General features: G+C 53.5%; 53 protein-coding genes and 1 pseudogene (2 of these 54 only partly in view). 37 read left to right on the forward strand and 17 right to left on the reverse strand.

The genetic code is table 11. The annotated features are described in order from the left end of the window. The 4 genes from GPJ68_RS13310 to GPJ68_RS13325 form a co-directional block, all read left to right on the forward strand. Positions 1-251, forward strand: partial view of a DUF4405 domain-containing protein gene (locus GPJ68_RS13310; RefSeq protein ID WP_180836708.1) — the 3' end only. The gene continues 397 nt to the left of window position 1, outside the view; 251 of the gene's 648 nt are visible here — the last part of the coding sequence; its start codon lies off the left edge, out of view; the stop codon is at positions 249-251. 107 nt (positions 252-358) lie between these two features. Continuing rightward, a complete protein-coding gene (locus tag GPJ68_RS13315; RefSeq protein ID WP_047416686.1) occupies positions 359-838 on the forward strand; it encodes a cupin domain-containing protein in 480 nt (159 codons plus the stop codon). Then, on the forward strand, positions 816-1,577 hold the full coding sequence (locus tag GPJ68_RS13320) for a carboxymuconolactone decarboxylase family protein (protein WP_137352333.1): 762 nt from the start codon (positions 816-818) through the stop codon (positions 1,575-1,577). The genes GPJ68_RS13315 and GPJ68_RS13320 overlap by 23 nt, the downstream gene beginning before the upstream one ends. 135 nt (positions 1,578-1,712) lie before the next feature. Continuing rightward, complete coding sequence (locus tag GPJ68_RS13325; RefSeq protein ID WP_180836710.1) at positions 1,713-2,777, forward strand: alpha/beta fold hydrolase; 1,065 nt, start codon at positions 1,713-1,715, stop codon at positions 2,775-2,777. Between the two features lie 112 nt (positions 2,778-2,889). Here GPJ68_RS13325 and GPJ68_RS13330 read toward each other — a convergent pair. Then, positions 2,890-3,587, reverse strand: a protein-coding gene (locus GPJ68_RS13330) for an IS1-like element IS1B family transposase (RefSeq protein ID WP_235611130.1) whose coding sequence is annotated in 2 segments (ribosomal slippage) — positions 2,890-3,338 and positions 3,338-3,587 — 699 coding nt in all. Because the reading frame shifts where the segments join, the coding sequence is not laid out codon by codon here. A 58-nt stretch (positions 3,588-3,645) separates the two neighbouring features. Here GPJ68_RS13330 and GPJ68_RS13335 point away from each other — a divergent pair. From GPJ68_RS13335 to GPJ68_RS13395, 13 genes and pseudogenes are all read left to right on the forward strand, one after another. After that, positions 3,646-5,754: pseudogene (locus GPJ68_RS13335) on the forward strand (fimbria/pilus outer membrane usher protein); the annotation flags it as partial. Between the two features lie 13 nt (positions 5,755-5,767). Continuing rightward, complete coding sequence (locus GPJ68_RS13340; RefSeq protein ID WP_104651337.1) at positions 5,768-6,736, forward strand: spore coat protein U domain-containing protein; 969 nt, start codon at positions 5,768-5,770, stop codon at positions 6,734-6,736. 321 nt (positions 6,737-7,057) lie between these two features. Further along, a complete protein-coding gene (locus GPJ68_RS13345; protein WP_016153352.1) occupies positions 7,058-8,332 on the forward strand; it encodes a Glu/Leu/Phe/Val dehydrogenase in 1,275 nt (424 codons plus the stop codon). A gap of 325 nt (positions 8,333-8,657) precedes the next feature. Beyond that, positions 8,658-9,728 carry a dihydroxyacetone kinase subunit DhaK gene (dhaK, locus tag GPJ68_RS13350; RefSeq protein WP_104651338.1) on the forward strand — a complete coding sequence of 357 codons (1,071 nt, stop codon included), beginning with the start codon at positions 8,658-8,660 and terminating at the stop codon, positions 9,726-9,728. Between the two features lie 11 nt (positions 9,729-9,739). Continuing rightward, on the forward strand, positions 9,740-10,372 hold the full coding sequence (dhaL, locus tag GPJ68_RS13355; protein ID WP_016153354.1) for a dihydroxyacetone kinase subunit DhaL: 633 nt from the start codon (positions 9,740-9,742) through the stop codon (positions 10,370-10,372). A 10-nt stretch (positions 10,373-10,382) separates the two neighbouring features. Further along, positions 10,383-11,813 (forward strand): dihydroxyacetone kinase phosphoryl donor subunit DhaM, encoded by a 1,431-nt coding sequence (dhaM, locus tag GPJ68_RS13360; protein WP_104651339.1) that lies wholly within the window; start codon positions 10,383-10,385, stop codon positions 11,811-11,813. 171 nt (positions 11,814-11,984) lie between these two features. Then, a complete protein-coding gene (locus GPJ68_RS13365; protein WP_104651340.1) occupies positions 11,985-13,697 on the forward strand; it encodes an alpha,alpha-trehalase in 1,713 nt (570 codons plus the stop codon). Between the two features lie 208 nt (positions 13,698-13,905). Next, positions 13,906-14,928, forward strand: coding sequence for an ABC transporter substrate-binding protein (locus tag GPJ68_RS13370; RefSeq protein ID WP_180836712.1), 1,023 nt, complete (start codon positions 13,906-13,908; stop codon positions 14,926-14,928). Between the two features lie 26 nt (positions 14,929-14,954). Next, the gene (locus GPJ68_RS13375; protein WP_369707202.1) at positions 14,955-15,914 is read left to right on the forward strand and encodes a FecCD family ABC transporter permease; all 960 of its coding nucleotides are present in this window, start codon (positions 14,955-14,957) and stop codon (positions 15,912-15,914) included. After that, the gene (locus GPJ68_RS13380) at positions 15,911-16,672 is read left to right on the forward strand and encodes an ABC transporter ATP-binding protein (RefSeq protein ID WP_104651341.1); all 762 of its coding nucleotides are present in this window, start codon (positions 15,911-15,913) and stop codon (positions 16,670-16,672) included. The genes GPJ68_RS13375 and GPJ68_RS13380 overlap by 4 nt, the downstream gene beginning before the upstream one ends. Positions 16,673-16,681: 9 nt before the next feature. After that, entirely contained in the window at positions 16,682-17,494 is an 813-nt protein-coding gene (locus GPJ68_RS13385; RefSeq protein ID WP_094761114.1) for a class I SAM-dependent methyltransferase, read from the forward strand. Beyond that, on the forward strand, positions 17,491-18,348 hold the full coding sequence (gene modD, locus GPJ68_RS13390) for a ModD protein (RefSeq protein ID WP_104651342.1): 858 nt from the start codon (positions 17,491-17,493) through the stop codon (positions 18,346-18,348). Before GPJ68_RS13385 ends, modD begins: the two co-directional genes overlap by 4 nt. Before the next feature lie 23 nt (positions 18,349-18,371). Then, on the forward strand, positions 18,372-20,342 hold the full coding sequence (locus GPJ68_RS13395) for a TonB-dependent siderophore receptor (protein WP_104651343.1): 1,971 nt from the start codon (positions 18,372-18,374) through the stop codon (positions 20,340-20,342). A 41-nt stretch (positions 20,343-20,383) separates the two neighbouring features. Here GPJ68_RS13395 and GPJ68_RS13400 read toward each other — a convergent pair whose 3' ends face one another. After that, a complete protein-coding gene (locus tag GPJ68_RS13400) occupies positions 20,384-20,638 on the reverse strand; it encodes a GlsB/YeaQ/YmgE family stress response membrane protein (RefSeq protein ID WP_016153363.1) in 255 nt (84 codons plus the stop codon). Positions 20,639-20,838: 200 nt separating this feature from the next. On the opposite strand from GPJ68_RS13400, the gene ycgR reads away from it, so the two are divergent. Next, positions 20,839-21,573, forward strand: a complete 735-nt coding sequence (gene ycgR / locus GPJ68_RS13405; protein ID WP_016153364.1) for a flagellar brake protein YcgR — start codon at positions 20,839-20,841, stop codon at positions 21,571-21,573. Between the two features lie 11 nt (positions 21,574-21,584). On the opposite strand, the gene emtA is transcribed toward ycgR, so the two are convergent. Next, a complete protein-coding gene (gene emtA, locus GPJ68_RS13410; RefSeq protein ID WP_080859670.1) occupies positions 21,585-22,196 on the reverse strand; it encodes a membrane-bound lytic murein transglycosylase EmtA in 612 nt (203 codons plus the stop codon). A gap of 98 nt (positions 22,197-22,294) precedes the next feature. Here emtA and ldcA point away from each other — a divergent pair, with 98 nt between their 5' ends. Both ldcA and GPJ68_RS13420 read left to right on the forward strand, forming a co-directional pair. Beyond that, a complete protein-coding gene (gene ldcA, locus GPJ68_RS13415; protein WP_016156781.1) occupies positions 22,295-23,209 on the forward strand; it encodes a muramoyltetrapeptide carboxypeptidase in 915 nt (304 codons plus the stop codon). 97 nt (positions 23,210-23,306) lie between these two features. Further along, the gene (locus tag GPJ68_RS13420; protein ID WP_104651344.1) at positions 23,307-25,046 is read left to right on the forward strand and encodes a potassium/proton antiporter; all 1,740 of its coding nucleotides are present in this window, start codon (positions 23,307-23,309) and stop codon (positions 25,044-25,046) included. A gap of 107 nt (positions 25,047-25,153) precedes the next feature. Here the strand turns inward: GPJ68_RS13420 and dadX are convergent, their stop codons facing one another. Together dadX and GPJ68_RS13430 are read right to left on the reverse strand one after the other, a co-directional pair. After that, positions 25,154-26,224 carry a catabolic alanine racemase DadX gene (gene dadX / locus GPJ68_RS13425; protein WP_046275018.1) on the reverse strand — a complete coding sequence of 357 codons (1,071 nt, stop codon included), beginning with the start codon at positions 26,222-26,224 and terminating at the stop codon, positions 25,154-25,156. Positions 26,225-26,236: 12 nt separating this feature from the next. Then, complete coding sequence (locus GPJ68_RS13430) at positions 26,237-27,535, reverse strand: D-amino acid dehydrogenase (RefSeq protein ID WP_046275019.1); 1,299 nt, start codon at positions 27,533-27,535, stop codon at positions 26,237-26,239. A gap of 322 nt (positions 27,536-27,857) precedes the next feature. On the opposite strand from GPJ68_RS13430, the gene GPJ68_RS13435 reads away from it, so the two are divergent. Next, entirely contained in the window at positions 27,858-29,390 is a 1,533-nt protein-coding gene (locus GPJ68_RS13435) for a SpoVR family protein (RefSeq protein ID WP_003833557.1), read from the forward strand. A gap of 75 nt (positions 29,391-29,465) precedes the next feature. Here the strand turns inward: GPJ68_RS13435 and fadR are convergent, their stop codons facing one another. Next, positions 29,466-30,185, reverse strand: coding sequence for a fatty acid metabolism transcriptional regulator FadR (gene fadR / locus GPJ68_RS13440; RefSeq protein WP_016153370.1), 720 nt, complete (start codon positions 30,183-30,185; stop codon positions 29,466-29,468). A 236-nt stretch (positions 30,186-30,421) separates the two neighbouring features. On the opposite strand from fadR, the gene nhaB reads away from it, so the two are divergent. The 3 genes from nhaB to GPJ68_RS13455 all read left to right on the forward strand — a co-directional run bounded on the left by nhaB (position 30,422) and on the right by GPJ68_RS13455 (position 33,089). Next, the gene (nhaB, locus tag GPJ68_RS13445) at positions 30,422-31,966 is read left to right on the forward strand and encodes a Na(+)/H(+) antiporter NhaB (RefSeq protein WP_029139569.1); all 1,545 of its coding nucleotides are present in this window, start codon (positions 30,422-30,424) and stop codon (positions 31,964-31,966) included. Between the two features lie 141 nt (positions 31,967-32,107). Beyond that, positions 32,108-32,638: a disulfide bond formation protein DsbB gene (gene dsbB / locus GPJ68_RS13450; RefSeq protein ID WP_003844060.1), complete on the forward strand. Its 531-nt coding sequence runs from the start codon at positions 32,108-32,110 to the stop codon at positions 32,636-32,638. 109 nt (positions 32,639-32,747) lie between these two features. Then, a complete protein-coding gene (locus GPJ68_RS13455; RefSeq protein WP_016153372.1) occupies positions 32,748-33,089 on the forward strand; it encodes a DUF1971 domain-containing protein in 342 nt (113 codons plus the stop codon). A gap of 29 nt (positions 33,090-33,118) precedes the next feature. Here the strand turns inward: GPJ68_RS13455 and GPJ68_RS13460 are convergent, their stop codons facing one another. From GPJ68_RS13460 to GPJ68_RS13470, 3 genes are all read right to left on the reverse strand, one after another. Beyond that, on the reverse strand, positions 33,119-33,565 hold the full coding sequence (locus GPJ68_RS13460) for a YcgN family cysteine cluster protein (RefSeq protein WP_016153373.1): 447 nt from the start codon (positions 33,563-33,565) through the stop codon (positions 33,119-33,121). Between the two features lie 92 nt (positions 33,566-33,657). Next, complete coding sequence (locus GPJ68_RS13465; RefSeq protein WP_104651347.1) at positions 33,658-34,317, reverse strand: fumarylacetoacetate hydrolase family protein; 660 nt, start codon at positions 34,315-34,317, stop codon at positions 33,658-33,660. Positions 34,318-34,386: 69 nt separating this feature from the next. Beyond that, entirely contained in the window at positions 34,387-34,680 is a 294-nt protein-coding gene (locus GPJ68_RS13470; RefSeq protein ID WP_016153375.1) for a YcgL domain-containing protein, read from the reverse strand. A gap of 126 nt (positions 34,681-34,806) precedes the next feature. On the opposite strand from GPJ68_RS13470, the gene minC reads away from it, so the two are divergent. The 3 genes from minC to minE are packed head-to-tail and all read left to right on the forward strand — an operon-like array spanning position 34,807 to position 36,620. Continuing rightward, positions 34,807-35,514, forward strand: a complete 708-nt coding sequence (gene minC / locus GPJ68_RS13475; protein WP_016153376.1) for a septum site-determining protein MinC — start codon at positions 34,807-34,809, stop codon at positions 35,512-35,514. Positions 35,515-35,537: 23 nt separating this feature from the next. Continuing rightward, positions 35,538-36,350, forward strand: a complete 813-nt coding sequence (gene minD, locus GPJ68_RS13480) for a septum site-determining protein MinD (protein WP_003020956.1) — start codon at positions 35,538-35,540, stop codon at positions 36,348-36,350. Between the two features lie 3 nt (positions 36,351-36,353). Then, positions 36,354-36,620 carry a cell division topological specificity factor MinE gene (gene minE, locus GPJ68_RS13485; protein WP_001185666.1) on the forward strand — a complete coding sequence of 89 codons (267 nt, stop codon included), beginning with the start codon at positions 36,354-36,356 and terminating at the stop codon, positions 36,618-36,620. 87 nt (positions 36,621-36,707) lie between these two features. Here the strand turns inward: minE and GPJ68_RS13490 are convergent, their stop codons facing one another. Further along, positions 36,708-37,625, reverse strand: a complete 918-nt coding sequence (locus GPJ68_RS13490; protein WP_016153377.1) for a LysR family transcriptional regulator — start codon at positions 37,623-37,625, stop codon at positions 36,708-36,710. 103 nt (positions 37,626-37,728) lie between these two features. Here GPJ68_RS13490 and GPJ68_RS13495 point away from each other — a divergent pair, with 103 nt between their 5' ends. The 4 genes from GPJ68_RS13495 (at position 37,729) to GPJ68_RS13510 (ending at position 42,874) form a co-directional block, all read left to right on the forward strand. Next, positions 37,729-38,811: a tartrate dehydrogenase gene (locus GPJ68_RS13495; RefSeq protein WP_104651348.1), complete on the forward strand. Its 1,083-nt coding sequence runs from the start codon at positions 37,729-37,731 to the stop codon at positions 38,809-38,811. 255 nt (positions 38,812-39,066) lie between these two features. Then, a complete protein-coding gene (locus GPJ68_RS13500) occupies positions 39,067-40,668 on the forward strand; it encodes a BCCT family transporter (RefSeq protein WP_049269112.1) in 1,602 nt (533 codons plus the stop codon). A 45-nt stretch (positions 40,669-40,713) separates the two neighbouring features. Continuing rightward, entirely contained in the window at positions 40,714-41,838 is a 1,125-nt protein-coding gene (yeaW, locus tag GPJ68_RS13505; protein WP_104651350.1) for a carnitine monooxygenase, oxygenase subunit YeaW, read from the forward strand. A 70-nt stretch (positions 41,839-41,908) separates the two neighbouring features. Beyond that, on the forward strand, positions 41,909-42,874 hold the full coding sequence (locus GPJ68_RS13510; protein WP_104651351.1) for a PDR/VanB family oxidoreductase: 966 nt from the start codon (positions 41,909-41,911) through the stop codon (positions 42,872-42,874). 49 nt (positions 42,875-42,923) lie between these two features. Here GPJ68_RS13510 and rnd read toward each other — a convergent pair whose 3' ends face one another. The 5 genes from rnd to GPJ68_RS13535 form a co-directional block, all read right to left on the reverse strand. Further along, positions 42,924-44,039: a ribonuclease D gene (gene rnd / locus GPJ68_RS13515; protein ID WP_016156789.1), complete on the reverse strand. Its 1,116-nt coding sequence runs from the start codon at positions 44,037-44,039 to the stop codon at positions 42,924-42,926. Between the two features lie 84 nt (positions 44,040-44,123). After that, positions 44,124-45,809 (reverse strand): long-chain-fatty-acid--CoA ligase FadD, encoded by a 1,686-nt coding sequence (gene fadD / locus GPJ68_RS13520; protein ID WP_131346197.1) that lies wholly within the window; start codon positions 45,807-45,809, stop codon positions 44,124-44,126. Positions 45,810-46,013: 204 nt separating this feature from the next. After that, positions 46,014-46,598, reverse strand: coding sequence for a Slp family lipoprotein (locus GPJ68_RS13525; protein WP_049040520.1), 585 nt, complete (start codon positions 46,596-46,598; stop codon positions 46,014-46,016). 94 nt (positions 46,599-46,692) lie between these two features. Further along, the gene (tsaB, locus tag GPJ68_RS13530) at positions 46,693-47,388 is read right to left on the reverse strand and encodes a tRNA (adenosine(37)-N6)-threonylcarbamoyltransferase complex dimerization subunit type 1 TsaB (RefSeq protein ID WP_016156791.1); all 696 of its coding nucleotides are present in this window, start codon (positions 47,386-47,388) and stop codon (positions 46,693-46,695) included. A gap of 58 nt (positions 47,389-47,446) precedes the next feature. Continuing rightward, entirely contained in the window at positions 47,447-49,357 is a 1,911-nt protein-coding gene (locus GPJ68_RS13535; RefSeq protein WP_047500616.1) for an ATP-dependent DNA helicase, read from the reverse strand. 141 nt (positions 49,358-49,498) lie between these two features. On the opposite strand from GPJ68_RS13535, the gene GPJ68_RS13540 reads away from it, so the two are divergent. Then, on the forward strand, positions 49,499-49,843 hold the full coding sequence (locus GPJ68_RS13540; protein WP_016153387.1) for a RidA family protein: 345 nt from the start codon (positions 49,499-49,501) through the stop codon (positions 49,841-49,843). Between the two features lie 6 nt (positions 49,844-49,849). Here GPJ68_RS13540 and GPJ68_RS13545 read toward each other — a convergent pair whose 3' ends face one another. Further along, positions 49,850-50,029 (reverse strand): YoaH family protein, encoded by a 180-nt coding sequence (locus GPJ68_RS13545; protein ID WP_016153388.1) that lies wholly within the window; start codon positions 50,027-50,029, stop codon positions 49,850-49,852. Between the two features lie 83 nt (positions 50,030-50,112). Here GPJ68_RS13545 and pabB point away from each other — a divergent pair, with 83 nt between their 5' ends. The 4 genes from pabB to GPJ68_RS13565 all read left to right on the forward strand — a co-directional run bounded on the left by pabB (position 50,113) and on the right by GPJ68_RS13565 (position 55,336). Beyond that, a complete protein-coding gene (gene pabB, locus GPJ68_RS13550; protein ID WP_049040521.1) occupies positions 50,113-51,474 on the forward strand; it encodes an aminodeoxychorismate synthase component 1 in 1,362 nt (453 codons plus the stop codon). A 3-nt stretch (positions 51,475-51,477) separates the two neighbouring features. Beyond that, positions 51,478-52,056: a CoA pyrophosphatase gene (locus GPJ68_RS13555; protein ID WP_016153390.1), complete on the forward strand. Its 579-nt coding sequence runs from the start codon at positions 51,478-51,480 to the stop codon at positions 52,054-52,056. A 183-nt stretch (positions 52,057-52,239) separates the two neighbouring features. Continuing rightward, entirely contained in the window at positions 52,240-53,604 is a 1,365-nt protein-coding gene (sdaA, locus tag GPJ68_RS13560) for an L-serine ammonia-lyase (protein WP_016153391.1), read from the forward strand. 130 nt (positions 53,605-53,734) lie between these two features. After that, positions 53,735-55,336, forward strand: a complete 1,602-nt coding sequence (locus GPJ68_RS13565; RefSeq protein WP_016153392.1) for an EAL domain-containing protein — start codon at positions 53,735-53,737, stop codon at positions 55,334-55,336. Between the two features lie 6 nt (positions 55,337-55,342). Here GPJ68_RS13565 and yoaE read toward each other — a convergent pair whose 3' ends face one another. Then, positions 55,343-56,902, reverse strand: a complete 1,560-nt coding sequence (gene yoaE / locus GPJ68_RS13570; RefSeq protein ID WP_016153393.1) for a CNNM family cation transport protein YoaE — start codon at positions 56,900-56,902, stop codon at positions 55,343-55,345. A 459-nt stretch (positions 56,903-57,361) separates the two neighbouring features. Here yoaE and manX point away from each other — a divergent pair, with 459 nt between their 5' ends. After that, positions 57,362-57,671, forward strand: partial view of a PTS mannose transporter subunit IIAB gene (gene manX / locus GPJ68_RS13575; protein ID WP_019076976.1) — the start only. It continues 653 nt past the right edge of the window; 310 of the gene's 963 nt are visible here — the first part of the coding sequence; it begins with the start codon at positions 57,362-57,364; its stop codon lies off the right edge, out of view.

Below are 57,671 nucleotides of genomic sequence, written 5' to 3' on the forward strand. Positions count from 1 at the left end.
ATTCATTCTTTGCAAATGTCATGATGCCAGGAGTTTTTTCGCTAATCGCACTACTGGGATTGTACGAATTACTAAACCGGGACTATCTCGATTATTTGTTGATGAAGGTCGATTTCTCCTTTTTCGATTACGATGAATCTGCCCTACTTTTTTATCTACGCTACCTGGCCATCATTGTTTTATTTTCATTAATGACACGGTTTTCGCTTTGGTGCCTTATTTTTAGAAAAGACAAAGCAGCATCACCATAATAAGGGTTAACTGACAGAATTGTCAGGCTGGCGTCAGTCTGACGACATCTCCCCCTGATTAGAATCATTGCAGACCCTCTCCATCATTGTAGATAAGGACGCTTTGCATGATCAGACATTTACGTTACCTCGGGCTGTTACTGCCCCTCTTTACGTTTTCATCCTGGGCGGCGGAGCAAAATCCCGCTGTCCATATCGCCACCGCCGGAAGCCAGAATGCGGTGTACGGGGCAGCAGAGAACTTTACCGGTCGCGTCCGGGTTGATCCTCTCTTCAAACCAGATAACGAAATTAGCGTTTCCGGGGCTTATGTCACCTTTGAGCCAGGTGCTCGTTCCGCCTGGCATACGCATCCGGCAGGGCAGCGGCTGATTGTGACCTCGGGAATTGGGCTTACCCAACAAGAAGGCCAGCCGGTGCAGGTCATCCGCGCTGGCGACGTTGTCTCTTGCCCGGCGGGCGTCAAACACTGGCACGGGGCGGCACCCGGCAGCGCAATGACGCACCTGGCGATAACCGGGATTGTGGATGGCAAAAGCGTTAACTGGATGGAGAAAGTGACAGATGAACAATACCACGCCCATTAAGGCATTAACGGCAGCGGTACTGCTGACCTTTGGTTTGGGTCTCACGGCACATGCTGCGCCCGTCAATAAAGGAGCCTCAGAAATGAACCACGAACAAACGGTTTCAGATACGCTGTCAGCTCGCCAGCAAGCCATCCCGTTGATTGCGGCATCAATGGCCAGCAGTCAGATGGATAAGCTGAATGCGGCACTGAATCAGGGGCTTGATGCAGGACTCACGATAAACGAGACCAAAGAGATTCTCGTCCAGCTCTATGCCTATACGGGATTTCCCCGTAGCCTGAACGCGCTGAATGAACTGATGAAAGTCGTCGAAGCACGTAAACAACGTGGCGTTGAAGACGTTGAAGGTAAAGAGCCGGTCGCCGCCATCCCTGTCGGAGATGAGCTTCGCCGTGTCGGTACCGCAAACCAGACTAAAATCTCCGGCGCCCCCGTCCAGGGACCTCTGTTTGATTTTGCCCCGGTCATTAATCAATTTCTACAAACGCATCTGTTCGGCGACATTTTCGCCCGCGATAACCTCGACTGGCAAAGCCGCGAGCTGGCAACGGTTGGCGCATTAGCCGCCACGCCGGGCGTTGAAGCTCAGCTGTTATCGCATACGCGAGCCAGCATGCGAGTCGGCCTGACGGCAGCGCAACTGCGCCAACTGGCACAAGTTCTGCGTGAACATGGCGAAGAAGATGCGGCTACGCGGGCGGAACAGGCGCTGCAACGGGCGTTAGCAAACAGTTAGGCGTTGGTTTGAGACGATACGGTGCTAATACTCCGCATTCATGAGTCTGCCAAATAAGGGCAATCAAAGGTGCTAAATAATTCACGCTGACAACTCAGATATGATTGAACGGCAAACATAACAGAGGATGTAATCTTGAAAACTGTCTTAAAAACGCTGGCCATCTGCGCGATGGCGGGTGGCATGGTGGCTCAGTCGGTATACGCCGAGCCGCTGGTCATTCAGGAACAGGGAAGCTTTTCTGCTGGTGGCACTATCATCACCGCACCAGGGAAATTTGACGCGAAAACGCCGCTGGACTCTGCGGGTCAAACCTGGCATGGCGATCATGCGTCTGTGTTCTACCAAATTCCGGAAAATCCGCATAAATACCCTATCGTCATGCTGCACGGCGCAGGTCAGTTTTCCCGCACCTGGGAAACCACGCCGGATGGTCGCGAAGGGTTCCAGAACATATTCCTGCGTCGTGGATTCTCTACTTATCTTGTCGATCAGCCCCGCCGGGGCAGCGCCGGGCGCACGACGGTAGAAGGTACGGTTACGCCTAAACCGGATGAACAGATGTGGTTTAACCAGTTCCGCGTTGGCGTGTGGCCAGAGTATTTTCAGGGCGTTCAGTTTTCTCACGACAAAGAAGCCCTGAATCAGTATTTCCGTCAGATGACCCCAAATACCGGGCCGTTTGATATCAATGTTATCTCTGATGCGATGTCCGCCGTCGTGGAAAAATCCGGCCCGGCTATCCTCTTCACCCACTCTCAGGGTGGCGGACCAGGCTGGTACACGGCGATGAAAAATGACAAGGTCAAAGCCATTGTCGCCTTCGAGCCTGGTAGCAGCTTTGTCTTCCTGGAGAAAGAGCTCCCTGCCCCAATGCCAAGCGCGTTCGACACGCTGAAGGGTGAACCGGTGCCGATGGAGCAGTTTATGGCACTGACTAAAATTCCGATTCTGATTATTTACGGCGATAACATCCCGGATAAACCTGTCGCCATGCCCGCGCAGGACAGCTGGCGCGTACGTCTGGCAATGGCTCGCGAGTGGCGTGACGTGGTGAACAAGCATGGCGGGGATGTCACTGTGACGCATCTGCCTGAAGTGGGAATCAAAGGGAATACCCACTTCCCGTTCTCTGATTTAAATAATGTGCAGATTGCTGATATGGTGAGTAAATTCCTGGAGGAAAAAGATCTACAATAGGAAGAGCTAGTATTGAGCCTTCATTAGTGAAGGCTCACTATAAATGTCATTTTTATCAAAAAAAAATGGGAATGTGACGGTCTGGTATGAGCGAGGAGGTAATGACTCCAACTTATTGATAGTGTTTTATGTTCAGATAATGCCCGATGACTTTGTCATGCAGCTCCACCGATTTTGAGAACGACAGCGACTTCCGTCCCAGCCGTGCCAGGTGCTGCCTCAGATTCAGGTTATGCCGCTCAATTCGCTGCGTATATCGCTTGCTGATTACGTGCAGCTTTCCCTTCAGGCGGGATTCATACAGCGGCCAGCCATCCGTCATCCATATCACCACGTCAAAGGGTGACAGCAGGCTCATAAGACGCCCCAGCGTCGCCATAGTGCGTTCACCGAATACGTGCGCAACAACCGTCTTCCGGAGCCTGTCATACGCGTAAAACAGCCAGCGCTGGCGCGATTTATCCCCGACGTATCCCCACTGTTCGTCCATTTCCGCGCAGACGATGACGTCACTGCCCGGCTGTATGCGCGAGGTTACCGACTGCGGCCTGAGTTTTTTAAATGGCGGAAAATCGTGTTGAGGCCAACGCCCATAATGCGGGCGGTTGCCCGGCATCCAACGCCATTCATGGCCATATCAATGATTTTCTGGTGCGTACCGGGTTGAGAAGCGGTGTAAGTGAACTGCAGTTGCCATGTTTTACGGCAGTGAGAGCAGAGATAGCGCTGATGTCCGGCAGTGCTTTTGCCGTTACGCACCACCCCGTCAGTAGCTGAACAGGAGGGACAGCTGATAGAAACAGAAGCCACTGGAGCACCTCAAAAACACCATCATACACTAAATCAGTAAGTTGGCAGCATCACCCGAAAAATGGGCTTTCGCTTTGCGCCTGACGCCACTCACGCCGTCTGCCTGAACGATATCCCCGAGCTAACCATTGACTATAACGTTCAGTTGCAAACGCTTTCGCTTACTGCGCCACTCAGTTCACTCGATCTTGCGACCACGCAGCTTAACTCCCCCGTGGAGACCGCGCCGACGGCGACAACATCACGCGGAGCGCTGCTCAATTACGATATCTATACCCAACAGGGGGATGAAAGCGCAATAAATACCTTCAGCGAATTCCGCGCTTTCAATGCTGCAGGCGTGCTCAGCACCACCCAGTTGACGCAGTATTCCACCGAGGAAAATGCGGATAACAGCGTTGAGCGACTCGATACCAGCTGGCGTACGTCATTTCCCGAAACGATGCTGGCGGTAACCGTTGGCGATACCCTGACCAGTTCACTTATCTGGTCCCGACCGACGCGTATCGGCGGCATTCAGATAGGAACCGATTTTGGTTTGCGGCCCTATATGCCAACCACCCCGCTCCCTGCATATCTTGGCTCCGCGACGTTGCCGTCAAACGTTGAGCTGTACGTCGACGGCGTCAGGTACTACAACGGAGAAGTCCCCGCGGGTAGCTTTCAGATCAACACAATGCCGAACATCAGCGGCGCGGGAACGGGTCAGGTAATGATGACGGATGCGCTGGGCAGAACGAGCGTACAAAATTTCTCGTTCTACAACGATCAGCAACTCCTGCGGGAAGGATTAACTGCCTGGTCTGCAGAATTGGGTACGGTACGCGAAAACTATGGTTACTCCTCTTTTGATTATGCCAGCGCACCGGTACTGAGCGGTACATGGCGTCGTGGGTTTAGCAATACGTTCACTGCCGGGACTCACGCTGAAACCAGCGATGGACTGATTAACGCGGGCTTCAGTAACGACTGGATCCCAGGCACCCGCAGCGGCACGTTTTCGACCTCAATTGCCGCAAGTACCGACGCAGGAAAGAACGGTTTTCTGTACAGTTTTGGTTATCGTTGGTCCGGCGAACGGTTTAATTTCAGTACCAGTACGACGGCCACTTCCGGCGATTATCGTGATGTCGCCACCCATTATGGCGAGCCGCCACCGACGCTTAACAGCAATACGGTCATTGGCTATTCGCTGGAGGCTGCCGGTAATGTCAGCCTGAGTTACCTGCAGTTTCGTTATCCGCACGAAAATGCGGTGCGCTACGCCAACGCCAGCTGGTTCAAATCGATTACCGACAACATTTCACTGAATGCCGGATTCAACCAAAACATCGACGATAACCGCGATCGCAGTCTCTATCTGATGGTGACAATGACCACTGATAACAATCTCAGTGCCAGCAGCACCCTACAACGCACCAATGATGAGACCGGCTACCAGCTCAACGCCAGCCTGACGCCTCCTGCCGACGGCGGTTGGGGCTGGAATCTGGCCGCAAGTCAGCAGGCTTCCCGGCAAAGCGGTCAGGGAGAAGTGGGATATCTGGGTCGTTATGGTAAAGCGTACGCGGGATTTAGCCGTTTACCGGATAACCATTACGGCTACGCAGGCGCCACCGGATCGCTTGTTACCATGGGCGGCGGCCTGTTTGCAGCACGTGAAATCAACAATGGCTTTGCCGTCGTATCAACTGACGGCGTTCCTGACGTCCCGATTAAATTACAAAATAACCTGATTGGTCGCAGCGACGACCAGGGGCTATTGCTGGTCACGCCGCTGAACAGTTATCAAAAAAACCTGATCAGTATTGACCCTATGGATCTCCCCGCCAATATGCGGATCGCACGCGTTGAGACGAATGCAACGCCTGCCGATCGTTCCGGTACATTGGTTAGCTTTGGCATTACCCCGGTGCGCGCTGCGCAGGTCATCCTCGTCGACAATCAGGGTAAACCCATTCCCGAAGGCAGCATGGCATACGCCATCAGCGGAGCAGGACAATCGTCTGTCGTTGGTTTTGATGGGATGACCTGGTTCGACACGCTGGAACAGCACAACGCGCTACGCGTTGAGACAGACACCGGCAGTTGTCGCGTGCAATTTGACTATCCCGCTTCCGCAAAGGGGATTGTGCAAATAGGTCCACTGGTTTGCCGGCCACACTAACAGGAGTGCGCTCATGAGGTTAAGGCATCTGTTACTCATCGCAGCCGTACTCTTTTGTCCGGCGATTAGCCATGCCGTAACCTGTTCGGTGAGCAATGTACAACCCATAAATTTGGGCTCAGTCAATCCGCTGTCTGCGACAGGCGCAACGTCATCAATGACGTTCAACTACACCTGCACCAAAGAGCTTGGCGACGCGCTGGCAGGGATCAACCTCTGTTTTAATATTGGCGCCTCAGCCGTCAGTGGCCAGGTGACACCCCGAAATATGTCATTAAACGGAACACCTGCCAGAACGCTGGCATACCAGCTTTACCAGGATGCCGGACACACCAAAGTCTGGGGGAGTCAGTATCAGTCGGGAACAACTTTTCCAATGGTACAGCTTAACCTGCTGAATCTGACGCCAGTGACGGGCTCACTCACGGTATCAGCACAGATTGTCACGCCACAAACCTCAGCGGTCCCCGGAAGCTATCAGGATAGCTATACGGCGGCGACAGCCCTTGTCACCCTCAATCCTGGATTGCTTTTCCCGCCGACCACCTGTGGCGATACCGTTGCCGCCAGGCTTCCCTTCACCGTATCGGCGACGGTCAGCAAACAGTGCAATATCACCTCTGCAACCAATATTAGCTTTGCGCCCGCCAGGGCAACCGGGCGTAACCTAACGGCTTCAAATACCGTGGGCGTAGCATGTTCCAATAACACGCCTTACACCATCGGACTTCAGCCCTCTAACGGCAATACGGCAGGCAGCGGCGTGATGGCCGGCACGGGGTCAAATACGGACAAGGTCCCCTACCAGCTTAGCTCGACGCCGGGGCCGTCCGGTACGGTTTGGGGCAATTCATCGCTCAATACTGTCGCGGGCAACGGTACGGGAACCACCACCACCTACCCGGTTTACGCCACCGTTCCCAGCGCGAACTACACGCCTGACAACTATACTGATACCGTTACCATCGCCGTGACCTACTGACCCCAGCTTAATCGCAATAAAGCAAATACATTTTATTATCATATTATTTACTTTTAGAGGTGCGTCATAAATCTGACAAATTGCGATTTTTATAAATCATGCATATTAAATTATCCAGCCAGCAAAAATACCGAAATATCAGCACAATCAAAGAATAACTATTCACTTCTCAGCTAAAGCCCACACGCTTCATGCCGATAAACCGTGTTAGCCGGACAGGCCATTCTATGAAATAAATGTTAAATTTAGGTTTATATGGTGTGATTCACTGTATACCACGGCCAAATTAAGAACATATTACTTTTATAACTAAGGTTTATCATGGATAAGTTATCTTACGCTTCAGATAGCAGCACATCTGCCTGGAATACCTACCTGCAACAAATCGAGCGTGTGGCCCCTTACCTGGGCGAACTTTCCCATTGGGTGGATACCCTGCGCCACCCAAAACGCGCGCTGATTGTCGATATCCCGGTGCAGATGGATGACGGTACTATCCGTCATTTTGAAGGGTATCGCGTGCAACATAACCTCTCCCGCGGGCCGGGCAAAGGCGGTGTGCGTTATCATCCTGATGTTGATCTTAATGAAGTGATGGCCCTGTCCGCATGGATGACCATCAAATGCGCGGCGTTGAACCTGCCGTACGGCGGTGCGAAAGGTGGCGTGCGCGTCGATCCGTTCTCGCTTTCCGAAGGTGAACTGGAGCGTTTAACCCGCCGTTATACCAGCGAAATCGGCATTATCATCGGGCCGCAGAAAGACATTCCTGCGCCGGATGTGGGGACTAACGGAAAGGTAATGGCCTGGATGATGGATACCTACTCCATGAACCACGGCACCACCGTGACCAGCGTGGTCACCGGTAAACCTATTCACCTCGGCGGCTCGTTAGGCCGTGATAAAGCCACCGGTCGTGGTGTTTTCGTCAGCGGTCTGGAAGTGGCGCGTCGTGCCAACATCGACGTTGAAGGCGCTCGCGTAGCGGTGCAAGGTTTTGGTAACGTCGGCAGCGAAGCCGCCCGCCTGTTCGCGGCAGCAGGAGCACGCGTGGTCGCGATTCAGGATCACACCGCAACGCTGTTTAACTCAACGGGTATCGACATGGCCGCGTTGTCTGCCTGGCAACTGGAGCACAAACAGATTGCCGGTTTCCCGGGCGCTGAAACCATTGCCAGCGAAGCCTTCTGGAGCCTGGAGATGGATATTCTGATCCCGGCCGCGCTCGAAGGCCAGATCACCCGTCACCGCGCGGAAACGCTGACCTGTAAACTGGTACTCGAAGGCGCTAACGGCCCAACCTATCCGGACGCCGACGACGTTCTGGCAAGCCGCGGTATCGTGGTTGTCCCAGACGTTGTTTGTAACGCCGGCGGCGTAACCGTCAGCTACTTCGAATGGGTTCAGGACATGGCTAGCTTCTTCTGGAGCGAAGAAGAGATTAACAATCGCATGGACAAAATCATGACCGATGCGATGGTACACGTGTGGGAAAAAGCGGCAGAGAAATCCTGCTCACTGCGTACGGCAGCCTACATTGTTGCCTGCGAACGCATTCTGTTGGCACGTAAAGATCGCGGAATTTATCCGGGCTAACGCCGAAATCGACCTTGCCTACAAACCACCTGCTCTGCAGGTGGTTTGTTTTCCATAAACACCCGTTAATCAGCTTCCCGGCCAAATACGGCCCAACCTCTCATTTTCGCTGTTTTATGCACCATGACGTTCCAATACGGAACATTATTATGTTGCTACGTTTCGTATTGAAACACCCATTGCAGCAATTTTCTTTTGCCAACCCGTGTGCAAAATTACCTTATCGGCAGCGAGCAGTCGCCGTGGCGTTGTATAACCCGATACCCTACATCAGATGCCTGCCCGAATCTGGCAGCCATCCAGGACTGTCTGCGGAGCATAAATAATGAAAAAATTGATTAACCGTGTTGAAGACGTACTGACTGAACAACTCACCGGACTGGCGAAAGCGTATCCTTCCCTGGCACTGCATCAGGATCCGGTATATGTCACCCGCGCAGATGCGCCGGTAATGGGCAAAGTGGCGCTGCTTTCCGGCGGCGGCAGCGGACACGAGCCTATGCACTGCGGCTATATTGGTCAGGGCATGCTCTCTGGTGCCTGCCCGGGTGAAATTTTTACCTCACCCACGCCGGATAAAATGTTCGAATGCGCCATGCAAATTGATGGCGGCGAAGGCGTACTGCTGATCATCAAAAATTACACCGGCGATATTCTTAATTTCGAAACCGCCACCGAGCTGTTGCATGAAAGCGGCGTCAAAGTCACCACCATGGTAGTGGATGACGACGTGGCGGTGAAAGACAGTCTGTATACCGCCGGTCGTCGTGGTGTGGCGAATACCGTATTGATCGAAAAACTGGTCGGCGCTGCCGCCGAACGCGGTGACTCACTGGAAGTCTGTGCAGCGCTGGGTCGTAAACTGAATAATCAGGGCCACTCCATTGGGATAGCCATTGGCGCCTGTACCGTTCCGGCCGCCGGACAACCGTCGTTCACGTTGCAGAATAACGAAATGGAGTTTGGCGTGGGTATCCACGGGGAACCGGGCATTGACCGCCGCACCTTCACTTCCCTCGATCAGACCGTTGATGAAATGTTCGATACCCTGCTGGAAAACGGCAACTACAGCCGTACGCTCCGCCACTGGGACAACGTTCAGGGCGCGTGGCAGGAAGGCAAAGAAAGCAAACGCGCGTTGCAAAGCGGCGATCGCGTCATTGCGCTGGTCAATAATCTCGGTGCAACGCCGCTGTCAGAACTCTTCGGCGTTTATAACCGCCTCGAAAGCCGTTGCCAGGACGCCGGCATCGTCATTGAGCGCAACCTGATCGGTTCTTACTGTACCTCTCTGGATATGACCGGCTTCTCAATCACCCTGTTACAGGTGGATGACGACACGCTGAGCTTATGGGATGCACCGGTTCACACCCCTGCTCTCAACTGGGGTAAATAAGGAGATACATGATGTCCCTCAACAGAACACAAATTGTTAACTGGCTCTATCGCTGCGGTGAGATCTTCACCACCGAAAGTGATTTTCTCACCGGTCTTGATCGGGAAATTGGTGATGCCGACCACGGTCTGAACATGCACCGCGGCTTTAGCAAAGTCGTCGAAAAGCTGCCGTCCATCGCCGATAAAGACATTGGTTTTATTTTGAAAAACACCGGCATGGTGCTGCTCTCAAGCGTCGGGGGGGCCAGCGGTCCACTGTTTGGTACCTTTTTTATCCGCGCCGCCCAGGTGACCCAGGCTCATCAAAGCCTGACGCTTGAGGAGTTGTATCAAATGATTCGTGATGGCGCAGAAGGTGTGATTAGCCGCGGTAAAGCTGAACCTGGCGACAAAACCATGTGCGATGTCTGGCTGCCGGTAGTGGAATCTTTACGCCAATCCTGCGAGCAAAAGCTGAGCGTACAGGCGGCGCTGGAAGCGGCAAGCCAACAAGCGGAAGCAGCAGCGCAAAGCACCATCACCATGCAGGCCCGCAAAGGCCGCGCCAGCTATCTCGGTGAGCGCAGCATTGGGCATCAGGATCCCGGCGCAACGTCCGTAATGTTTATGATGCAAATGCTGGCTCAGGCGTCCAGAGAGTAAGGATAAAGCGATGGTAAACCTGGTTATTGTTTCTCACAGCGCCCAGTTGGGCGAAGGCGTCGGCGCGCTAGCCCGGCAGATGTTAATGGGTGATGGTTGCAAAATCGCTATTGCCGCAGGCATTGACGATCCTGAGAATCCGATTGGCACCGATCCTATCAAGGTGATGGAAGCCATTGAGTCCGTGGCCGATACGGATCACGTGCTGGTGATGATGGATATCGGTAGTGCGCTATTGAGTGCGGAAACCGCGCTGGAACTGCTCGATCCGGCCATTGCCGCCAAAGTACGTTTGTGCGCCGCGCCGCTGGTCGAAGGCACGCTCGCCGCAACGGTTAGCGCTGCCGCAGGTGCTGACATCGAGCGGGTCATCTGTGATGCCATGAACGCCCTCGACGCCAAATGTGAGCAACTGGGTTTACCTTCGCCATCTGCAGCAAAGCCGACATCCGCCGAATTCGCGCCCGATGCAGATGCTCATTCAGTGGCCATTGTGGTGAAAAACCCAAACGGCATTCATGTGCGTCCGGCTTCACGGCTGGTTTCCGCGCTGTCTGGCTTTAACGCCGATATGTGGCTGGAGAAAAATGGCAAATGCGTCGTCCCTGATAGCCTGAATCAGATTGCCCTGCTGCAGGTACGCTGTAACGACACGCTGCGCCTGATTGCCAAGGGCGAACAGGCAGAGGATGCGCTGGCCGCATTCAAACAGCTGGCGGCTGAGAATTTTGGTGAATCACTCGAGCCCGCGCATGCTGATACCGTAGTGACGAAGGTTCCCTCACAGGTCACGGGGACGGCATTCTGTTACACACCGTTCTCACCACAGGTAAGCCAGCAGCCTGTAGCCTCACTCCAGATTGAGCAGCAACGGTTACGGGTCGCTATCCAAAGCACGCTGAACGACTTAAGCGAGCTAACCGCGCTTGCAGAAGAGAGATATTCCGCAGATATCGCCGCTATTTTCTCCGGTCACCACACGCTGTTGGACGATCCGGATCTGTTCGATATGGCCTGTGATCTAATGCGTGAAACGCAGTGCAGCGCGGCCTGGGCCTGGCATCACGTGCTGAGCGATCTCAGCCAGCAGTATTTACAGCTCGACGATCCTTACCTGCAGGCGCGATACATCGATATTGAAGATTTGTTGTCTCGTTCACTGCAGTATTTAACGGGAGAGACTGCACAAATTCCCGCGTTCATCCGCCCCACTATTTTGGTCGCGGAGGTCATCTATCCATCTACGGTGCTGCAACTCGATCCGAAGACCATCAAAGGCATCTGCCTGCGGGACGGGAGCGAAGCGTCCCACCCGGCGATTATCGCCCGTGCAATGGGGTTATGTTGGTTATGTCAGCAAGGCGAGGCCATCGAGAGTATCACGATGGGTGATACCCTGACCCTTGACAGCGTGGCCCAGCGGATAACCCGCGCGGGCTGATGTCGGTTGCACGCCCTTTCCCGACAAAGGGTGTGCATCTTTTCGATTCGCGTCGGGAAATGTCTGTTTATTCGCAAAATGGGGCGTCGATCACGCGCAACGGTCGATCCTGAACTAAGGTTTTCTCATGGTAAATGCCGCTGCTTCGGCACACCCTAAGGAGATTAACCGATGATAACGCCTGCAACTCGCCATCCAGGCCTGCTCTCTGTTGCAATAAAACTGACGCTCGCAAGCACCTTTTTTGCCCTTTCCTCTTTTGCCGTCAACGCCGAGGACGCGCCAACCGCAACGCCTCAGCCGCCTGATATTTTGCTTGGCCCACTGTTTAACGATGTACAAACGGCCAAACTGTTTCCTGACCAGAAAACCTTTGCTGACGCCGTTCCTAACAGCGATCCATTAATGATCCTTGCCGATTACCGGATGCAGAAAAATCAGTCCGGATTCGACTTACGTCATTTTGTGGAAGTGAATTTCACCTTGCCGAAAGCTGGCGAGAAATACGTCCCCCCAGCCGGGCAATCGCTGCGCGAGCATATTGATGGACTGTGGCCGGTACTCACCCGTTCGACAACCGACGCTGAAAAATGGGACTCTCTGCTGCCGCTCCCGGAGCCGTATGTCGTGCCTGGCGGGCGTTTTCGCGAAATATATTATTGGGACAGCTATTTCACCATGCTGGGGCTTGCCGAGAGCAATCACTGGGATAAGGTCTCCGACATGGTGGCAAACTTCGCTTACGAGATTGATTCCTGGGGACACATTCCTAACGGCAACCGCACCTACTATCTGAGCCGTTCTCAACCGCCATTCTTTGCCTTTATGGTGGAACTGCTGGCGCAGCATGAAGGGGATGACGCGCTGAAAAAATACCTCCCGCAGATGCTCAAAGAATACACCTACTGGATGGAAGGCGTCGAAACGCTCCAGCCCGGTCAGCAGAATAAGCGCGTGGTTAAACTGGATGACGGCACCATTTTGAATCGCTACTGGGATGACCGCGATACGCCGCGGCCAGAGTCCTGGGTGGAGGATATCGCCACAGCGAAAAGCAATCCGAACCGACCGGCCACAGAAATCTACCGCGACCTGCGTTCTGCCGCCGCGTCGGGTTGGGACTTTAGTTCCCGCTGGATGGATAACCCCAATCAACTAAGCACCCTGCGCACCACCAGCATCGTTCCGGTCGATCTCAATGCGTTGATGTACAAAATGGAAAAGATGATCGCCCTCGCCAGCAAGGCCGCCGGGGATAATGCCAAAGCTGCACAATATGAAGGCTTCGCTAATGCCCGACAAAAAGGGATCGAAAAGCACCTGTGGAACGACAAAGAAGGCTGGTATGCCGATTACGATCTGAAGAGCCACAAAGTACGTAACCAACTCACGGCCGCCGCCTTGTTCCCGTTGTATGTCAATGCAGCGGCAAAAGATCGCGCCAGTAAAGTGGCCGCGGCAACCCAGGCGCATTTGCTGCAACCCGGCGGCCTGGCCACCACGTCGGTGAAAAGCGGTCAGCAGTGGGATGCTCCCAACGGCTGGGCCCCGCTCCAGTGGGTCGCAGCATCCGGATTACAGAATTACGGTCAGGATAACGTCGCCATGGACGTAACCTGGCGATTCCTCACCAACGTGCAGCACACCTACGATCGTGAGAAAAAGCTGGTTGAAAAGTATGACGTGAGCAGCACAGGCACTGGCGGAGGCGGCGGCGAATATCCGTTGCAAGATGGTTTTGGCTGGACCAACGGCGTAACGCTTAAAATGCTCGACCTGATCTGCGCCAAAGAAAAGCCCTGTGACAGCGTGCCCGCTTCGCGCCCGGCCCCGGCAAGTACCACGCCAGTCGAGCCTAAAAAACAGGCTCAGCCGACGTCTTAATGCCGTTACCTGAAGCGTTTTACTCCCCGAATCCGCGCTGCGTCGCGGATTTTTTCTGGCTTATATTTCGCCATTCCTGTTGTCTCTACGCCATCTAGCCCTTATGGGGTATTCCGGGTTTTCATCCGTGAGAAATTGATTCTGAACATGTTTTTATTCGATGTATATGTAAATATATAGCGATTTTATCACCTTCAGGATAACAATTATGCCACTGACAAGATGGATGTTTGCCCAGCTTGTGGCATCTGCACTGCTGCTACGCCATCTTCCCGCCTTGGCTCAAACGCCGCTAACCGTTGCCGTTGGAGGCCACCCAGCGCCAGAGGCGACCCAACGCGTGGTCAGCGCAGGCGCACCCGCCGACATGCTGCTGCTGGCCGTCGCGCCGGAAAAACTGGTTGGTTTTTCATCCTTTGATTTTTCTCGTCAGACCGCCATCCCGTTTCACGAAGACATTCGGGCTTTACCGAAACTGGGCAAGCTGGCGGGACGCGCCAGCACACTCTCGCTTGAAGCGCTACTGGCGCTTAAACCCGACCTGGTGATTGACTGCGGCAATGCCGATGAAACCTGGCTTTCTCAGGCCAGACAAGTGAATGCGCAAACGCAAATTCCCTGGCTGCTGATTAATGGCGAACTCCGGCTCAGCCCGCAACAGCTACTCGCGGCAGGTGAAGCGCTGGGAGTCGCAACGCGGGCAAGGACTCAGGCCAAACTGGCCCAGCGTTTTATTGATGAAGCCCTCGCGTTTTCACACTCTCCCGCAGCAAAGCTGCGTTTTTATGCCGCGCGCGGCGCCCGCGGACTTGAAACAGGATTACAAGGTTCATTGCATACCGAAGCGGCAGAACTACTGGGATTACACAATGTGGCGCAAATTCCTGGGCGGCACGGGCTGGCGCAGGTTTCAATGGAAAACCTGTTGAGCTGGCAGCCCGATATTATTCTGGTACAGGATGCGATTACGGCACAGTACCTGCGAGAAGATCCCGTCTGGCAAGGAGTCAAAGCGGTTGCCGACCGGCGCATTCTGTTTCTCAGCGGCCTGCCGTTTGGCTGGCTGGACGCGCCTCCCGGCATCAATCGTTTGCTGGGGTTACGCCGTCTGCATGCCTGGCTTGATCCACAGGTTGAAGCGGGCTTTAAAACCGATATGCAGCGCTACAGTGAACTGTTCTGGCACACCACGTTAAGCGACGCACAGTATCAACAACTGGTGAGCGTCTGATGAAAACATCTACCCTCGGTTTTCTGATGATTACGACGGTGGTGCTTTGCGCGAGCATCGCCGCGGTGTCGGGTGCTTATCGCCTCGATGCACAACAGGTTGTGGATCTTATTGCAGGCAGGGATGGCGTCCCGATGCAGGACAAAATCGTCTTCTGGCAAATCCGACTGCCACGCATTCTGGCTGCATTGTTACTCGGCGCAGCGCTGGCTGGTGCAGGAACCACCTATCAGGGAATGTTCCGTAACCCACTGGTTTCGCCGGATATCCTCGGCGTGGCGGCCGGTGCCGGTTTGGGCGCCTGTACGGCAATCCTGCTGGGGCTACCAATCCTGTTTATTCAGCTGTATGCGTTCACTGGCGGTTTGTTAGTGGTCGCCGGTGTCTGGCTGATTACCCGGCGAGTCAAGCGTCACGATCCGGTGTTAACGCTGGTGCTGGTCGGGATTGCGCTGGGTACGGTCTGCGGCGCGGGAATCTCGCTCATCAAAACGCTGGCCGACCCGTATACCCAACTCCCGTCGATCACCTTCTGGCTGCTCGGCGGTTTATCGACAATTACTCTGCACGATCTGTGGTTCTCAGCACCGCTGATCCTTGCTGGACTGGTCCCGTTATTGCTGCTGCGCTGGCGCATGAACCTGCTCACTCTGTCGGATGATGAAGCCCGATCGCTTGGGATCAACGTCTCCCGACTGCGGCTGGGACTGATCGTCTGCGCAACGTTAGTCACCGCCTGTACCGTCGCCATTGCCGGCATTATCGGCTGGATTGGACTGGTGGTGCCGCACATCGGCAGACTCCTCAGCGGGAATAACCACCAGCAGTTACTGCCGGTGTCCATGGGGATCGGCGCCATTTTACTCCTGCTCACCGACACCCTCGCCCGCACGCTGAGCCGCACGGAAATCCCGCTGGGGATCCTGACTGCATTTATTGGCGCACCGTTCTTTTTGCTGCTTTTGCTGCGGGGAAACCGCCCATGACGCTATTACTCGTGCGCCACGCGTCGCTGGGATACCACAGTAAACAACCCGTGTTACGTGATATCTCCTTTCAGGTTTCGCCCGGTTCTGTCTGTTGTCTGATTGGTGCTAACGGCAGCGGTAAAACCACCCTGATGCGCACCATTCTCGGCGTTCTTCCGCCGCTTCGCGGTGACATTCTGCTTGATGGCGTCGCGGTGAATCATCTCAGCGATCGGGAACGCGCCGCAGCCATCGCCTGGGTTCCTCAGGCGCACGACGGCGCGTTTGCCTTCACCGCGCTGGACATGGTGATGATGGGACTGGCCCCGCAACTGGCGGCATTTGCGGTTCCCGGCGCTAAAGAGCGTGAAATTGCACATCAGCAACTGGCGATGCTGGAGATTTCTCACCTGGCACTTCGACGCTGGAACACCCTGAGCGGCGGCGAACGGCAACTGGTGTTGATCGCTCGCGCGCTGGCGCAACGTCCGCGTCTTTTATTGCTGGATGAACCCGCATCCAGCCTTGATTTTGGGCATCAAATCCGTCTGCTCGACAGGCTGGTGACGCTGAAAAATTCCGGTATGGCCCTGCTGATGTCGACCCATCACCCGTTGCACGCCCGGGCAATCGCCGACAGCGTGGTACGGGTTGAACCAAACGGCGAGGTGTCGCAGGGGCTGCCTGAACATCAGCTCGCCGCCGACCGCCTGGCCGCGCTGTATCGCGTTACACCGTCACAAATTACCCACCATCTTTATGGTTCACTCAATTAAGGAATACTCATGCTCATTGACGACATTGATTTTGCCGATCTTTACCGTAAGCAATTACAGTTGGCGAACAGAACCGAGAAAAAGCCGGAGCACTGGGACAAACGTGCGGAAAAAATGGCGGAGAATTGCGCCTCATTAACCGACAGCTATCTGCTGCAACTGCTGGGGAAAATCGACCTGCAAGGTGCAGAGTCGCTGTTTGATATGGGTTGCGGCCCCGGTACAGTCTCGCTGGCGCTGGCTAAAAAAATGCCAATAATTTACGGCGTAGATTACAGCCAGGGAATGCTGAGCGTAGCTGCCCGCCGCGCCGCACAAATGAACGCCCGTCACGTACAATGGGTGCAACGAGCCTGGGAAGAGCACTGGGATGATTTACCCCAGTGCGATATCGCCGTCGCCTCGCGCTCCACGCTGGTTGCCGATATGCGCCAGGCAATGAGCAAGCTGAATAATCAGGCCCGGCTGCGGGTTTATACCACCCACCTTGTCAGTTCATCTTTCGTTTCTCCCACCATTCAGCGCGCACTTGGCCGCGAAGTGATTGAACTGCCCAACTATATCTATGCGCTTAATGTTCTGTATCAGATGGGGATCCACGCGCACGTTGATTTTATCCGCGGTCCCAACTGTCAGCAGGACAACAGCATCTGGACGCGTTTTCTGGAAAACGTGCGCTGGAGTATGGGTGAACTGAGCGCAGACGAGGTCGAACGTCTGGAAAACTGGTATCAACAGCAGGATCCACGCGCTATTGCCCCCGCCAGCCGTGACTGGGCGCTTATCTGGTGGGACAGCATCCCGCGGGAGGCGCTGCGATGATCTACTTTTCGCAGGCGCAAATTGACGCGCTGCTGCTGGAAGATATTCAGGGCGGCGATCTGACCACCCGCGCGCTGGGTATCGGCGCCCAACCAGGCGTCATCGAGTTTAACCATCGCCAGGGCGGATGCGTTAGCGGTACCGCTGTTGCCAGACAAATGCTGACTTCATTGGGATTAACCGTCACCGATATTTTGTCCGATGGCGAACGGGCGAACGCCGGACAGCGACTGATTCGCGCACACGGACCAGCGGCGGCGCTGCACCAGGGCTGGAAAGCGGTACAAAATGTACTGGAGTGGAGCTGCGGCGTGTCGGGCTATCTCGTCGAGATGCTGAGCATGCTGCATCAACGCTATCCCGATGGGCAGATTGCCTGCACCCGCAAAGCCATTCCCGGTACGCGTTTACTGGCGACTCAGGCAATACTTGCCGCCGGGGGCATTATCCATCGGGGAGGATGCGCCGAAACGGTACTGCTGTTTGCTAATCACCGCCGTTTTCTTACCAACCCAAACGACTGGACAGGCGCGATTGCGCGCTTACGCAGCCATGCGCCAGAAAAAAAGATCGTGGTCGAAGCGGATACGCCAGATGAGGCATTGACCGCCCTACGCGCCGCCCCTGATGTCTTACAACTCGACAAATTTACCCCCGAGCAGGCGGCAGAAATTGCCCGTCAGGCCCCTGCTCTGGCCCCCCATTGCACGCTGGCACTGACCGGCGGCATTACCCTCGCCTCGCTGGCGGGTTATCTCGACTGCGGTATCAGACTCTTTATCACTTCCGCGCCTTACTACGCTCCACCTGCGGATATCAAAGTGAGCCTGAGCCCGGACGCACGTGGCCTATAACATCAAAAAATGGACTAAAAATAATGAATTTCAACAAAAGTTGTCTTTACACAGCCCTGTCGTTTGCTTTCGCGCACAGTGCTTTTGCTGGGCAGGAAAGCGAAACCATGACCGTCTGGTCTAGTCCGGTCTCCGCGGCAACCACCACGGTTCTCGGCCAGGAAACGATACAACAGCTGGATAAACAGAACGTAGCGCAGGCGCTGAGCGTCGTCCCCGGCGTCGTGCTGCAAAAGTCAGGCAACCGCAACGAGCAACAGGTAAAAGTGCGCGGATTTGACAGCCGTCAGGTTCCCGTCTTTTTCGACGGCGTGCCGGTATACATCCCCTATGACGGCAACCTCGATTTAGGCCGTTTTCTGACATCCGATATCGCTTCGGTTGAAGTCTCCAAAGGCTACTCGTCTCTGTTACAGGGGCCAAACCAGATGGGCGGCGCCATCAATATCACTACAAAAAAACCGACCAAACCGCTTGAAGGCAGCATTGGCTATCGCCAGGGCTGGAGTCGCAGCAAAGACAACGCCCACGATATGCACGCTTCATTTGGCGCCAGTAACGATCTCGGCTATATCCAGCTCAGCGGCAGTCAGCTGAAGCAGGATTTTCTTGGTTTACCGCATGGCGTGGACAACCCGGTTGCGGGCAGTCACGGCAAGATGATCAACTCTTCCGCTGATGACAAGCGTGGCATCGTGAAGCTGGGCTTTACCCCTCGTGGAGATGATGAATATGTGCTGACCTATATAAATCAGGACGGTGAAAAAGATAATCCACCGTACGCCGGAACCAGCAGCCAGAAATCACGCTACTGGCAATGGCCACAATACGATAAAGAGAGCTATTACTATCAGGGAACCACGCATCTGGGCGACCGTTTTACTCTGAAAAGCCGTCTGTATCGCGACACCTTTGAAAATACGTTGATGATGTACAACTCGCTGGCCGATCTGAAAAATAAGAAAGGCAGCTACAGCCATTATTCGGACTATAGCGATGGGGCTGGCCTGCAGCTCGCTGCGGATATGCGAGAAAACGATCTGCTCTCTTTCGCCATGAACTGGAAGGACGATGTTCACCGCGAGAAAGGCGCACCGAATGCGGCTTACGACCGCTACGAAGACCGCACCTGGTCCGTAGCCAGTGAATACCAGTGGGCTGCGGCGGATAATGTCGATGTGGTGGCGGGAATAAGCTATGACTGGCGAGACAGTCTGGAAGGTATGAAGCACGAGAAAAACGGCAGCGTCACGCACTACGATGACAACAATCAGTCGGCCTTTAACTGGCAGGTGATGACCAAATACCACTTTGAAAATTCAGACACATTAGCGCTGTCTTACTCTGACAGAACGCGTTTCCCAACGTTAAAAGAACGCTACACGACCTCGAAACCGGCCTATAACCAGGTGGCCTTGGTCAATCCACAGCTTAAACCGGAGCGCGCCCGCAGCGTCGACCTGACATGGAATGGTTCACTTAGCCAGAATTGGGGATTCGAAGCCAGCGTGTATTACAACCGCATCAGCGACGCGATTCTTTCGCACAATATTGATGCCGACACCATCCAGAACCAAAACAGTGGTCGGGTGGATTACACCGGCCTGGATGCAGGCGTTAAAGGTAAAATTTTTGATATGCTGGACGTCGGGCTGAGCTACGGCCTTATTCATGCGGACGCCAAACGCAGCGATATCGGTAAGATTACCGATCTGCCGACGCAAACCCTGACCGCCTGGATGACGCTGAAACCGTGGGAGCCACTCAGCATTACGCTGTCCGAAGAGGCCCGTTCGTCAAGCTATAGCAATACCGACGGCTCGCAGAAAGCCGCTGGTTTCGCCATTACCCATTTGCGCGCTGATTACGCCATTGGCCACGGGTTTAGCGTTAACGCTTCGGTCAATAACCTGTTCGATACGCAGTACGTTTACAGTGAAGGATTTATTGAAGAGGGGCGTAATTACTGGGCGGGTATTGAGTATCAGTTCTGACTTAACAATGCAGAAAAACGGCCCCGTTAGGGGCCGTTCGATTAATCTCGTCGTACAAGCCGAAAGACACCCAGCACAACAATCGCGCCGACCACGGCCACCAGGAAGCTGTGGAGATTAAACCCGCTGATATCGCCGCCGATACCGAACATCGTAGCCAGCCATCCACCGACCACAGCACCGATAATACCGAGAATGCAGGTCAGGATAAATCCACCGCCATCGCGCCCCGGCATAATCAGTTTGGCGATAACCCCCGCAATCAGACCAAAAATAATCCAGGTAATAATTCCCATTTCCAGGCCCTCTTTCCAGTGAACGCACGCGCAAGACATTCTTGCGCCAGCACGTTAAGTATAGGCAAGCCATCGCTACGTGCTTTTTCCCTCAGACTTAATTCATTGGGTTTGGTAAAAAATTTCATCCATTTGTATTAAGTTCCGTTGATTGATGCCGATAATCCAACGATAAACCAGGCATCCAGGAGTCATTAGGTGTGAGTAACTACAATGAGCAGTTCCTGAAGCAAAATCCATTAGCGGTGTTAGGCGTACTCCGGGACTTAAATTCGCAGCAGGTTCCGCTGCGTATCTCCTGGTCAGGTGGCCAGTTCATCAGCAAAATACTGGCGGTCAGCCCGGACGAACTGATCATGGATTTTGGTAGTCAGGAATATGAAAACCAGGCCGTGCAGCGAGCCAATCAAATTACGATTATCGCCGAAACGCAGGGAGCCAAAGTGGAGTTCACCCTGCCACAGCTGAAAAAAGGCGAATACCAGCGGCTACCCGCATTTATCTCATCATTGCCGCCATCTCTGTGGTTCGTCCAGCGTCGGGAATATTTCCGTATCGGTGCTCCACTGCATCCCCCCTATCGCTGCACGGTAAAAATGCCAGATAACAGCACGCTGTGTTTTCGCTTATTCGATTTGTCTCTTGGCGGTATGGGCGGGCTGTTAGAAACGGCAAAACCAGAGGGACTGGTAGAAGGCATGCGCTTTTCACAGGTTGAACTGAACATGGAGCAATGGGGAGTGTATCAGGTGGACGCCCAGCTAATTTCCATTAGCGAACGCAAAGTTATCGACGGGAAAAACGAAACAATTACCACTCCCCGCCTGAGCTTTCGTTTTCTCAACGTCGGCCCGGCGGTGGAGCGTAACCTACAGCGGATTATTTTTTCCCTCGAGCGCGAGGCCCGGGAAAAGTCGAATAAGGTGCGCGATTAGCATCACCTGAATTACATCACATCCAGCGCTTGTTGAAGCTTCCAGATATAGCGCGGAGCCTGCGGCGCCGGATGATTATCCGCAACATGTTCAATAAATTCATCCGGGCTGAGATCGTTTATCTTATTAATGGCTTTTTTCCTGTCGGAGGAGAACGTTCGCAGCAGCGCGCCCGCACCGTTGGCGTACGATACCACCAGCGCATATTGCATCACCTGCGGATCTTTGATCCCGGCCAGCGGCCCGGTCTCAAGAATGCTCAGGTATGCGGCCCCCATCGAGATATTGCGCTCAGGATTTTTCAGCTCGCTGGTCGACGGCTCGCCACTCCACCCCATGCGACGATAAACATCACGCCCTGACGTCGAGGCTTTTAACTGCATCAGGCCAATCGCATTAGACTTACTGACCGCATTCGGGTTTCCACCTGATTCAATGGCGATAATAGCGGTAATCAATTGTGGACTGACACCCCAGGCCGCACCGGCTTTTTCGCTGATCGGCATCCATTGCATTGCGCGTTTAACCGGAACTTCAGCATTCCACGGCGGATTTTTGTAATCCTGTTTTGAACTACAGCCCGCAAGTAATACAACCAAAAAAGCAAACCATCTCAATTTCACGTCATCTATCCTTATAGCCGGAACCTGTCGCTGAGGTGACAACGACATACCTACGCGGCATGATATACATTTGGTTTTAGTTGTAGCAAGGAAATGCCATGTCCCGGTTTCACTTAATTGCCCCGTCGGGCTACTGTATCAACCAGCAGGCTGCCTTACGCGGGCTGGCGCGTCTTACTGAGGCCGGTCATCAGGTCGACAATTCAGCGGTCATTGCGCGCCGCTGCCAGCGTTTTGCGGGTACAGAAGCAGAACGGCTTGCTGATGTGAACGCGCTCGTAAATCTGAACACGCCCGATACCATTGTGATGGCAGTACGCGGCGGCTATGGCGCGAGCCGTTTACTGGCAGAGATTGACTGGCAGGCGCTGGCGAACCGTCAGCAACACAACCCGCTGCTGCTGTGCGGACACAGCGATTTTACCGCGATCCAGTGTGGTCTGCTGGCGCAGGGGAATGTGATTAGCTTCAGCGGCCCGATGCTGGCGGCTAACTTTGGCGCCGAGGAGATGAACGCATTTACCGAGCACCATTTCTGGCAGGCTGTTCGCAATGCCCAATTTACCCTCGAGTGGCAAGGTAACGGTCCGGCATGTGCGACCGAAGGTACGCTATGGGGCGGAAATCTGGCGATGCTCATTTCTCTGATGGGCACGCCGTGGATGCCCGCTATCGAAAACGGCATTTTGGTGCTGGAAGACATTAACGAGCATCCTTTTCGCATTGAACGCATGCTGCTGCAACTGTATCACGCAGGAATACTGGCCCGACAAAACGCCATTATCCTCGGCAGTTTTAGCGGCAGCGCACCTAATGATTACGACGCGGGTTACAGTCTTGACTCAGTTTGTGATTTTCTACGCGCCAGGTTATCGGTTCCGGTGATCGACGGCCTCGATTTTGGTCATGAACAACGCACCGTCACCTTGCCGTTGGGGGCCAGAGCGGTACTGAAAAATGATAAAAACGGCGCTCAGCTCACCTTAAGTGGGCATCCGGTACTTAAATCGTAAAAAAAGCGGTTAACAGGGCTAAGTAAAACGCTGTTTCTGTCGTTATTATGTTAGGGTTTATAAATACGAAACAGCGTAATTCAGGAGTAACCGAACGTTGGATGCCGCAGCAATAATTAGCCTTTTTATTTTGGGTTCCGTACTCGTCACCTGCAGTATCTTACTCAGTTCATTCTCATCACGTCTTGGTATCCCTATTCTGGTGATATTTCTCGCTATCGGTATGTTAGCGGGAGTCGACGGCGTGGGCGGTATTCCTTTCGATAACTACCCTTTCGCCTATATGGTGAGTAACCTGGCGCTGGCGGTTATCCTGCTCGACGGCGGGATGCGCACCCAGGCCAGCTCATTTCGTGTCGCGTTAGGCCCGGCGCTGTCGCTGGCGACCGTCGGGGTGCTGATTACCTCCGGACTCACCGGCATGATGGCCGCGTGGCTGTTTCATCTGGATCTTATCGAAGGACTCCTGATTGGCGCGATTGTCGGTTCAACCGATGCCGCGGCGGTTTTTTCCCTGCTCGGCGGCAAGGGGCTTAACGAACGTGTTGGCTCTACGCTGGAAATTGAATCCGGGAGTAATGACCCGATGGCGGTGTTTTTAACCATCACGCTTATCGCCATGATTCAAAATCACGAGACTGGATTAAGCTGGATGTTTGCGGTGCATATTATCCAGCAGTTCGGCTTAGGGATCATACTGGGCCTCGGTGGGGGCTACCTGCTTCAGCAAATGATTAACCGCATTTCACTGCCTGCCGGGCTTTATCCGCTACTGGCCTTAAGCGGTGGGATCCTGATTTTTGCCCTGACCACTGCACTGGAAGGCAGCGGTATTCTGGCGGTCTATCTGTGTGGTTTCCTGCTGGGTAATCGCCCCATCCGCAACCGATTTGGCATTCTGCAAAACTTCGACGGTCTGGCATGGCTGGCACAAATCGCCATGTTCCTGGTGCTGGGACTGCTGGTTACGCCGTCCGACCTGCTGCCTATCGCGATACCTGCGCTGATTTTGTCTGCATGGATGATATTCATTGCCCGTCCGCTGTCGGTCTTCGCCGGACTGCTGCCGTTTCGTGGCTTCAATCTGCGCGAGCGCATTTTCATCAGTTGGGTGGGCCTGCGCGGTGCAGTCCCCATCATCCTCGCCGTGTTCCCAATGATGGCGGGTCTGGAGAATGCGCGCCTGTTCTTTAACGTCGCGTTCTTCGTGGTTCTGATCTCGCTGCTGTTTCAGGGAACGTCGCTTTCCTGGGCCGCCAAAAAAGCCAAAGTGGTGGTTCCTCCCGTCGGCTGGCCCGTTTCGCGCATTGGTCTGGATATTCACCCGGAAAACCCCTGGGAGCAGTTTGTTTATCAGCTCAGCGCGGATAAGTGGTGTGTAGGAGCCGCACTGCGCGACTTGCATATGCCGGAAGAGACGCGAATTGCCGCCCTGTTTCGTGACAACGTGCTGTTTCACCCATCCGGCAGTACGCGGCTGCGTGAAGGCGATGTTCTGTGCGTCATTGGTCGTGAGCGCGATCTCCCTGCTCTCGGCAAGCTGTTTAGCCAGTCGCCGCCGGTATCGTTAGACCAGCGCTTCTTCGGTGATTTCATTCTCGAGGCCAGCGCAAAATACGCCGATGTGGCACTGATTTATGGCCTGGAAGATGGCACAGAGTATCGTGATAAACAGCAAACGCTGGGTGAAATTGTCCAGCATCTGCTTGGCGCCGCGCCGGTCGTCGGTGACCAGGTTGAATTTGCTGGCATGATCTGGACGGTTGCTGAGAAAGAAGATAATGCGGTGCTGAAGGTCGGTGTTCGCGTTGCTGAAGATGATGATGAGGCGCGTTGATGCTTTTTGCCGGGCGGCGGCAGCGCTTTGCCCGGTTTGCGCTCTGCGTCGCATAAACGGTGGAGCCGGATGAAGCGCATCAGCGTCGACATCCGGCTTCATATACGTTACACCGTCACAACCGGCACGCGCAGCGCCAGAGAACACATCAACTCGTAGCCCACCGTACCCGCTGCGCTGGCCACATCGTCAATTTTAATCTCTTTGCCCCACAGCTCTACCGGCGTCCCGATCCCCGCCTGCGGACACGGTGTCAGATCTACCGCCAGCATATCCATTGAGACCGTCCCCACCGTTGTAGTGCGTACGCCGTCCACCAGCACCGGCGTTCCGCTTGGCGCATGGCGCGGATAACCGTCTGCATACCCGGTCGCCACAATGCCAATACGCTGCTCGCCGCTGGCGGTATAGCGTCCCCCGTAACCCACCCGGTCTCCAGCTTTCAGCGTCTGTATGCCGATTATCTCGCTGCTCAGGGTCATGACCGGTTTCAGGCCGGTATTGGCGATGTCCCGCCACTGTCCCGAAGGTGATGCGCCATACAAAATAATGCCCGGGCGCACCCAGTCATAATGTGCTTCAGGGTGCCACAGCGTGGCGGCCGAATTGGACAGCGACCGTCTGCACTCCAGCCCTTCTGTCGCCTGTGCAATCCGCGCCATGGCGTCCTGAATACCTTCCGGGTGCTCCGCATCTGCAAAGTGGGACATCAGCGTCATTTCACCGACGTTGGGCATTGCCCGCAGCTGTTGCCAGACCGTTGATACTCTTTCCGGTAAGAAACCCAGTCGGTTCATGCCGCTGTTCACCTTCAGGTAAACATCCAGCGGCGCGTTGAGGCGCGCATTCTGCAGCGCTTTTAATTGCCAGTTACTGTGTACACAGGTGGTTAGACGATATTTGTCATACACCATCAGGTCTTCGGCGTGGAAAAATCCCTCCAGCATGAGTATCGGGCCTTTCCACCCGCGCTCACGCAGGGTTATCGCTTCTTCAAGATTGAGCATGGCAAAACCGTCGGTTGTGCCCAGCGCATTCCAGACACGTTCAATGCCGTGTCCGTAGGCATTGGCTTTCACCACCGACCAGACGCGGGCGTCCGGCGCGGCCTGGCGGGTAATGGTCAGGTTTTGTTTCAACGCCTGCAGGTCAATGCTGGCCAGTATCGGGCGAGTCATCTCACGTCCTTATCAGTTATGTGCGCCATGTAAATGCCGTGGACGAGATGGGGTAAACCCCGGGCTGTAACGCGCCACGCTCAGATCGTCGTAAGGAATGGCTGGTGTACGGCCAGACAGAATGTCGCTCAGCAACTGACCCGAACCGCAGGCCATGGTCCAGCCCAGCGTGCCGTGGCCGGTATTAAGCAGTAGATTCTTAAAGCGCGTTCGCCCGATCACTGGCGTACCGTCCGGCGTCATCGGACGCAGCCCGGTCCAGAAGGTTGCCTGCTCCACATGCCCACCGCGTGGGAAGAGATCGCGGACGACCATCTCCAGCGTCTCACGACGGGGTTGCAGCAATTCCGTATTGAAGCCGACAATCTCCGCCATGCCGCCAACGCGAATACGGTTATCAAAGCGGGTAATGGCGATTTTGTAGGTTTCATCAAGGATCGTTGAAACCGGCGCGCCGTCATCTTGCGCCACCGGAATGGTCAATGAATAGCCTTTGAGCGGATAGACCGGAATATCAACGATCCCCTTCAGCATCGCCGTAGAGTACGAGCCGAACGCCATTACATAGGCATCGGCTTTGACTATCTCCTCGCCACACTGAACGCCATAAATCTGCTCACCATCGCTCAACAGCTTATCGACCGGAGTATTAAAGCGAAATTTCACACCCGCCTGCTCCGCCATCAGCGCCAGACGCTGGGTAAACAGCTGGCAGTCACCCGTTTCGTCATTCGGTAAACGCAGACCGCCGGTCAGCTTGTGTGCCACTTCCGCCAGCGCCGGTTCAACTTCCGCCAGACGGCTTGCTTCCAGGAGCTGATACGGCACGCCAGCGTCTTCGAGGACGGCGATGTCGCGGGTCGCGTTCTCATACTGTTGAGCGGTACGGAACAGTTGCAACGTTCCACCCTGGCGTCCTTCGTACTCGATACCGGTAGAGGCGCGTAGCGCTTTCAGGCAATCACGGCTGTATTCCGCCAGTCGCACCATCCGGCCCTTGTTTTCCATGTAATGGCTGGTGTCGCAGTTGCGTAGCATCTGCCACATCCATTTCAACTGGAACTGCGTCCCGTCGAGGCGAACGGCCAGCGGCGCATGGCGCTGAAACATCCATTTAATTGCTTTAAGCGGTACGCCTGGCGCCGCCCAGGGTGCTGCATAACCTGGAGAGATTTGCCCCGCGTTCGCCGCACTGGTTTCCAGTGCCGGACCGGGCTCACGATCAATGACGGTGACATCGTGTCCAGCCTGACTTAAGTACCAGGCGCTGGTCACGCCAACGACGCCACTTCCCAGTATGACAACTCGCATAGCCACTCCGTTAACAGTAAAAGAACAATCATCTAATTACATCTTGATAACTCAGTTGAAAATATTATTCAACATATGGCTTTTTTATGGTGACTTATCTCACATATGGCGGTGATGGCGGGGAACTCCCTGCTTTGGTATCTCCTGCTGTGCGTTATTTTTATCCAGCATAAAATTTTGCGGTCATACCGTTTTTCGACGCCTCGCTAACAAGAAATCGCAAAGAAAAAATTTCAGCCGCAGCACGTTTTTTAACACCATGATCTATGCTTGAAATGAGGTACTCCAGACAGAGAGTGCCGCCAACAATGAGGGTGCGCGAATGGCTACGATTGATTCCATGAACAAGGACAGCACACGGTTAAGCGATGGACCCGACTGGACGTTTGATCTGCTGGATGTCTATCTGGCGGAAATAGACCGCGTGGCGAAACTTTACAGACTGGATACCTACCCGCACCAAATCGAGGTGATCACCTCCGAACAAATGATGGACGCTTACTCCAGCGTCGGGATGCCAATCAACTATCCGCACTGGTCGTTTGGTAAAAAATTTATTGAAACCGAGCGTTTGTATAAGCATGGTCAGCAGGGGCTGGCCTATGAGATTGTTATCAACTCCAATCCGTGTATCGCGTATCTGATGGAGGAGAACACCATCACCATGCAGGCGTTGGTGATGGCGCATGCCTGCTACGGACATAACTCCTTCTTTAAAAACAACTATTTGTTCCGTAGCTGGACGGATGCCAGCTCCATCGTCGATTACCTGATCTTCGCGCGAAACTATATTACCCAGTGTGAAGAGCGTTACGGCGTGGATGAAGTCGAAAAGCTCCTCGACTCCTGTCACGCGCTGATGAACTACGGCGTGGATCGTTACAAACGCCCGCAAAAAATCTCCCTACAGGAAGAGAAAGCCCGACAGAAAAGCCGTGAAGAGTATCTGCAAAGCCAGGTAAATATGTTGTGGCGTACGCTGCCGAAGAAAGAGGAAGAGAAAACCGTTGCGGAAGCCCGACGTTATCCTTCTGAACCGCAGGAGAACCTTCTGTACTTCATGGAGAAGAACGCCCCGCTGCTGGAATCCTGGCAACGCGAAGTGCTGCGCATTGTGCGCAAGGTCAGCCAGTATTTTTATCCGCAGAAACAGACGCAGGTGATGAACGAAGGGTGGGCCACTTTCTGGCATTACACCATCCTTAATCACCTTTATGACGAAGGTAAAGTCACCGAACGGTTTATGCTGGAGTTTTTACATAGCCATACCAACGTGGTATTCCAGCCGCCGTACAACAGCCCGTGGTATAGCGGCATAAACCCCTATGCCCTGGGTTTTGCCATGTTCCAGGATATTAAACGAATTTGTCAGTCGCCTACCGAAGAGGACAAATACTGGTTCCCGGATATAGCGGGTTCTGACTGGCTGGAAACCCTGCATTTCGCGATGCGCGATTTCAAAGATGAGAGCTTCATCAGCCAGTTTCTGTCACCGAAGGTTATGCGTGATTTCCGCCTGTTCACCGTGCTGGATGACGATCGTCATAATTATCTGGAGATTTCCGCGATTCACAACGAGGAAGGATATCGTGAGATCCGCAACAGGCTGTCGTCGCAATATAACCTGAGCAACCTTGAGCCGAATATTCAAATCTGGAATGTCGATCTGCGCGGCGACCGCTCGCTCACCTTGCGCTATATTCCGCATAACCGCGCTCCGCTGGATAAAGGACGCAAAGAGGTGCTCAAGCATGTGCACCGGCTCTGGGGTTTTGACGTGATGCTGGAGCAGCAGAATGAAGACGGCAGTGTGGAACTGCTGGAGCGTTGCCCGCCGAGGATGAACGGTCTGTAAATCTTATTGCCGGATGGCGACGCGAAAACGTCTTATCCGGCCTACAATGCATTTCGTAGGCCGGATAAGCTGCGATTAGCGCCCCTGAATAGCTAAATCGCCCGGCAGGTTTTTCTGCATACGATGCCAAATCTCGCCGCTGTCGTGACCATAGCGACGCACCGTTTCATATACCTGCTCATGAGCACCCTGATCACAAAGTTCTGACAGCTTACGGTAAAAGCTCAACGCCAGCGCGCGGGCTTCCGGATTGGCGAAATAATGGCGGCCAATGCGGGTATATAATCCCTTCATTCCATTGAGGATCAAACCGTAAATCGGATTGCCAGAGGCAAATGCCAGACCGCGGAAAATGTTATAGTCCAGATCGGCGAACGCATCAGCATGGTCGGCCACCTGATTTGCCGTTGCCAGAACCTCCTGCGCTTTATCAGGATGCTGGCGAAACGCGGTACGAACAAAGATCGTCGAGATGTTGGTACGCACGGACAGCAGATTATCAATAAGCTGCGGCACGCTCTCGTGATCGAGACGCGCCAGCGTTTCAAGGATATTTAGCCCGGAGGTTTCCCAGAAGTTATTCACCTTCGTCGGCTTGCCGTGTTGAATGGTCAACCAGCCGTCCCGCGCCAGACGCTGTAATACCTCGCGTAACGTGGTACGTGTCACTCCAATCAGTTCAGAGAGTTCACGTTCAGCAGGCAAAATAGTGCCAGGTGGGAAGCGGTTATTCCAGATACTTTCAATGATGTACTCTTCCGCGAACCCAGCCGGGCTTTGCGCCTTAATGACCATAGTGATAATTCCATTACACAGCAAAACATAGTTACAGTTATCATACCAGACGGGCTACATGGCTGATAGCTGACGCAATGAAGAAAAAGTGGATCAAGGCTTCATTTTCCAGATTACGCTGAAGCACAGCCAGCCTTGTCCGTCGCGTGAATAGCTTGCCTGTACTCCCTCCTCCCGCTAAGCTTTGCGGTCAAACATAAAAACATGATTTCATTTTTAAAGGTAGGGAAATCACCATGGAGCTATCATGGGGCCGCGCTATGTGGCGCAATTTTTTAGGTCAATCACCTGACTGGTACAAACTTGCACTACTCGTATTCTTAGTCGTTAACCCGGTTATATTTTTCATCAATCCCTTTATTGCGGGCTGGCTGTTGGTGGCCGAGTTCATTTTTACGCTGGCGATGGCGTTAAAATGTTACCCGCTGCTACCAGGCGGGCTGCTAGCCATCGAGGCGGTCATCATCGGCATGACCAGCGCCACACATGTGCGTGAAGAGGTTGCCGCTAACCTTGAGGTGCTATTGCTGCTGATGTTTATGGTGGCTGGCATCTACTTTATGAAGCAGTTGCTGCTGTTTATTTTCACCCGCCTACTGCTTACGATTCGCTCCAAGATGCTGCTGTCGCTGGCATTTTGCGTTGCCGCCGCCTTCCTTTCTGCATTCCTGGATGCGCTGACCGTCGTTGCCGTGGTAATCAGCGTAGCAGTTGGTTTTTATGGTATTTACCATCGCTTCGCCTCTTCCCGCACGGAAGACAACAATATGCTCGATGATAGCCATATCGATCAGCACAATAAGGTCGTACTGGAGCAGTTCCGTGGTTTTCTGCGCAGCCTGATGATGCATGCGGGTGTCGGTACGGCGTTAGGCGGCGTAATGACTATGGTCGGCGAACCGCAAAACCTGATTATCGCCAAAGCGGCTGGCTGGCATTTTGGTGACTTTTTCCTGCGCATGTCGCCGGTCACCGTCCCGGTGCTGATTTGCGGCCTGTTAACCTGCATGCTGGTTGAGAAATTGCGCTGGTTTGGCTATGGCGAAACGCTGCCGGAGACCGTCCGCGATGTCCTGCAACAGTTTGACGATCAAAGCCGTCAGCAGCGTACTCGTCAGGAAAAAATCAAACTGATTGTTCAGGCGATTATCGGTATCTGGCTGGTGGTTGCCCTGGCCCTGCATCTGGCGGAAGTCGGATTAATCGGTCTGTCCGTCATTATCCTGGCCACGTCGTTGACCGGCGTTACTGACGAACACGCGATTGGTAAAGCGTTTACCGAGTCGCTGCCTTTCACCGCCCTGCTGACCGTGTTCTTCTCTATCGTTGCGGTTATTATCGATCAACAGCTCTTTTCACCGATTATTCAGTTTGTTTTGCAGTCCTCTGAACATGCTCAACTGACGCTGTTCTATCTCTTTAACGGTCTGCTGTCTTCTATCTCTGATAACGTGTTTGTCGGCACCATTTACATTAACGAAGCCAAAGCCGCGTTGGAACATGGGACCATCAGCCTTAACCAATTTGAGCTGTTAGCGGTGGCGATCAATACCGGGACTAACCTGCCTTCCGTTGCTACGCCAAACGGCCAGGCGGCATTCCTGTTCCTGCTGACCTCCGCGCTGGCACCATTGATTCGACTCTCTTATGGTCGCATGGTGTGGATGGCTCTGCCTTATACTCTCGTCCTGACGCTGGTTGGTCTGCTTTGCGTCGAGTTCACGCTTGTTCCGGTGACTGAGTGGATGACCCAGGCGGGTTGGTTAGCTACACTTTCATAACAATTTACCGGGTAAATCACTGCCCGGTTTGACTTTTTGCATGATAATTATCCGATTACTCAAATTTTCAATTCCTGCTAGTGGCGCATAAATTGAATTGGTTTAAACTGCGCTCTCTACGCATGTTGCAGGGAAATTATTATGTTGCGATTTTTAAACCAGTGCTCCCGAGGTCGTGGTGCATGGTTATTGTTGGCGTTAACCGCCTTTGCGCTGGAGCTTGTCGCGCTGTGGTTCCAGCACGTCATGCTGCTAAAACCTTGCGTGTTGTGTATTTACGAACGTAGCGCATTATTTGGCGTGATGGGCGCGGGGCTGGTGGGGGCTATCGCACCAAAAACGCCGCTGCGCTATGTGGCGATGATTATCTGGATTTACAGTGCCTGGCGCGGGCTGCAGTTAGCGTATGAGCACACCATGATTCAGTTGCACCCATCACCGTTTATGACCTGTGATTTTGCCGCACGCTTCCCGAGCTGGCTGCCGCTGGACAAATGGCTGCCGCAGGTGTTTTTAGCATCCGGTGACTGTGCTGAACGCCAGTGGTCTTTTTTAACCCTGGAAATGCCACAGTGGCTGTTGGGGATCTTCGCCGCTTACCTGGTGGTCGCCGTGTTGGTAGTCATAGCACAGCCGTTTAAACCGAAAAAACGTGACCTCTTCGGTCGCTAACAGAGACGCTCCTTCGGGAGCGTTTTTTTGCCTTAAATTCATTGCCTGCTGGCATCTATAAGATGTATATTAAATGCATCTTATAGATACCACACCAAGGAGATGTCTGATGTCCCATTTACGCATCCCGGCAAACTGGAAAGTAAAACGCTCTACTCCCTTCTTTACCAAAGACAACGTCCCGGCAGCACTTCTTTCTCACCATAACACCGCAGCAGGCGTGTTTGGACAGCTCTGCGTAATGGAAGGTACGGTAACGTATTATGGCTTTGCCAATGAAGACGCAAAAGAACCTGAAGTGAAAGTGGTGATTAATGCCGGTCAGTTCGCGACCAGCCCACCGCAGTACTGGCATCGCGTTGAATTAAGCGACGATGCGCAATTCAACATTAACTTCTGGGTGGAAGATGACAACCACTCCGATGAGATGTATCAGGCGAAAAAGTCTTAACCCTTAACGCCTGCTAATCGATGGGCGGCTCAGTCCGCCCATGAAGGTTTGTTCAGGATATGATCCTGCCAGTCACGCACTTCCGACTCTTTCACCGCAATATGACGAACTGAGATACGTTCACCGTGCATCGCCGCTTTTGATCCTGTCAACAACGGGTGCCACTCCGGTAGCCCTTTTCCTTCTGCGAGCAGACGATAGGCGCAGGTCATCGGCAACCATTCAAAAGTCGGCAGATTATCACGCGTCAGTTTGATGCAGTCAGGCTCGTACTCGAATCGACGTTCGTAATTACGACACTGGCAGGTTTTAATGTTGAGCTGACGACAGGCGACGTTGGTAAAGTAGATTTCGTCAGTGTCTTCATCCATCAGCTTATGCAGGCAGCATTGACCGCACCCGTCACATAATGACTCCCACTCGGCATCGGTCATTTCATCAAGGGTTTTACTTTGCCAGAAAGGTATGTCGCTCATCAGGGTTTCCGCTATTGCAATAAAGCTGCACCTTATAACCAGTCTGGCACGCTGATGCAAGTTTTGCCGCCCGAAAAGGCGGCAAGCAGAGATTACAGCACGCGGGTTGTTAGCGTTTGACCGTGAAAACTGATGGCCAGTTCGTCGCTGCTGCTTAAAGGTCCCACGCCTGCTGGCGTTCCCGTTAGCACCACATCGCCCGCTTTGAGGGTAAAGAAACGGCTCATATAAGCAATCAAGGGAACGATGTGATGGATCATGTCCGCCGTGGAGCCGTGCTGGCGAGTTTCACCGTTGACCGTTAATCCAAGCATCGTATCCTGCGGATCGCCATTAAATTCCGCCACCGGAATAAATCCAGACAGCGGGCAAGAGTTATCAAAACCCTTCGCTTTTTCCCATGGCTGCCCCGCCTTCTTCATTTTGCCCTGAATATCGCGCAGGGTCAGATCCAGCGCGACACCATAACCGGCAATGGCTTTGCGCACATGATCTTCTGTCGCTTGCCGCAGGGTCGCGCCAATCAGCACAGCCAGCTCAACTTCATGGTGGACAGACCCCATATCAGATGGGATCACCAGCGGCTGGCGCAAATCGCACAGCGCGGTTTCCGGTTTAATAAACAGAACCGGTTCTTCCGGGGTGGTTCCGCCCATCTCTTTAATATGGTTAGCATAGTTACTCCCTACGCAAACCACCTTACTCACCGGATAATCCAGCAGAGCACCATGCCAGTTGTGATGTTGATACATTACTTTCCCCTAACGTAGTCATAGATTTCAGGTACTGCATCGATGGAACGTGCTGCTGCCGGATGCAGTTTAACGTTTAGCGTCTGGTGTATTTTGTTTTGCCGCTGCCAGATGCTGTTTAAGTAAATCTTCTGGCGGCGGGGGTATTTGTAAATAATAGCCCTGCTCGGTCAGGGCCTGTTTTACTTTTTCAAGATCGGCATTAACTAATTTTTTTCGCCCATCAAGCGGTAACATCATTGCCAGCGTCGGCTGACCAAATCCTCTCATCAGTTCTTCAGGAACGCGCGAGAAATCGTCTTTTTTTTCGACATATAAATAGGTCTGGTCACGTTTGCTGCTTCGGTAGATCACACAAAACATATCTTTTACTCTGAATTCACGGAATGGTGGCTTGCCTCAATATAATACTGACTATAACATGCCTTATAGTCTTCGGAATATCACCCCGCGCTGGGGATGATAAATAGCAAATTGAGTAAGGCCAGGATGTCAAACACGCCAATCGAGCTTAAAGGCAGTAGCTTCACCTTATCAGTGGTTCATTTACATGAAGCAGAACCCGAGGTTATTCGTCAGGCGTTGGAAGACAAAATCGCGCAGGCACCGGCTTTTTTAAAACATGCTCCCGTGGTGGTTAACGTGAGTGGTCTTGAAAGCCCAGTAAACTGGTCAGCGCTGCAGAAAGTTGTCGCGTCTACCGGATTGCGCATTATTGGCGTTAGCGGATGCAAAGACGCCAGACTAAAGGCAGAAATCGACGAAATGGGTCTTCCTTTACTGACTGAAGGTAAAGAAAAAGCTATTCGTCCTGCGCCTGTTGAGGTCCCGGCTCCCGTCGCTCCGCCGCAAAACGTTACTCCCATCACAAAAACACGATTAATAAATGTGCCGGTTCGTTCCGGTCAGCGCATTTATGCTCCACAATGTGATCTGATTGTTACAAGCCACGTCAGTGCGGGCGCAGAGCTTATCGCTGATGGCAATATTCATGTTTATGGAATGATGAGAGGCCGTGCGCTGGCAGGTGCAAGCGGCGATCGTGAAGCGCAAATTTTTTGTACCCATCTGACGGCAGAACTGGTGTCTATCGCAGGTGTTTATTGGCTGAGTGATAAAATCCCAGCAGAATTTTATGGCAAAGCGGCCCGTCTGCAATTAGCAGAGAACGCTTTGACAGTTCAACCGTTGAATTGATCCCTTTTTAACAAGGAATTTCTATGGCACGCATTATTGTTGTTACTTCGGGTAAAGGGGGCGTTGGCAAAACCACCTCCAGCGCGGCCATCGCTACAGGTTTGGCCCAGAAGGGAAAGAAAACTGTCGTTATTGATTTTGATATCGGCCTGCGTAACCTCGATCTGATTATGGGTTGTGAACGCCGCGTCGTTTACGACTTCGTCAACGTTATTCAGGGCGATGCGTCGTTAAATCAGGCGTTAATCAAAGATAAGCGTACCGAAAATCTCTTTATTCTTCCGGCCTCACAGACTCGCGATAAAGACGCGCTGACGCGTGAAGGCGTCGCGAAAGTTCTGGACGACCTGAAAACGATGGAATTCGATTTCATCGTCTGCGACTCCCCAGCGGGTATTGAAACCGGCGCGCTGATGGCCCTGTATTTTGCCGATGAAGCGATTATCACCACTAACCCGGAAGTCTCCTCTGTACGTGACTCTGACCGTATTCTGGGTATTCTGGCGTCGAAATCTCGTCGTGCGGAAAACGGTGAAGATCCGATTAAAGAGCATTTGTTGCTGACGCGCTACAACCCTGGCCGCGTAAATAAAGGTGACATGCTGAGCATGGAAGACGTACTGGAAATTCTGCGAATCAAGCTGGTTGGCGTGATTCCTGAAGATCAGTCAGTCCTGCGCGCGTCTAACCAGGGTGAGCCGGTTATTCTCGACATCAATGCTGATGCCGGTAAAGCCTATGCTGATACCGTAGACCGTCTGTTGGGAGAAGAACGTCCTTTCCGCTTCATTGAAGAAGAGAAGAAAGGTTTCCTCAAACGCCTGTTCGGAGGATAAGTTATGGCATTACTGGATTTTTTTCTCTCGCGGAAAAAGAGCACAGCGAACATCGCTAAAGAGCGACTGCAGATTATTGTTGCGGAACGTCGTCGTAGTGACGCCGAGCCACATTATTTACCGCAACTGAGGAAAGATATTCTCGAGGTTATCTGCAAGTATGTACAAATTGATCCCGAAATGGTCACCGTACAGCTTGAACAAAAAGACGGCGATATTTCTATCCTCGAACTTAACGTGACATTACCTGAAGCTGAAGAGTCTAAATAACGGCTTTGCTCAGTGAGTTATAGTTGCAAAAAAAGGCAGATTATTCTGCCTTTTTTATTTTCAGTTTCTTGCCAGGCTGTTGCGGATTTATTCCAAAGTAAACTTTGGATAGTTTTCGGCAAAATAGCGGCGCAAATACTCAACCGTAATACGGATTTTTGCCGACGTCGCCAGCCGAGAAACATAAACCGCCCATATATTTGCTGGTTGATAATACTCGGGTAATACGTGTACCAGATGTCCACCGGCAATGTTGTCGCAAACGTCCCACCACGAACGCAGGGCAATTCCCTGCCCATCAAGACACCACTGATGTACCACTTCGCCATGATTAGACGACAGAGGCCCCGTAACTTTAATTGAGTGAGCGCCCTCTTTATTACGCATTTGCCAGATGCCAAACGGATGGTCGCGCTCTTTGATAACCAGACAAGGAAAAGTGGAGAGATCGTTGAGTTGCTTCGGCGTCCCGTGCTGCGCCACAAATTCCGGCGAAGCGCACAGAATACGGTAGTTAGTCGCCAGCTTGCGGGCAATCAGGTTCGGCGCGATATCATCCCCGATACGAATATCAAGATCGACGCCCTCATTCACCATATCCACCAGGCGGTCTTCAACATCGAACCTCAGTTCTAACTGCGGGTACGCTTTTGCCAGCGCAGACAGCGCCGGAGCCACCACCCGACGGCCAAAACCAAAGCTACTAATAATACGTAGCATCCCCTGCGGGATCTGCCTGGCATCAGACAACTCGTCCATCATCTGATCGACATCCTGCAGGATCCGCTGCGCCCATTCGTAGATCCGCTCCCCCTCTTCCGTGATGGTTACACGCCGCGTTGTCCGGTGCAGCAGCACCACGTTCAGTGTCTGCTCCAGCAGGGCTACTCGCTTACTGATAAAAGCCGGTGATACACCCAGTTCCTCGGCAACGGCGGCAAATCCTGCCCGACGAGCAACCAGCATAAAGACGCGTAAATCATTTAGCAGCGGCAGATTATTCATGATCTGTGTTTTATGTTTCACCAGTTAGGGGGATTAACTATTAATCAGTCAATTATAGGATAAGGGGAAAGTCAATTTTGATGGCGTACAAGTGAGAGCTGCTATGAAGAAAACCTGTCGTATTGCCGCTATCCCCGGAGATGGCATTGGTAAAGAAGTGCTGCCTGAAGGCATTCATGTGTTACAGGCAGCCGCCGAGTGTTGGGGGTTGTCGCTCAGCTTTGAGCAAATGGAATGGGCGAGCTGCGAGTACTACGCCCATCACGGTAAAATGATGCCGGATGACTGGCATGAGCAGTTGCAATCCTTTGATGCTATCTATTTTGGCGCCGTTGGCTGGCCGGACACCGTACCGGACCACATCTCTTTATGGGGCTCGCTGCTTAAGTTTCGCCGCGAATTCGACCAGTACGTCAACCTGCGTCCGGTACGCCTGTTCCCGGGAGTCCCTTGCCCACTGGCGGGCAAGCAGCCAGGCGACATTGATTTCTACGTCGTACGCGAGAACACCGAGGGAGAATACTCTTCTCTCGGCGGACGCGTGAGTGAAGGGACGGAACACGAGGTGGTTATCCAGGAGTCGGTCTTCACCCGTCGCGGCGTGGATCGTATATTGCGTTACGCTTTCGAGCTGGCGCAAAACCGCCCGCGCAAAACCCTGACCTCGGCGACCAAATCCAATGGTCTGGCCATCAGCATGCCTTACTGGGACGAGCGTGTTGAAGCAATGGCGGCTAACTATCCTGAGATCCGTTGGGATAAACAGCATATCGATATACTGTGCGCCCGCTTTGTGATGCAGCCGGAGCGCTTTGACGTTGTGGTTGCTTCCAACCTGTTCGGCGACATCCTCTCCGATCTGGGTCCGGCCTGTACCGGGACGATTGGCATCGCACCTTCTGCCAACTTAAACCCGGAACGCACCTTCCCGTCCCTGTTCGAGCCAGTACATGGTTCGGCCCCCGATATTTACGGAAAAAACATCGCCAACCCGATTGCCACTATCTGGGCTGGCGCCATGATGCTGGACTTCCTTGGCAACGGTGATGCCAACTATAAGGCTGCCCACGACGGTATTCTGGCGGCAATTGAGCACGTTATTGCCAGTGGCCCGAAAACGCCGGATATGAAAGGCAGCGCCACCACGCAACAGGTGGGAGAAGCCATCTGTCAGGCACTACGTTAGAGGTCAAACCACGAAATATAAGCCGCGTCACTGACGCGGCTTTTTTATGCGTTTTGTGGAGCCAATAACCTGCGCTAATTCACCTTTTATTATTTCCGTTCCGTGTTTTATTGCTTCACGCATCGGGCAATTGTTTAATTCATGTAAAGAACAAATAATAAAATTGTTAAATACAAAGTAACTCATTCTACCCCTACAGCATGATAACAACGACAGGCTAATGCCATACGCGGGCAACTGTGCCCAGGAGATCCCATGTTGAGCAACGTCAAGAAAAAAGACATGCCGCTGATAGCCATCAGCCTGGTGGCTATTCTTTTCATCGCCGCCACACTTAGTCTCTTCCCTCAGCAGTCTGCACAAGTCGCAAATACCCTTTTTAACGGCGTTACCCGGATGCTGGGTTCCGCCGTGCAGATCCTCGTTCTGATGGCTATGGGTCTGGTCGTCTGGCTGGCTACCAGCAAATACGGCAACATCCGTCTGGGAGAAGGTAAAGCGGAATACAGCACGCTCTCCTGGCTTTTTATGTTTATATGCGCCGGATTAGGCTCCTCCACGCTCTACTGGGGCGTTGCTGAGTGGGCCTATTATTACCAGACCCCGGGTCTGAATATCGCGCCGCACTCGCAAAAAGCGCTGGAATACAGCCTGCCTTACTCCTTTTTCCATTGGGGGATCAGCGCATGGGCGACCTACACGTTGGCCTCATTAACCATGGCCTACCACTTCCATGTGCGTAAAAACAAAGGACTGAGCCTGTCCGGGATTATCGCCGCCATTACCGGCGTGCATCCGCAGGGTGTCTGGGGTCGCCTGGTTGACCTGATGTTCCTGATCGCGACAGTTGGCGCGTTAACTATCTCTCTGGTCGTCACCGCCGCCACCTTTACCCGCGGTTTGTCTGCCCTGACGGGGTTACCGGATAACTTCACGGTGCAGGCGTTTGTGATCCTGTTCTCTGGCGGCATTTTCTGCCTGAGCTCCTGGATTGGCATCAATAACGGTTTGCAACGTCTGAGCAAAATGGTCGGCTGGGGGGCGTTTTTACTGCCGCTGCTGGTGCTGATCGTCGGCCCGACCGAGTTCATCACCAACAACATCATCAACGCCATCGGCCTGACGACACAAAATTTTTTGCAAATGAGCCTCTTCACCGACCCGCTTGGCAACGGTGAGTTCACCCGTAACTGGACGGTGTTCTACTGGCTGTGGTGGATCTCCTACACGCCGGGCGTGGCAATGTTTGTCACTCGCGTATCCCGTGGTCGCAAAATCAAAGAGGTTATCTGGGCATTAATCCTCGGTAGCACTGTTGGTTGCTGGTTCTTCTTTGGCGTGATGGAAAGCTACTCCATTCACCAGTTTGTGAACGGCGTGATCGACGTACCGCAGGTTATGGCGACGCTGGGTGGTGAGACGGCCGTACAGCAAGTGTTGATGTCGTTGCCTGCCGGGAAACTGTTTCTGGTGGCGTATCTGGCGATCATGATTATATTCCTCGCCTCACACATGGATGCTGTGGCCTACACCATGGCGGCCACCAGCACACGTAACCTGCAGGAAGGGGAAGATCCGCAGCGCAGTCTTCGTCTGTTCTGGTGCGTGGTTATCACCCTGATCCCATTATCGATTTTGTTCACCGGCGCGTCCCTGGAAACCATGAAGACCACGGTGGTTCTGACCGCTCTTCCATTCCTCGCCATCCTGTTGGTGAAGGTTGGCGGTTTTCTGCGCTGGGTACGGCAGGACTATGCCCACGTTCCTGCGCATCAAATTGAAGGTCATCTTCCCGAAGCGCCAGTTGACGTCCCGGTCGCGCCACCGGCCGGGACACTACTCAAAGGCGACAATTAAGCGCCAGTACAAAAATCCTCTTACTCACAAATTAAAGGTATTCCAATGAGCAATCTGAGCCCTGATTTTATTCTGCCGCAAAATTTCTGTGCCAACCCGCAGGATGCCTGGACTATCCCGGCCCGGTTTTATACCGACCATCAGGCTTTCGAACACGAACAAGAGAAGGTGTTCGCTAAAAGCTGGATTTGCGTCGCCCACAGTAGCGAACTGGCGAAACCCAATGATTATGTTACCCGAGAAGTGATTGGCGAGAATATCGTGCTGGTACGTGGGCGCGATAACGTGCTGCGGGCCTTCTACAACGTCTGCCCGCATCGCGGTCATCAGTTGTTGAGCGGTGAGGGGAAAGCGAAAAATGTGATTACCTGCCCTTACCACGCATGGGCGTTCAAACTTGACGGCAATCTGGCGCATGCGCGTAACTGCGAAAACGTCGCCAACTTCGACAGCGAAAAAGCGCACCTTACACCGGTACGTCTGGAAGAATATGCCGGATTCGTGTTTATAAACATGGATCCGAACGCGGGCAGCGTGGAAGAACAACTCCCTGGTCTTGCGGACAAAGTTATCGAAGCCTGCCCAGACGTGCATGACCTGAAACTTGCTGCGCGCTTTACGACTCGTACCCCAGCCAACTGGAAGAATATTGTCGATAACTATCTGGAGTGCTACCACTGCGGTCCGGCCCATCCAGGTTTTTCCGACTCGGTCCAGGTTGACCGTTACTGGCACACCATGCACGGCAACTGGACGCTGCAATACGGTTTCGCCAAACCTTCAGAGCAGTCATTTAAGTTCGAAGAAGGGGTTGATGCCGCTTTCCACGGTTTCTGGCTGTGGCCGTGTACCATGCTCAACGTGACGCCAATCAAAGGCATGATGACCGTTATCTACGAATTCCCGGTAGATGCGGAAACCACGCTGCAAAACTATGACATCTACTTCACCAACGAAGAGCTGACCGAAGAGCAGAAACAACTGATCGAATGGTATCGCAACGTCTTTCGTCCTGAAGATTTACGTCTGGTTGAAAGCGTACAAAAAGGGCTGAAATCGCGCGGGTATCGCGGCCAGGGACGCATTATGGCGGACACCAGCGGCAGCGGCATCTCCGAGCATGGCATTGCCCATTTCCATAATCTGGTCGCCCAGGTTTTTCAGGAATAACCCGGGGCTGTTACGACAGGTTCCGGCGCGTCGCTGAGCCGCGTCGGACAGATTTTTTAGGGAGGCCGCAATGTCTGATTATCAAATGCAAGAAGTCCGGGTCAGCCGGATTGAGACGATTACCGCGCAGGTAAAATGCTTCACCTTAACGGCGACCTCAGGCCAGCCGTTGCCTGCGTTTCAGGGTGGCAGCCATATTATCGTACAGATGCGCGATGGCGAGAACCTGTACAGCAATGCGTACTCGCTGATGAGTTCACCACGCGATACGCGCGCCTATAAAATCGCCGTACGCCTGGAGGAAGCGTCCAAAGGCGGCTCACGATACCTGCATCAAAACGTGAAGCCCGGCGACACGCTCACGATCTCCACACCAAATAATCTCTTCGCCCTCGCCCCTCAGGCACAAAAACATCTGTTGATTGCCGGAGGTATTGGCATCACACCGTTTTTATCGCAACTCCCGGAGCTGGAACAATCTCAGACACAATGGCAACTGCACTATTGCTCTCCCAGCCAGGAGACCTGCGCGTTTCATGACGAACTCATGCAACACCCCAGCGCCGATCGCATTCATCTGCACCTGTCGAACGCAGGCACCCGCCTCGATTTAGCCCGTCTGCTGGCAGATGTTGAACCCGGCACGCATATCTACACCTGTGGCCCTGCGGTGCTCAACGATGCTGTCAGAGAAGCGGCTTCCCGCCTTGGGCTGGACAGCAATACGCTACATTTCGAACAATTTGCCGTGGAAGAGAAAAGCGGCGATGCCTTCACCCTGGTGCTGGCGCGTTCCGGGCGCGAGTTTGTGGTCCCGGAAGAGATGACCATTTTGCAGGTTATCGAAAATAACAAAGCCGCCCGGGTTGAGTGCCTGTGCCGGGAAGGTGTTTGCGGCACCTGCGAAACGACGATTCTCGAAGGGGAAGCGGATCACCGCGATCAGTATTTCAGCGACGACGAAAAAGCCAGCCAGCAAAGCATGCTCATCTGCTGCTCACGCGCCAAAGGTAAGCGCCTGGTGCTCGATCTGTAGCGTTGCGCAGGCCGGGTCAGCAAACGCGCGACCCGGCGAGCCTGGTGACTTACTGCGGGTATTCCTGCAGCAGCGCGTTGAGGCGATCGGACATCAATTCGCCACGCCAGCCGGAAACCAGCTCAGGCAGGGATTGCTGCGGCTTTAATTTCCAGTGCCAGTTGAGCAACTGGTTGATCTGGCGACGCGAAGCAAGAAGTTCGACGCTGAGATTATGTTCCGCACTCACCTCGGCAACCAGCGCTTTGATGGCTTTGAACGCCTTGCGATACCCTGGCATATCCATCAAATTCAGCAGCGGCTGCGGTAGCGACTCTTCCGGTAAAGCCTGGGCCTTTTCCACCAGGGCGATCAGCGTTTTACCGTGGAAACGAATTTCGCTCCCGGAAAGACCCAGGCTATCCAGTTCACCCAGACTGCCCGGCATATAACGCGCCACCGCCCACAGGTGCTCTTCACGCACCACGAAGTTTACCGCCAGATCGCGCTCGCGTGCTTTACGCAGTCGCCAGTCAGCAAGCAGTTGCAGGCAGGCTAGCTGACGGGTGCGCAGTTGCCATGCGTTGGTGATGTCACGCCAGGCGTCTTCTGGCGCCAGAATCTCCTGGCGACGCTGCTGCATTAAGCGGCATTCGTCCAGCGCGGCTGGCAGCCAGCCGCTGGCTTCGGTTTCAGCCATCAGTTTTGTGGTGATCGGTAACAGATACCAGACGTCAGCCGCCGCGTATTCGCACTGACGCTCGGTCAGCGGTCTGGCCAGCCAGTCGGTACGCGATTCACTTTTGTCGAGCGCCACCCCCGTAAACTCTTCCACCATCGAGGCGAAGCCCCACGACAGCGGACGACCGCAAAACGCGGCCAGGATTTGTGTGTCAATTAACGGCTGCGGAAGTTCGCCAAAAGCGTTGAGAAACACTTCCAGGTCTTCACTTCCCGCATGCAGGAATTTGGTGATGGCGGTATCACGCAGAATATCGCGCAGGGGCGACCAGTCGGTGATCCCTAGTGGATCAATCAGAGCAACGTGTTTGCCATCAAACAGCTGGATCAGCCCCAACTGCGGATAATAGGTACGTGTGCGAACAAATTCGGTATCCAGGGCTATCGCCGGAAATTCACGGACGGCTTCGCACAGCGTGGCTAACGCGTCGTCCGTGGTGATCATTTGATAATTCAAATCGTGCTCTCTTAGGTTTGCGCCAAAAAAAACGCCGGATTACCCGGCGTTTTCTACTGGCTGACTTAACGCTCAGCCTTTATTGTCCACTTTGGCGCGCGCTTCGTCACGTAATTCTCGTCGCAAAATTTTACCGACGTTAGATTTCGGCAACTCGTCGCGAAACTCCACCAGCTTCGGTACTTTATAGCCCGTCAGGTGACGACGGCAGAAAGTGATAAGCGCCTCATCAGTTAACGAGGCATCTTTCTTCACCACGAAAATCTTCACCGCTTCACCGCTGCTGCCCGACGGAACGCCGACCGCAGCCACTTCCTGTACGCCAGGATGTTGCATAACCACGTCTTCAATTTCGTTTGGATAGACGTTAAAGCCGGACACAAGGATCATATCTTTCTTACGATCGACAATACGCAGGAAGCCTTCATTATCCATCACCGCAATATCGCCGGTGTGCAGCCAGCCGTCTTTGACGATTTCGTCGGTGGCGTCTGGTCGCTGCCAGTAGCCCAGCATCACTTGCGGACCTTTCACGCACAGTTCGCCCGGTTCTCCCGGCGGCACTTCGTTATCGTCGTCATCCACCAGTTTGACCTCGGTGGAAGGAACCGGTAACCCGATACTGCCGCTGTGGTAGTCGATATCATGAGGATTGACGCTCACCAGAGGGGCACACTCCGTCAGGCCATAGCCTTCCAGCAGATACTGACCCGTCAGCTTCACCCAACGTTCAGCTACCGCCTGTTGAACCGGCATCCCGCCACCTGCCGAAAGGTGCAGTGACGAGAAGTCCAGTTGTTGGAACTCTTTGTTATTCAGCAGCGCGTTAAACAGCGTATTGACACCGGTCATGGCGGTGAACGGATACTTCGCCAGCTCTTTTACCAGTCCCGGAATATCACGCGGGTTGGTAATCAGCAGGTTTTGACCGCCCAGCTCAATAAACAGCAGGCAGTTCATCGTCAGCGCAAAAATGTGATACAGCGGTAGGGCCGTCACCACCAGTTCTTTACCCGGATGCAGCAACGGGCCATAAGTGGCGTTAACCTGCTCAAGGTTAGCCAGCATGTTACGGTGCGTAAGCATCGCGCCCTTCGCCACACCGGTAGTCCCCCCGGTATATTGCAGGAACGCCAGATCTTCCGACACCACTTCGGGTTTCACATACTGCATGCGATAACCGTTTTGCAGCGCACTACGAAATGAGATGGCATCCGGCAGGTGATATTTCGGCACCAGACGCTTGATATACTTGACGACAAAGTTAACCAACGTCCCTTTGGCGGTCGACAGCTGATCCCCCATACGCGTCAGGATCACGTGTTGCACCGACGTTTTGTCGACGACTTTTTCCAGCGTGTGGGCAAAGTTAGACACGATGACAATCGCCGACGCGCCGCTGTCGTTGAGCTGATGTTCCAGCTCGCGAGGCGTGTACAGCGGGTTCACGTTCACGACGATCATGCCGGCACGTAAAATCCCAAACAGTGCGACCGGATATTGCAGCAGGTTAGGCATCATCAGCGCGACGCGATCGCCCTTCTTCAGCCCGAGTCCCTGTTGCAAATAGGCCGCAAATGCCCGGCTACGCTCTTCAAGCTTGCGGAAGGTCATCACCTCCCCCATGTTTACAAACGCGGGCTGATCGGCATACCGTCTTACTGAGTGTTCAAAGAGTTCCACCAGGGATTGATAACGGTCAGGATTGATCTCCGCAGGAACACCAGCGGGATAACGGTTAAGCCAAACCTTTTTCAATACATCACCTCTAAAATGCGTATTCGTCGTCATCACAACCCCAGGCAATAAACAAACTGTTAACATAATATTAACTCAGCGTACCAGTTTGTTTATTACACAACGACAAGGTTGCGAAGCACGTCACTATTTATTTTTCTTATATCCACGTTAATGCAGAAACAGCGGACGAGCCGCTGTTTCTTTTACTCATAAAACAAAGAGTTACTCAGTTACTATGGTCTGAACCTGTGCCGGGCCGGGATTGTACCATCCCCATCCGCCGTAGCCACCGTAAGGCCAGCCACGCGCACCGTAGAACCAGGGGTCGATCGGCTGCGGCGGCATAACAATTTGCTGAGTAATATGCCAGCGTTTATAGCCAGTTACCTGCATCAGCATGAATTTATACGGCGTATTACCGATTTTTCCATCCACAGTAGCGCTAATCGGACCGACGACGGTAACCAGTTGACCGCGGAAGTCCACCGGGTCGAGGAAACCATTTACATCAGCATAAATTCGCCCGCGGGAGGCTTCGCCCAGCACCGGTCGCGCCCCGCTATCAAGAGGAACAGTGGCAATTTCCAGACGGGATTTCCCCTGCTGGTTCTGAATATCCACCACTTTACCGCCGAAACGCGCTTCCTGTCCGACATACAGCTGCGGCGCATTCATCACCCGCACCAGATCCTGCTGCGGCGTAGGGCTCGAACCTTTAATCGCGTCCGGGATGGTGACACAACCGCTAAGCATTAACGCGAATGCGCCCGCCAACACACCTTTCAATAACTGCTTTTGCACCGCCATATTGCGACTCCCTTTTCTTAGCTTCTGCCCCGACCAATTCACCATGCTGCGCACTGACGGCTGTGCGAATTAACCGGGGATGTACTACTAAGATTCATTCTTTACCGGGAAGTTTCTTCCATGCCACGGTGTTACGTAAATAAACCGGTTCCGCATGTTCAACCGCCACGGTCTTACCGGCAGCCAGCATTTGCGTGGCAACAGGCAGCATATCTTCAGCCGCCGGAAGCAAAACGTCGCCATCGCTCAGCGTCAGACCGCTGTCTTTACCGAGCTCAGGCCAGGCAGGCCAGCCCGTTCCGACCGTTACCCACTCGCCAGACAGTTGCAGTAAACGCGCATGCACCTGCTCGGGGGTTAGCACCGCTTCGGTTTCTTCACCGTGCCAGTTGCCGTGCTCATCACGCAGGTATTCGGCCCAATAGACTTCGCCCATTCGCGCGTCGATCGCGGCCAGTACGCGGGTCGCGCCCGACTTACGCCAGGCTCCCTGCGCCATTGTTGCCAGGGTGGAAACGCCGATCATCGGTAAATTCGCGCCTAACGCCAGCCCCTGAGCAATGCCAATCCCAATACGTACACCGGTGAAACTGCCAGGACCGCGACCAAACGCCAGAGCGTCGATATCGGTTAACGTGAGACCGCCAGCGGCCAGGATTTCCTCGACCATTGGTAAAATTCGTTGGGTGTGTTCTCGTGGGCAAAGCTCGAAATGAGCCTTGGTAGTACCGTCATTCCACAGGGCAACAGAGCACGCCTCTGTGGCGGTATCGATAGCCAGAATTCGCATGGGTGTTTGTGATCAGGTCAATAAATTTGGCGCGCATCTTACCACACTCCGTAACAAATTACTCAGTCGTTGGTATGGCAAGAAAACGAACAGCGCGAGCAATATCACGCGTCCGCGGTGCAGGCGGAAGACTCGCCAGGAAAGTGGCACCGTAAGGTCGCATCACCAAACGGTTGTCGCAAATCACCAGCACCCCGCGGTCGTCGGCGTCACGAATCAGACGCCCCACGCCCTGTTTCAGAGTGATTACCGCATCCGGCAACTGAACGTCTTCAAACGGATCGCCGCCGCGCAAACGGCAGTCCTCCATCCTCGCTTTTAACAGCGGATCGTCCGGCGAGGTGAACGGCAGTTTATCAATAATCACCAGCGACAACGTATCGCCACGCACGTCCACCCCTTCCCAGAAGCTGCTGGTGGCAACCAGTAACGCATTACCTGCGCTGACAAACTGCTGTAACAGTTGCCCTTTACTGGTTTCGCCCTGCAGCAGCACGGGAAGGGTCATGGTGGCGCGGAATTGTTCAGCCAGATCGCGCATCATCGCGTGCGAGGTACACAGCATAAAACAGCGTCCGTTGTTCGCTTCGATAATAGGACGCAGCATGGATGCCAGCTGACGCGCCGCTCCCGGTTGGTTGGTTTGCGGGAGATTACGCGGCACGCACAGCAGCGCCTGGCGGGTGTAATCAAATGGACTTGGCAGCAGCATCGACTCGGCATCTTCAATACCCAGCCGCGCGGTGAAATGATGAAGATCATCGTTTACCGACAGCGTCGCGGAGGTAAAAATCCAGCAGCCCGGCTTCTGGTCCATCACTTCTTTGAATTTATCCGCCACCGTGAGCGGCGTCAGCGCAAGGGTGAAATGGCGCGAGGTGCATTCATACCAGTAGCTGAAACCTGGCTGGTTGATCTCTTTCAGGCGCTTCAGACGAGTACGGTAAAGCGTGGCACGTTCAAACGCGGCATCCAGCAAGGCGGAACGTCCGAGAGACAGTTTCGCCACGTCGTAACACAGCTCCAGCGTGTCATCGAGCAACAAAAACGCGCGCTGCACGCGCGGGTCGGCCAGCAGTTCCCGCAAGTTTCCTCGATAGCCCGGCTCGCCCAGTTGCAGGCGGAAGTCCTGCGCGCTTTGCGCCAGCCGGTCGGCGCATTTTTGAAGCTGCTGAGTGTCTTTCAGCTCGGTGCGATAGGCAATGGTGATGTCTTTCGCCAGATCCAGCAGTTGGCGACTGGAGAGCGATTGACCAAAATACTGGCTGGCGATATCCGGTAACTGATGCGCTTCATCGAAGATCATCACTTCAGCTTCCGGGATCAGCTCGCCAAACCCACTCTCTTTCACCACCATATCAGCGAGAAACAGATGGTGGTTTACCACGACGACATCCGCATCCATCGCCTTCTTGCGCGCTTTCACGACAAAGCACTCTTTGTACAGCGGGCAGTCGCTCCCAAGGCAATTATCATTTGTGCTCGTCACCAGCGGCCAGGCCTGAGAGTCTTCCGCCACGCTGACGCAGGTGCTGATGTCACCATCAAGGGTTTGATTTGACCAGGAGCGTAGCAGAATGACGTCACTTAAAGTTTGTACCGGCAGGTCACCGCCCGCCAGCGCCTGTTGTTCGAGACGCTCAAGACACAGATAGTTTGAACGCCCTTTCAGCAGCGCCAGTTTACCCGTGAATTCCAGAGCCTTCGCTACTGTGGGTAAATCGCGGCTGTATAGCTGATCCTGCAACGCCTTCGAGCCCGTGGAGACGATCACTTTCTTTCCGGCACGCAGCGCGGGGGCAAGATAAGCGTAGGTTTTACCCGTTCCTGTTCCGGCTTCGACAACAAGCGGCTGTGATTTTTCGATAGCATGACTGACGGCGAAGGCCATCTGCCGCTGTGGTTCACGCGGTTTAAAACCGGGTATCGCTTTAGCCAACTGACCGTCTGCTGCAAAATCGTCCGTCACACTGCCCCCTGTTCATTTGAACAGGGATTATGTCAGGCCAGCGGCTCTTTCGCCAGTTGAAGAGGTGACGTGGACACAACATTATGGCAGTCTTGGCGCAACCCGAAGCCATTATGAAAAAACGTAAATGAGGAATGATTTATGACGATTGTGCGCATTGATGCCGAAGCGCGTTGGTCCGACGTGGTTATCCACAACAACACGTTGTATTACACCGGCGTACCGGAAAATCTGGATGCCGACGCCTTTGAGCAAACGGCAAATACGCTGGCGCAAATTGATGCGGTGCTGGAAAAACAGGGCAGCAGCAAGTCACGTATTCTTGATGCCACCCTGTTCCTGGCGGACAAAAATGATTTTGCCGCCATGAACAAAGCCTGGGACGCATGGGTTGTTGCTGGTCACGCGCCGGTACGTTGTACCGTTCAGGCCGGGTTAATGAACCCGAAATACAAAGTTGAAATTAAGATTATCGCTGCGGTATAAGCGGCGTTATTCGTCTTCATCTTCAAAACGCGCCACGATCCGCTCGCCGGTATGGCTGGCGCGTAATTCAGCAGCCACTTTCGTAATCGCCTCGCCACTGCTCATCCCCTGGGATATCAGTTCATGAATGCGTTCAACCGCCTGTTGCTGCTGATCGTGCGTGAGTGAAGGTAAACCTGCAATCATGGTGAACTCCTGCTAAATTATTAGCGCTAATTATTTCATGCTACCCGGCACATAGCCAGTGAAGTAGCAACGAGTCAGGACTGATGAAGACGTTATCTCCCGCTGTAATCACACTCCCCTGGCGTCTGGACGCCGCTGAGCACTATTTTGCCACATTAAGCCACCAGCCCTGGGCAATGCTTTTGCATTCAGGCCACGCCGACCATCCGCATAATCGCTTTGATATTCTGGTCGCCGACCCCATTACCACGCTGGTCACACATGCAGAAGAGACCGTTGTGCATGACCATCACGGCACTATGCAAACGGTTGATGATCCGATGATGGTTTTACGTTCGGCGCTGACATCGCTGACTATTCAGCCCGATTATAATCCCGATTTTCCCTTCCAGGGAGGCGCATTGGGTCTGTTCGGTTATGACTTAGGCCGTCGTTTTGAATCTCTGCCAACGGAAGCCGAACAGGATATCACGCTACCGGACATGGCGGTTGGCATTTACGATTGGGCGCTGATTGTCGATCATCAGTTGCAAAGGGTGTCGCTACTTAGCCACTCCGATGTACAGGCACGACGCCGTTGGCTGGAAAATCAACAGATACCCGTGCGCGAACCGTTTTCGTTAACATCCTCGTGGCAGTCAAACATGACCCGCGAGCAGTATGGTGAAAGGTTCCGTCAGGTGCAGCGTTTTCTGCACAGCGGCGATTGCTATCAGGTCAATCTTGCCCAGCGTTTTCAGGCGCATTATCAAGGCGATGAGTGGTTGGCGTTTGTACGTCTCAACCATGCGAACCGCGCCCCGTTCAGTGCGTTTATACGTCTTGAGGAGGGGGCGATTCTCAGCCTTTCACCTGAGCGTTTTATTCTGCTGGAAAACCAGCACATCCAGACGCGTCCGATTAAAGGCACGCTGCCCAGACTTGAAGATGCCGATGCCGATCGTCTGCAGGCTCAATCACTGGCGAACTCCCCAAAGGATCAGGCGGAAAACCTGATGATCGTCGATTTAATGCGTAATGATATCGGCCGCGTTGCCGAACCCGGTTCGGTACAGGTTCCGGAACTGTTCGTTGTCGAACCGTTCCCTGCCGTTCATCATTTGGTCAGCACCATTACCGCGCGTCTGCCAGAATCATTGCACGCCACTGACCTGCTGCGCGCCGCCTTCCCCGGCGGCTCTATTACCGGTGCGCCAAAAGTGCGGGCAATGGAAATTATTGACGAACTGGAACCGCAAAGACGCAACGCCTGGTGCGGTAGCATTGGCTATCTGAGCTTTTGCGGCAATATGGATACCAGCATCACCATTCGCACGCTCACAGCCACCAACGGACGCATTTATTGTTCCGCTGGCGGTGGCATTGTGGCGGACAGCCAGGAAGATGCGGAGTATCAGGAAACGTTTGATAAAGTGAATCGTATTTTGCACCAACTGGAGAACTGACACGTGGAATACAGCAGCCTGACGCTTGATGATTTTTTATCGCGCTTTCAACTCCTGCGCCCGCAGGTTAATCATACTGCGTTAAACCAGCGTCAGGCCGCCGTACTGATCCCCGTCGTGCGTCGTGCACAGCCGGGGTTACTATTAACTCAGCGTTCCGTTCATCTGCGCAAGCACGCCGGACAAGTCGCCTTTCCCGGCGGCGCGGTGGATAGCAGCGATGCCTCGTTAATTGCCGCCGCCCTTCGCGAAGCGCAGGAAGAAGTGGCGATCCCACCATCCTGCGTGGAGGTGATTGGCGTTCTGCCGCCGGTCGACAGCGTGACCGGTTTCCAGGTCACGCCGGTGGTAGGCATTATCCCGCCAAATTTGCCATATCGCGCAAGTGTTGATGAAGTTTCCGCCGTGTTCGAAATGCCGCTGGCACAAGCCCTGCATTTAGGTCGTTATCATCCGCTGGATATCTACCGTCGCGGCGATTCACATCGTGTATGGCTTTCCTGGTATGAGCAATATTTCGTCTGGGGAATGACCGCCGGAATAATTCGTGAGCTGGCGCTGCAAATTGGCGTCAAGCCCTGACTATACTTATCTTTACGCACACCATAGACAACTTGAAACTCAGGTCACAACATTAGTAAAACCGCGGTTATCTATTAGTTTAATTCATGTGAATAGTTAAGCCGATCGCCGCGTTCCCTCTTACACTATGCGCAGTTATAACATCGTTACTGGAAACCCCAGTCGCCCTGTAGGAGTATTATCGTGATTAGTCTATTCGACATGTTTAAGGTGGGGATTGGTCCCTCATCTTCCCATACCGTAGGGCCTATGAAGGCGGGTAAACAGTTCGTCGATGACCTGGTCGAAAAAGGATTACTGGACAGCGTTACTCGTGTCGCCGTCGACGTGTATGGTTCACTGTCGCTCACGGGTAAAGGTCACCATACCGATATCGCCATTATTATGGGTCTGGCGGGCAATGAGCCTGCTACCGTAGATATTGACAGCATCCCCGGATTTATCCGCGACGTAGAAACGCGTGGACGCCTGCTGCTTGCGCAGGGTCAGCACGAAGTGGATTTCCCGCAGAATGACGGAATGCGTTTTCACAACGGCAACCTGCCGCTGCATGAAAACGGAATGCAGATCCACGCGTACAGTGGCGAAACCGTCATTTACAGCAAAACCTACTACTCTATCGGCGGTGGATTCATCGTTGATGAAGAACATTTTGGTCAGGATGCCGCGGGCGAGGTCAGTGTGCCTTATCCGTTCAAATCTGCCACCGAAATGCTGGAATACTGCAACAGCACCGGCCTGTCTCTCTCTGGCATGGCGATGCAGAACGAACTTGCTCTGCACAGTAAAAAAGAGATTGAAGAGTACTTTGGTAACGTCTGGCAAACCATGCAGGCTTGTATCGATCGTGGTATGAACACCGAAGGCGTGCTGCCGGGTCCGCTGCGCGTTCCTCGTCGTGCTTCAGCCCTGCGTCGTATGCTGGTTTCCAGCGACAAGCTGTCCAACGATCCGATGAACGTGATCGACTGGGTGAACATGTTCGCGCTAGCCGTTAACGAAGAAAACGCCGCGGGTGGTCGCGTAGTTACTGCGCCAACCAACGGTGCTTGCGGTATCGTGCCTGCGGTACTGGCCTATTACGATCATTTCATCGAGTCCGTCAGCCCGGATATCTATACCCGTTATTTCCTGGCGGCCGGCGCGATTGGCGCGTTGTATAAAATGAACGCGTCTATCTCTGGTGCAGAAGTGGGTTGTCAGGGTGAAGTGGGCGTAGCCTGTTCCATGGCTGCCGCGGGTCTGGCTGAACTGTTAGGCGCAAGCCCTGAGCAGGTGTGTGTTGCTGCTGAAATCGGCATGGAACATAACCTCGGCTTAACCTGCGATCCGGTGGCGGGACAGGTACAGGTTCCGTGCATCGAACGTAATGCCATTGCGTCAGTGAAGGCGATCAACGCTGCGCGTATGGCAATGCGCCGTACCAGCGCACCGCGCGTCTCGCTGGATAAAGTCATTGAGACCATGTACGAAACAGGTAAAGACATGAATGCCAAATACCGTGAAACGTCACGCGGTGGCCTGGCAATCAAAGTTCAATGTGACTAATACTTATTTTTCGCCCATCTGCGACGGATGGGCGAATTTGCCCCCTCTCCCTCGTCTGGCGTAATTTTCCCCACTACACTTGCTCTGTTGCTGTTGGCTACTGTGACCAACGGCTTATCGGGCGGCCCGCATGCAAACAGCGCAAAGGATCATCAAGAACTATCGCCGGAATCGCTTAATCGTCTGCACATTATGTGCACTACTGACGCTCATTCTCACATTAACTGTCCGATTTATTTCGGAGCGTAATTTAAATCATCGCAATACCGTTACCTTTGCCAACCACGCCGTTGAAGAGTTGGATGACGTGCTTTTGCCCCTACAGACCGGACGCGATGTACTGCTACCGCTGATTGGGCTTCCCTGCTCAGTCGCGCGTTTACCTCTGAGTAAGCATGCAGCCAGACTGCAAACGGTACGTTCTATCAGCCTGATTCAGAGCGGGATCCTTTATTGTTCCAGCATTTTTGGCTATCGCAATGTGCCTATTCGCCAACTGGAGCCTGAATTACCCAGTCGGGAGCCGCAATTGCTGCTGTCTACCGACCATTCGTTGATTAAGGGCAGTCCGATTCTGACGCAATGGTATCCAGCATCTGCCGATGGCTCAGATGGCGTGCTGGAAATCGTGAATATTGATTTATTATCGTCCATGTTGCTTGAACCCCAGCCACCGCAAATTACCCATGCCAGCTTAACCGTCGGTAATCGCCATTTGCTATATGGACAGGGTGTTGTCGATACGCTACCTGAACTGAATAATGAAAAACGCTACCAGCTCTCATCGCAACATTTCCCCTTTACTATCAGCGTCACCGGTCCGGGTGCCAGCGAACTGGCTATAAAACATTTGCCAACACAACTGCCGCTGGCGGTGATCCTTAGTTTTTTAGTGGGCTACCTGGCATGGCTGGCGACCGCCAGCAGAATGAGCTTCTCCTGGGAGATAAATCTGGCCCTTGCTGCACGGGAATTCGAGCTGTTTTGCCAGCCGCTACTTAATGCGCAAACCCAGCAATGTATGGGAGTGGAAATCCTTTTACGCTGGAATAACCCGCGCCAGGGTTGGATCTCTCCCGAAGTGTTTATTCCCATCGCAGAGGAGCACAACCTGATTGTGCCGCTTACCCGTCATGTCATCGCAGAAACCATTCAGCAACGGCACGTATTCCCGATGAGCAGCCAGTTTCATATTGGGATTAATGTTGCCGCCAGCCATTTTCGTAACGGTACGCTGCTAAAAGATCTCAACCAGTACTGGTTCAGCCAGCACCCTATTCAGCAGTTGGTTATCGAACTCACCGAGCGCGATGCGTTACTGGATGTGGATTATCGGGTCGTACGCGAGTTAAATCGGCTTGGCGTAAAGCTGGCAATTGACGATTTCGGCACCGGCAACAGCTCGCTCTCATGGCTGGAAAAGCTTCGCCCGGATGTGCTGAAGATTGATAAATCATTTACCTCGGCAATCGGGACAGACGCCGTGAACTCAACCGTCACAGACATCATTATCGCTTTGGGGAAAAAACTAAATATAGAACTGGTGGCGGAAGGCGTTGAAACACAGGCGCAGGCACAGCATTTACGCCGACACGGCGTACATTTATTGCAAGGCTTTTTGTACGCAAAGCCGATGCCGCTGCGCGATTTTCCCAAATGGCTGGCGGGCAGCACGCCGCCGCCCGCCCGGCATAACGGGCGACACAGTATGCACGTTATGCCGTTTCGCTAACCCCGCTTACTCGTCTTCGTCGTGAGCGGGTTGTTCTTTAACAATGCGAACTAAATCCACACGATAGTCATTGGCTTCGACAATCGTAATGCTCAACGGTGCAACATCGATAACATCACCTACGCGTGGAATATGGCCGTTAGCGGCAATGACTAAACCTGCCACCGTGGCGATGTCTTCATCTTCATTCACTAACGTATCCACGTCCAGCGCCTGTTGCAACGCATGCAGATCGGTACCACCTTTCACCAACCAACCGCCTGCATCAGCAATAATTTCAGGCGTTTCATCAGCATCCGGGAATTCACCGGCAATAGCTTCTAATACGTCCAACGGCGTGACCAGACCCTGGACTACACCAAACTCGTTAGTGACGATAACAAAGCTGCCGCGGGCGCGTCGCAGAACACCTAACAGATTGATAGGATCCAGCGTTTCCGGGACAATAATAGCCGGAGACGCAGAGGCAATGGCCGCCACATCCACACCGTCTTCCAGCGCGACCAGCAGCTCTTTAGCACGCACAATACCGATGATTTCATCCAGTTCGCCACGACACACCGGGAACAGGCTGTGTGGTGACGAGAGCAATTGCTCGCGAATTTCCTCCACGCTCAGGTCTGCATCAACCCAGCTAATTTCGCCACGAGGCGTCATAATGCCGCGTAATGAACGCGATGCCAGAGAAAGGACGCCGTTGATCATATAGCGTTCTTCTTCCACAAATGCGCCTTCCGGGACGGGAACCGGCACCGGGTTGTCGGATTCCATCTGCGCGCTGGCCTGACTTTTACCCCCCATCAGACGCAGGATTGCATCGGCAGTGCGCGCACGCAGCGGCAGCGTCGACTGGTGGCGAATAAAGTTCCGACGGGCAATCTGGTTAAACAACTCAATGATGATTGAGAAGCCAATCGCCGCATACAGATAGCCTTTCGGAATATGGAAGCCAAACCCTTCGGCAACCAGGCTCAGACCGATCATTAACAGGAAGCTCAGACACAGCACCACCACCGTCGGATGTTGGTTCACAAATCGTGTCAGCGGCTTAGAAGCCAGCAGCATCACGGCCATGGCAATCACGACCGCCGCCATCATCACCGGCAGATGGTTGACCATACCAACCGCCGTAATAACGGCATCCAGCGAGAATACCGCGTCGAGTATGACAATCTGCGTCACAACAACCCAAAAACTCGCATACCCTTTTGCCTGGCCGGTATCATGTTCACGGTTTTCCAGCCGCTCATGCAGCTCTGTCGTGGCCTTGAACAAGAGGAAAATCCCCCCCAGCAGCATGATCAGATCGCGCCCCGAGAACGAGTAGTCCATTACCGTAAATAGCGGCTTAGTTAGCGTCACCATCCACGAAATCACGGACAACAAGCCCAGGCGCATAACCAGTGCCAGTGACAAACCGATTAAACGCGCTTTATCTCGCTGTTTTGGCGGCAGCTTATCAGCCAGGATCGCAATGAAGACCAGGTTATCGATACCCAGAACAATTTCGAGAACGACAAGCGTGAGCAAACCCACCCAAATCTGCGGGTCCATTAATAATTCCATGACAAGCTCCTGCTTAAGGAATGACCAAACTGCGCGCTGAGGATCTCAGGCGTTGAAGCGATATGCAGAGAAAATTTGTGGCAAAAAGTGCCAATCTGACAGGCTTGATACGGCCTGGTAGTGAAATGACGTCGGTGACGATCCATATGGTGAGCTACTGCCCTATACTCCTGAGTAATTAAACCGATGCTAAACATAACAGAGACAACCGTTTTTTAGCAAAGATTTACCTTCCTTTGCAATAAGTTGTTTCGGAGATATTTTACCCTTCGAAATTTCTTTTTATCGGAAGTTAAATTACGGATCTTCATCACATAAAATATTTTTTTCGATATCTAAAATAATTCACGAAAATCATAGGTTTTTCTTTGTAACCCTTATCTGAATCGATTCGATTGCGGACGACGATTCAAATACATCTTCACGTTGATGTGTTAACGATAATAAAGGAGGTAGCAAGTGACCATTGCTATTGTAATAGGCACACATGGTTGGGCTGCAGAGCAGTTACTTAAGACAGCAGAAATGCTGTTAGGCGAGCAGGAAAACGTCGGCTGGATCGATTTCGTTCCAGGCGAAAATGCCGAAACGCTGATTGAAAAGTACAACGCTCAGTTGGCAAAACTCGATACCAGTAAAGGCGTGCTGTTTCTCGTTGACACATGGGGAGGCAGCCCGTTTAACGCTGCGAGCCGCATTGTCGTCGATAAAGAGCATTACGAAGTCATCGCCGGTGTGAACATTCCCATGCTGGTTGAAACCTTCATGG

This window comes from Citrobacter sp. 172116965, assembly GCF_013458095.1.
In the GTDB taxonomy this organism is placed as follows: domain Bacteria; phylum Pseudomonadota; class Gammaproteobacteria; order Enterobacterales; family Enterobacteriaceae; genus Citrobacter; species Citrobacter braakii.

Excerpts from the sequence above, each read along its gene's own strand:
- GPJ68_RS13315 (WP_047416686.1), top strand. The coding sequence starts at position 359 with ATGATCAGACATTTACGTTACCTCGGGCTGTTACTGCCCCTCTTTACG.
- GPJ68_RS13320 (WP_137352333.1), top strand. The coding sequence starts at position 816 with ATGAACAATACCACGCCCATTAAGGCATTAACGGCAGCGGTACTGCTG.
- GPJ68_RS13340 (WP_104651337.1), top strand. The coding sequence starts at position 5,768 with ATGAGGTTAAGGCATCTGTTACTCATCGCAGCCGTACTCTTTTGTCCG.
- GPJ68_RS13345 (WP_016153352.1), top strand. The coding sequence starts at position 7,058 with ATGGATAAGTTATCTTACGCTTCAGATAGCAGCACATCTGCCTGGAAT.
- dhaK (WP_104651338.1), top strand. The coding sequence starts at position 8,658 with ATGAAAAAATTGATTAACCGTGTTGAAGACGTACTGACTGAACAACTC.
- dhaL (WP_016153354.1), top strand. The coding sequence starts at position 9,740 with ATGTCCCTCAACAGAACACAAATTGTTAACTGGCTCTATCGCTGCGGT.
- dhaM (WP_104651339.1), top strand. The coding sequence starts at position 10,383 with ATGGTAAACCTGGTTATTGTTTCTCACAGCGCCCAGTTGGGCGAAGGC.
- GPJ68_RS13365 (WP_104651340.1), top strand. The coding sequence starts at position 11,985 with ATGATAACGCCTGCAACTCGCCATCCAGGCCTGCTCTCTGTTGCAATA.
- GPJ68_RS13370 (WP_180836712.1), top strand. The coding sequence starts at position 13,906 with ATGCCACTGACAAGATGGATGTTTGCCCAGCTTGTGGCATCTGCACTG.
- GPJ68_RS13375 (WP_369707202.1), top strand. The coding sequence starts at position 14,955 with ATGATTACGACGGTGGTGCTTTGCGCGAGCATCGCCGCGGTGTCGGGT.
- GPJ68_RS13380 (WP_104651341.1), top strand. The coding sequence starts at position 15,911 with ATGACGCTATTACTCGTGCGCCACGCGTCGCTGGGATACCACAGTAAA.
- GPJ68_RS13385 (WP_094761114.1), top strand. The coding sequence starts at position 16,682 with ATGCTCATTGACGACATTGATTTTGCCGATCTTTACCGTAAGCAATTA.
- modD (WP_104651342.1), top strand. The coding sequence starts at position 17,491 with ATGATCTACTTTTCGCAGGCGCAAATTGACGCGCTGCTGCTGGAAGAT.
- GPJ68_RS13395 (WP_104651343.1), top strand. The coding sequence starts at position 18,372 with ATGAATTTCAACAAAAGTTGTCTTTACACAGCCCTGTCGTTTGCTTTC.
- GPJ68_RS13400 (WP_016153363.1), bottom strand. The coding sequence starts at position 20,638 with ATGGGAATTATTACCTGGATTATTTTTGGTCTGATTGCGGGGGTTATC.
- ldcA (WP_016156781.1), top strand. The coding sequence starts at position 22,295 with ATGTCCCGGTTTCACTTAATTGCCCCGTCGGGCTACTGTATCAACCAG.
- dadX (WP_046275018.1), bottom strand. The coding sequence starts at position 26,224 with ATGACTCGCCCGATACTGGCCAGCATTGACCTGCAGGCGTTGAAACAA.
- GPJ68_RS13430 (WP_046275019.1), bottom strand. The coding sequence starts at position 27,535 with ATGCGAGTTGTCATACTGGGAAGTGGCGTCGTTGGCGTGACCAGCGCC.
- GPJ68_RS13435 (WP_003833557.1), top strand. The coding sequence starts at position 27,858 with ATGGCTACGATTGATTCCATGAACAAGGACAGCACACGGTTAAGCGAT.
- fadR (WP_016153370.1), bottom strand. The coding sequence starts at position 30,185 with ATGGTCATTAAGGCGCAAAGCCCGGCTGGGTTCGCGGAAGAGTACATC.
- nhaB (WP_029139569.1), top strand. The coding sequence starts at position 30,422 with ATGGAGCTATCATGGGGCCGCGCTATGTGGCGCAATTTTTTAGGTCAA.
- dsbB (WP_003844060.1), top strand. The coding sequence starts at position 32,108 with ATGTTGCGATTTTTAAACCAGTGCTCCCGAGGTCGTGGTGCATGGTTA.
- GPJ68_RS13455 (WP_016153372.1), top strand. The coding sequence starts at position 32,748 with ATGTCCCATTTACGCATCCCGGCAAACTGGAAAGTAAAACGCTCTACT.
- GPJ68_RS13460 (WP_016153373.1), bottom strand. The coding sequence starts at position 33,565 with ATGAGCGACATACCTTTCTGGCAAAGTAAAACCCTTGATGAAATGACC.
- GPJ68_RS13465 (WP_104651347.1), bottom strand. The coding sequence starts at position 34,317 with ATGTATCAACATCACAACTGGCATGGTGCTCTGCTGGATTATCCGGTG.
- GPJ68_RS13470 (WP_016153375.1), bottom strand. The coding sequence starts at position 34,680 with ATGTTTTGTGTGATCTACCGAAGCAGCAAACGTGACCAGACCTATTTA.
- minC (WP_016153376.1), top strand. The coding sequence starts at position 34,807 with ATGTCAAACACGCCAATCGAGCTTAAAGGCAGTAGCTTCACCTTATCA.
- minD (WP_003020956.1), top strand. The coding sequence starts at position 35,538 with ATGGCACGCATTATTGTTGTTACTTCGGGTAAAGGGGGCGTTGGCAAA.
- minE (WP_001185666.1), top strand. The coding sequence starts at position 36,354 with ATGGCATTACTGGATTTTTTTCTCTCGCGGAAAAAGAGCACAGCGAAC.
- GPJ68_RS13490 (WP_016153377.1), bottom strand. The coding sequence starts at position 37,625 with ATGAATAATCTGCCGCTGCTAAATGATTTACGCGTCTTTATGCTGGTT.
- GPJ68_RS13495 (WP_104651348.1), top strand. The coding sequence starts at position 37,729 with ATGAAGAAAACCTGTCGTATTGCCGCTATCCCCGGAGATGGCATTGGT.
- GPJ68_RS13500 (WP_049269112.1), top strand. The coding sequence starts at position 39,067 with ATGTTGAGCAACGTCAAGAAAAAAGACATGCCGCTGATAGCCATCAGC.
- yeaW (WP_104651350.1), top strand. The coding sequence starts at position 40,714 with ATGAGCAATCTGAGCCCTGATTTTATTCTGCCGCAAAATTTCTGTGCC.
- GPJ68_RS13510 (WP_104651351.1), top strand. The coding sequence starts at position 41,909 with ATGTCTGATTATCAAATGCAAGAAGTCCGGGTCAGCCGGATTGAGACG.
- rnd (WP_016156789.1), bottom strand. The coding sequence starts at position 44,039 with ATGATCACCACGGACGACGCGTTAGCCACGCTGTGCGAAGCCGTCCGT.
- GPJ68_RS13525 (WP_049040520.1), bottom strand. The coding sequence starts at position 46,598 with ATGGCGGTGCAAAAGCAGTTATTGAAAGGTGTGTTGGCGGGCGCATTC.
- tsaB (WP_016156791.1), bottom strand. The coding sequence starts at position 47,388 with ATGCGAATTCTGGCTATCGATACCGCCACAGAGGCGTGCTCTGTTGCC.
- GPJ68_RS13540 (WP_016153387.1), top strand. The coding sequence starts at position 49,499 with ATGACGATTGTGCGCATTGATGCCGAAGCGCGTTGGTCCGACGTGGTT.
- GPJ68_RS13545 (WP_016153388.1), bottom strand. The coding sequence starts at position 50,029 with ATGATTGCAGGTTTACCTTCACTCACGCACGATCAGCAGCAACAGGCG.
- pabB (WP_049040521.1), top strand. The coding sequence starts at position 50,113 with ATGAAGACGTTATCTCCCGCTGTAATCACACTCCCCTGGCGTCTGGAC.
- GPJ68_RS13565 (WP_016153392.1), top strand. The coding sequence starts at position 53,735 with ATGCAAACAGCGCAAAGGATCATCAAGAACTATCGCCGGAATCGCTTA.
- yoaE (WP_016153393.1), bottom strand. The coding sequence starts at position 56,902 with ATGGAATTATTAATGGACCCGCAGATTTGGGTGGGTTTGCTCACGCTT.